56 protein-coding genes and 2 tRNA genes (1 of these 58 cut by a window edge) are annotated in these 55,478 nt (G+C 56.4%); 22 read left to right on the forward strand and 36 right to left on the reverse strand.

Annotation, left to right across the window (positions count from 1 at the left end):
- The 3 genes in view from ACK4FF_RS14095 to ACK4FF_RS14105 are tightly spaced (each overlapping or abutting the next) and all read left to right on the forward strand, a layout consistent with a single transcriptional unit that may run on beyond the window.
- Window positions 1-731: the 3' portion of an ABC transporter permease subunit gene (locus ACK4FF_RS14095; protein ID WP_409710634.1), read on the forward strand. The gene continues 385 nt to the left of window position 1, outside the view; only the last 731 of its 1,116 coding nucleotides appear in the window; the start codon falls outside the window, past its left edge; it ends in the stop codon at window positions 729-731.
- Window positions 728-1,501 (forward strand): ABC transporter ATP-binding protein, encoded by a 774-nt coding sequence (locus ACK4FF_RS14100; RefSeq protein ID WP_409710637.1) that lies wholly within the window; start codon window positions 728-730, stop codon window positions 1,499-1,501. The genes ACK4FF_RS14095 and ACK4FF_RS14100 overlap by 4 nt, the downstream gene beginning before the upstream one ends.
- Window positions 1,494-2,240 (forward strand): ABC transporter ATP-binding protein, encoded by a 747-nt coding sequence (locus tag ACK4FF_RS14105; RefSeq protein ID WP_409710640.1) that lies wholly within the window; start codon window positions 1,494-1,496, stop codon window positions 2,238-2,240. The genes ACK4FF_RS14100 and ACK4FF_RS14105 overlap by 8 nt, the downstream gene beginning before the upstream one ends.
- An 11-nt stretch (window positions 2,241-2,251) precedes the next feature.
- Here the strand turns inward: ACK4FF_RS14105 and ACK4FF_RS14110 are convergent, their stop codons facing one another.
- On the reverse strand, window positions 2,252-3,277 hold the full coding sequence (locus ACK4FF_RS14110) for a CDP-6-deoxy-delta-3,4-glucoseen reductase (protein ID WP_409710643.1): 1,026 nt from the start codon (window positions 3,275-3,277) through the stop codon (window positions 2,252-2,254).
- A 30-nt stretch (window positions 3,278-3,307) separates the two neighbouring features.
- On the opposite strand from ACK4FF_RS14110, the gene ACK4FF_RS14115 reads away from it, so the two are divergent.
- Window positions 3,308-4,228 carry an NAD-dependent epimerase/dehydratase family protein gene (locus ACK4FF_RS14115; RefSeq protein ID WP_409710646.1) on the forward strand — a complete coding sequence of 307 codons (921 nt, stop codon included), beginning with the start codon at window positions 3,308-3,310 and terminating at the stop codon, window positions 4,226-4,228.
- Here the strand turns inward: ACK4FF_RS14115 and ACK4FF_RS14120 are convergent.
- From ACK4FF_RS14120 to ACK4FF_RS14130, 3 genes are read right to left on the reverse strand one after another with little or no spacing between them, the layout of a single operon-like run.
- On the reverse strand, window positions 4,217-4,492 hold the full coding sequence (locus tag ACK4FF_RS14120; protein WP_409710649.1) for a polyhydroxyalkanoic acid system family protein: 276 nt from the start codon (window positions 4,490-4,492) through the stop codon (window positions 4,217-4,219). The genes ACK4FF_RS14115 and ACK4FF_RS14120 overlap by 12 nt on opposite strands.
- A gap of 51 nt (window positions 4,493-4,543) precedes the next feature.
- Window positions 4,544-5,680, reverse strand: a complete 1,137-nt coding sequence (locus tag ACK4FF_RS14125) for a TRAP transporter substrate-binding protein (protein ID WP_409710652.1) — start codon at window positions 5,678-5,680, stop codon at window positions 4,544-4,546.
- Window positions 5,677-6,354, reverse strand: a complete 678-nt coding sequence (locus ACK4FF_RS14130; protein WP_409710655.1) for a lactate utilization protein C — start codon at window positions 6,352-6,354, stop codon at window positions 5,677-5,679. The genes ACK4FF_RS14125 and ACK4FF_RS14130 overlap by 4 nt, the downstream gene beginning before the upstream one ends.
- A gap of 189 nt (window positions 6,355-6,543) precedes the next feature.
- Between ACK4FF_RS14130 and fdxA the strand changes: the two genes are divergently transcribed.
- The 7 genes from fdxA (at window position 6,544) to ACK4FF_RS14165 (ending at window position 11,852) form a co-directional block, all read left to right on the forward strand.
- Window positions 6,544-6,894: a ferredoxin FdxA gene (gene fdxA, locus ACK4FF_RS14135; RefSeq protein WP_409710658.1), complete on the forward strand. Its 351-nt coding sequence runs from the start codon at window positions 6,544-6,546 to the stop codon at window positions 6,892-6,894.
- The gene (locus ACK4FF_RS14140) at window positions 6,891-7,694 is read left to right on the forward strand and encodes a ferredoxin--NADP reductase (RefSeq protein ID WP_409710661.1); all 804 of its coding nucleotides are present in this window, start codon (window positions 6,891-6,893) and stop codon (window positions 7,692-7,694) included. Before fdxA ends, ACK4FF_RS14140 begins: the two co-directional genes overlap by 4 nt.
- A gap of 135 nt (window positions 7,695-7,829) precedes the next feature.
- The gene (locus tag ACK4FF_RS14145; protein WP_409710664.1) at window positions 7,830-9,065 is read left to right on the forward strand and encodes a polyhydroxyalkanoate depolymerase; all 1,236 of its coding nucleotides are present in this window, start codon (window positions 7,830-7,832) and stop codon (window positions 9,063-9,065) included.
- A complete protein-coding gene (locus tag ACK4FF_RS14150) occupies window positions 9,040-9,720 on the forward strand; it encodes an RnfABCDGE type electron transport complex subunit B (RefSeq protein ID WP_409710667.1) in 681 nt (226 codons plus the stop codon). Before ACK4FF_RS14145 ends, ACK4FF_RS14150 begins: the two co-directional genes overlap by 26 nt.
- A complete protein-coding gene (nth, locus tag ACK4FF_RS14155; protein ID WP_409710670.1) occupies window positions 9,717-10,349 on the forward strand; it encodes an endonuclease III in 633 nt (210 codons plus the stop codon). The genes ACK4FF_RS14150 and nth overlap by 4 nt, the downstream gene beginning before the upstream one ends.
- Complete coding sequence (locus ACK4FF_RS14160) at window positions 10,346-11,428, forward strand: hypothetical protein (RefSeq protein WP_409710673.1); 1,083 nt, start codon at window positions 10,346-10,348, stop codon at window positions 11,426-11,428. Before nth ends, ACK4FF_RS14160 begins: the two co-directional genes overlap by 4 nt.
- Entirely contained in the window at window positions 11,421-11,852 is a 432-nt protein-coding gene (locus ACK4FF_RS14165) for a DUF1841 family protein (protein ID WP_409710676.1), read from the forward strand. Before ACK4FF_RS14160 ends, ACK4FF_RS14165 begins: the two co-directional genes overlap by 8 nt.
- Window positions 11,853-11,922: 70 nt before the next feature.
- Here ACK4FF_RS14165 and ACK4FF_RS14170 read toward each other — a convergent pair whose 3' ends face one another.
- Both ACK4FF_RS14170 and ACK4FF_RS14175 read right to left on the reverse strand, forming a co-directional pair.
- Window positions 11,923-12,255, reverse strand: coding sequence for a c-type cytochrome (locus ACK4FF_RS14170; RefSeq protein WP_409710679.1), 333 nt, complete (start codon window positions 12,253-12,255; stop codon window positions 11,923-11,925).
- A 15-nt stretch (window positions 12,256-12,270) separates the two neighbouring features.
- On the reverse strand, window positions 12,271-12,621 hold the full coding sequence (locus ACK4FF_RS14175; protein ID WP_409710682.1) for a c-type cytochrome: 351 nt from the start codon (window positions 12,619-12,621) through the stop codon (window positions 12,271-12,273).
- A 217-nt stretch (window positions 12,622-12,838) separates the two neighbouring features.
- Here ACK4FF_RS14175 and ACK4FF_RS14180 point away from each other — a divergent pair, with 217 nt between their 5' ends.
- The 4 genes from ACK4FF_RS14180 (at window position 12,839) to ACK4FF_RS14195 (ending at window position 16,212) form a co-directional block, all read left to right on the forward strand.
- Complete coding sequence (locus ACK4FF_RS14180; protein WP_409710685.1) at window positions 12,839-13,681, forward strand: AAA family ATPase; 843 nt, start codon at window positions 12,839-12,841, stop codon at window positions 13,679-13,681.
- A 10-nt stretch (window positions 13,682-13,691) separates the two neighbouring features.
- Entirely contained in the window at window positions 13,692-14,867 is a 1,176-nt protein-coding gene (locus ACK4FF_RS14185; RefSeq protein WP_409710688.1) for a vWA domain-containing protein, read from the forward strand.
- A 117-nt stretch (window positions 14,868-14,984) separates the two neighbouring features.
- The gene (locus ACK4FF_RS14190) at window positions 14,985-15,605 is read left to right on the forward strand and encodes a glycine zipper 2TM domain-containing protein (RefSeq protein WP_409710691.1); all 621 of its coding nucleotides are present in this window, start codon (window positions 14,985-14,987) and stop codon (window positions 15,603-15,605) included.
- A 124-nt stretch (window positions 15,606-15,729) separates the two neighbouring features.
- Window positions 15,730-16,212, forward strand: a complete 483-nt coding sequence (locus ACK4FF_RS14195; protein ID WP_409710695.1) for a hypothetical protein — start codon at window positions 15,730-15,732, stop codon at window positions 16,210-16,212.
- 22 nt (window positions 16,213-16,234) lie between these two features.
- Here the strand turns inward: ACK4FF_RS14195 and htpG are convergent, their stop codons facing one another.
- Entirely contained in the window at window positions 16,235-18,133 is a 1,899-nt protein-coding gene (gene htpG, locus ACK4FF_RS14200) for a molecular chaperone HtpG (RefSeq protein WP_409710697.1), read from the reverse strand.
- A gap of 233 nt (window positions 18,134-18,366) precedes the next feature.
- On the opposite strand from htpG, the gene ACK4FF_RS14205 reads away from it, so the two are divergent.
- Window positions 18,367-19,485 (forward strand): HD-GYP domain-containing protein, encoded by a 1,119-nt coding sequence (locus tag ACK4FF_RS14205; RefSeq protein ID WP_409710700.1) that lies wholly within the window; start codon window positions 18,367-18,369, stop codon window positions 19,483-19,485.
- Between the two features lie 12 nt (window positions 19,486-19,497).
- Here the strand turns inward: ACK4FF_RS14205 and parC are convergent, their stop codons facing one another.
- From parC to rnr, 3 genes are read right to left on the reverse strand one after another with little or no spacing between them, the layout of a single operon-like run.
- Window positions 19,498-21,822 carry a DNA topoisomerase IV subunit A gene (gene parC / locus ACK4FF_RS14210; RefSeq protein ID WP_409710703.1) on the reverse strand — a complete coding sequence of 775 codons (2,325 nt, stop codon included), beginning with the start codon at window positions 21,820-21,822 and terminating at the stop codon, window positions 19,498-19,500.
- 55 nt (window positions 21,823-21,877) lie between these two features.
- On the reverse strand, window positions 21,878-22,615 hold the full coding sequence (gene rlmB, locus ACK4FF_RS14215) for a 23S rRNA (guanosine(2251)-2'-O)-methyltransferase RlmB (protein ID WP_409710706.1): 738 nt from the start codon (window positions 22,613-22,615) through the stop codon (window positions 21,878-21,880).
- A 21-nt stretch (window positions 22,616-22,636) separates the two neighbouring features.
- Complete coding sequence (gene rnr, locus ACK4FF_RS14220; RefSeq protein WP_409710709.1) at window positions 22,637-25,138, reverse strand: ribonuclease R; 2,502 nt, start codon at window positions 25,136-25,138, stop codon at window positions 22,637-22,639.
- Window positions 25,139-25,181: 43 nt separating this feature from the next.
- On the opposite strand from rnr, the gene ACK4FF_RS14225 reads away from it, so the two are divergent.
- Window positions 25,182-25,268: transfer RNA gene (locus ACK4FF_RS14225), tRNA-Leu, on the forward strand.
- Window positions 25,269-25,402: 134 nt separating this feature from the next.
- Here ACK4FF_RS14225 and ACK4FF_RS14230 read toward each other — a convergent pair.
- The 8 genes from ACK4FF_RS14230 to ACK4FF_RS14265 form a co-directional block, all read right to left on the reverse strand.
- Window positions 25,403-25,885, reverse strand: a complete 483-nt coding sequence (locus ACK4FF_RS14230) for a phosphoribosyltransferase (protein ID WP_409710712.1) — start codon at window positions 25,883-25,885, stop codon at window positions 25,403-25,405.
- Window positions 25,886-26,023: 138 nt separating this feature from the next.
- Complete coding sequence (locus ACK4FF_RS14235; protein ID WP_409710715.1) at window positions 26,024-27,325, reverse strand: adenylosuccinate synthase; 1,302 nt, start codon at window positions 27,323-27,325, stop codon at window positions 26,024-26,026.
- Complete coding sequence (locus tag ACK4FF_RS14240; RefSeq protein WP_409710718.1) at window positions 27,322-28,524, reverse strand: ATP phosphoribosyltransferase regulatory subunit; 1,203 nt, start codon at window positions 28,522-28,524, stop codon at window positions 27,322-27,324. The genes ACK4FF_RS14235 and ACK4FF_RS14240 overlap by 4 nt, the downstream gene beginning before the upstream one ends.
- 149 nt (window positions 28,525-28,673) lie before the next feature.
- Window positions 28,674-29,543 carry a protease modulator HflC gene (gene hflC / locus ACK4FF_RS14245; RefSeq protein WP_409710721.1) on the reverse strand — a complete coding sequence of 290 codons (870 nt, stop codon included), beginning with the start codon at window positions 29,541-29,543 and terminating at the stop codon, window positions 28,674-28,676.
- Between the two features lie 2 nt (window positions 29,544-29,545).
- Window positions 29,546-30,841: an FtsH protease activity modulator HflK gene (gene hflK / locus ACK4FF_RS14250; protein WP_409710724.1), complete on the reverse strand. Its 1,296-nt coding sequence runs from the start codon at window positions 30,839-30,841 to the stop codon at window positions 29,546-29,548.
- 38 nt (window positions 30,842-30,879) lie between these two features.
- Window positions 30,880-31,998, reverse strand: coding sequence for a GTPase HflX (gene hflX / locus ACK4FF_RS14255; protein WP_409710728.1), 1,119 nt, complete (start codon window positions 31,996-31,998; stop codon window positions 30,880-30,882).
- Between the two features lie 66 nt (window positions 31,999-32,064).
- The gene (gene hfq, locus ACK4FF_RS14260; RefSeq protein ID WP_130556060.1) at window positions 32,065-32,298 is read right to left on the reverse strand and encodes an RNA chaperone Hfq; all 234 of its coding nucleotides are present in this window, start codon (window positions 32,296-32,298) and stop codon (window positions 32,065-32,067) included.
- 207 nt (window positions 32,299-32,505) lie between these two features.
- Window positions 32,506-33,867, reverse strand: coding sequence for a YihY family inner membrane protein (locus ACK4FF_RS14265; protein ID WP_409710731.1), 1,362 nt, complete (start codon window positions 33,865-33,867; stop codon window positions 32,506-32,508).
- Between the two features lie 48 nt (window positions 33,868-33,915).
- On the opposite strand from ACK4FF_RS14265, the gene wrbA reads away from it, so the two are divergent.
- Genes wrbA through ACK4FF_RS14280 form a run of 3 tightly spaced genes read left to right on the forward strand, consistent with a single transcriptional unit; the run spans window position 33,916 to window position 36,328 of the window.
- Window positions 33,916-34,518 carry an NAD(P)H:quinone oxidoreductase gene (gene wrbA / locus ACK4FF_RS14270; RefSeq protein ID WP_409710734.1) on the forward strand — a complete coding sequence of 201 codons (603 nt, stop codon included), beginning with the start codon at window positions 33,916-33,918 and terminating at the stop codon, window positions 34,516-34,518.
- Window positions 34,515-34,898 (forward strand): DUF2069 domain-containing protein, encoded by a 384-nt coding sequence (locus ACK4FF_RS14275; protein WP_409710737.1) that lies wholly within the window; start codon window positions 34,515-34,517, stop codon window positions 34,896-34,898. The genes wrbA and ACK4FF_RS14275 overlap by 4 nt, the downstream gene beginning before the upstream one ends.
- A complete protein-coding gene (locus ACK4FF_RS14280; protein ID WP_409710740.1) occupies window positions 34,895-36,328 on the forward strand; it encodes an FAD-binding oxidoreductase in 1,434 nt (477 codons plus the stop codon). Before ACK4FF_RS14275 ends, ACK4FF_RS14280 begins: the two co-directional genes overlap by 4 nt.
- On the opposite strand, the gene ACK4FF_RS14285 is transcribed toward ACK4FF_RS14280, so the two are convergent.
- From ACK4FF_RS14285 to ACK4FF_RS14345, 13 genes are all read right to left on the reverse strand, one after another.
- Window positions 36,300-36,542, reverse strand: a complete 243-nt coding sequence (locus ACK4FF_RS14285; RefSeq protein WP_409710743.1) for a hypothetical protein — start codon at window positions 36,540-36,542, stop codon at window positions 36,300-36,302. The two genes, ACK4FF_RS14280 and ACK4FF_RS14285, sit on opposite strands and share 29 nt — an antisense overlap.
- Before the next feature lie 143 nt (window positions 36,543-36,685).
- Window positions 36,686-37,687: a tRNA dihydrouridine(20/20a) synthase DusA gene (gene dusA, locus ACK4FF_RS14290; protein ID WP_409710839.1), complete on the reverse strand. Its 1,002-nt coding sequence runs from the start codon at window positions 37,685-37,687 to the stop codon at window positions 36,686-36,688.
- 26 nt (window positions 37,688-37,713) lie between these two features.
- The gene (gene typA, locus ACK4FF_RS14295; protein WP_409710746.1) at window positions 37,714-39,534 is read right to left on the reverse strand and encodes a translational GTPase TypA; all 1,821 of its coding nucleotides are present in this window, start codon (window positions 39,532-39,534) and stop codon (window positions 37,714-37,716) included.
- The gene (gene truB, locus ACK4FF_RS14300) at window positions 39,531-40,520 is read right to left on the reverse strand and encodes a tRNA pseudouridine(55) synthase TruB (RefSeq protein WP_409710841.1); all 990 of its coding nucleotides are present in this window, start codon (window positions 40,518-40,520) and stop codon (window positions 39,531-39,533) included. Before truB ends, typA begins: the two co-directional genes overlap by 4 nt.
- A gap of 39 nt (window positions 40,521-40,559) precedes the next feature.
- Window positions 40,560-40,961, reverse strand: coding sequence for a 30S ribosome-binding factor RbfA (rbfA, locus tag ACK4FF_RS14305; protein WP_409710749.1), 402 nt, complete (start codon window positions 40,959-40,961; stop codon window positions 40,560-40,562).
- A 17-nt stretch (window positions 40,962-40,978) separates the two neighbouring features.
- Window positions 40,979-43,825, reverse strand: coding sequence for a translation initiation factor IF-2 (infB, locus tag ACK4FF_RS14310; protein WP_409710752.1), 2,847 nt, complete (start codon window positions 43,823-43,825; stop codon window positions 40,979-40,981).
- A gap of 55 nt (window positions 43,826-43,880) precedes the next feature.
- Window positions 43,881-45,350 carry a transcription termination factor NusA gene (gene nusA / locus ACK4FF_RS14315; RefSeq protein WP_409710755.1) on the reverse strand — a complete coding sequence of 490 codons (1,470 nt, stop codon included), beginning with the start codon at window positions 45,348-45,350 and terminating at the stop codon, window positions 43,881-43,883.
- 9 nt (window positions 45,351-45,359) lie between these two features.
- On the reverse strand, window positions 45,360-45,863 hold the full coding sequence (rimP, locus tag ACK4FF_RS14320) for a ribosome maturation factor RimP (protein ID WP_409710758.1): 504 nt from the start codon (window positions 45,861-45,863) through the stop codon (window positions 45,360-45,362).
- A gap of 202 nt (window positions 45,864-46,065) precedes the next feature.
- The gene (rluB, locus tag ACK4FF_RS14325) at window positions 46,066-47,436 is read right to left on the reverse strand and encodes a 23S rRNA pseudouridine(2605) synthase RluB (protein ID WP_409710761.1); all 1,371 of its coding nucleotides are present in this window, start codon (window positions 47,434-47,436) and stop codon (window positions 46,066-46,068) included.
- A complete protein-coding gene (scpB, locus tag ACK4FF_RS14330) occupies window positions 47,387-48,010 on the reverse strand; it encodes an SMC-Scp complex subunit ScpB (protein WP_409710764.1) in 624 nt (207 codons plus the stop codon). Before scpB ends, rluB begins: the two co-directional genes overlap by 50 nt.
- A gap of 496 nt (window positions 48,011-48,506) precedes the next feature.
- Complete coding sequence (locus ACK4FF_RS14335) at window positions 48,507-49,193, reverse strand: phosphatase PAP2 family protein (RefSeq protein ID WP_409710767.1); 687 nt, start codon at window positions 49,191-49,193, stop codon at window positions 48,507-48,509.
- A gap of 14 nt (window positions 49,194-49,207) precedes the next feature.
- Window positions 49,208-49,447, reverse strand: coding sequence for a DUF1289 domain-containing protein (locus ACK4FF_RS14340; RefSeq protein ID WP_409710770.1), 240 nt, complete (start codon window positions 49,445-49,447; stop codon window positions 49,208-49,210).
- Window positions 49,444-50,001 (reverse strand): DUF4442 domain-containing protein, encoded by a 558-nt coding sequence (locus ACK4FF_RS14345; RefSeq protein WP_409710773.1) that lies wholly within the window; start codon window positions 49,999-50,001, stop codon window positions 49,444-49,446. The genes ACK4FF_RS14340 and ACK4FF_RS14345 overlap by 4 nt, the downstream gene beginning before the upstream one ends.
- A gap of 94 nt (window positions 50,002-50,095) precedes the next feature.
- On the opposite strand from ACK4FF_RS14345, the gene ACK4FF_RS14350 reads away from it, so the two are divergent.
- A tRNA-Met gene (locus ACK4FF_RS14350) sits at window positions 50,096-50,172 on the forward strand.
- Here ACK4FF_RS14350 and ACK4FF_RS14355 read toward each other — a convergent pair.
- The 5 genes from ACK4FF_RS14355 to ACK4FF_RS14375 form a co-directional block, all read right to left on the reverse strand.
- A complete protein-coding gene (locus ACK4FF_RS14355) occupies window positions 50,129-51,790 on the reverse strand; it encodes a recombinase family protein (protein WP_409710843.1) in 1,662 nt (553 codons plus the stop codon). The two genes, ACK4FF_RS14350 and ACK4FF_RS14355, sit on opposite strands and share 44 nt — an antisense overlap.
- Window positions 51,791-51,809: 19 nt before the next feature.
- Window positions 51,810-51,953 (reverse strand): hypothetical protein, encoded by a 144-nt coding sequence (locus tag ACK4FF_RS14360; protein WP_409710776.1) that lies wholly within the window; start codon window positions 51,951-51,953, stop codon window positions 51,810-51,812.
- Window positions 51,954-52,352: 399 nt separating this feature from the next.
- Complete coding sequence (locus tag ACK4FF_RS14365) at window positions 52,353-53,213, reverse strand: DNA adenine methylase (RefSeq protein WP_409710779.1); 861 nt, start codon at window positions 53,211-53,213, stop codon at window positions 52,353-52,355.
- A 245-nt stretch (window positions 53,214-53,458) separates the two neighbouring features.
- Window positions 53,459-53,725, reverse strand: coding sequence for a hypothetical protein (locus ACK4FF_RS14370; RefSeq protein ID WP_409710782.1), 267 nt, complete (start codon window positions 53,723-53,725; stop codon window positions 53,459-53,461).
- A gap of 264 nt (window positions 53,726-53,989) precedes the next feature.
- Window positions 53,990-54,973 carry a 3'-5' exonuclease gene (locus tag ACK4FF_RS14375; protein ID WP_409710785.1) on the reverse strand — a complete coding sequence of 328 codons (984 nt, stop codon included), beginning with the start codon at window positions 54,971-54,973 and terminating at the stop codon, window positions 53,990-53,992.
- A gap of 130 nt (window positions 54,974-55,103) precedes the next feature.
- Here ACK4FF_RS14375 and ACK4FF_RS14380 point away from each other — a divergent pair, with 130 nt between their 5' ends.
- Window positions 55,104-55,424, forward strand: a complete 321-nt coding sequence (locus tag ACK4FF_RS14380) for a hypothetical protein (RefSeq protein ID WP_409710787.1) — start codon at window positions 55,104-55,106, stop codon at window positions 55,422-55,424.
- Window positions 55,425-55,478 lie beyond the last annotated feature (54 nt).

The following is a 55,478-nucleotide window of genomic DNA, read 5'->3' on the forward strand; positions in this document are numbered from 1 at the left end:
CCCTGAAACTGCGAGGTGATTACCTGGCCATCGTTACATTGGGCTTTGGGGAAATCATCCGGCTGTTCATGAACAATCTGAATGCGCCGGTGAACATCACCAATGGCCCACAGGGCATCAACCTGATTGAGCCTGTCCGCATTGGGGCTGTACGTTTTGAGCGGACCATCGAGCTCTGGGGCATGTCCATTCCTGCACTGCACGCCTATTACTACCTGTTCCTGATACTCACTGTGGTGGTTATTCTCGTGTGCATGCGCCTGCAGCACAGCCGGATTGGCCGCGCTTGGGCCGCCATACGCGACGATGAAATTGCGGCCAAGGCCATGGGGATCAACACCCGAAACCTCAAGCTGCTGGCCTTTGCATTGGGGGCTTCCTTCGGAGGCGTGTCGGGTGCCATGTTTGCAGCCTTCCAGGGGTTCATTAGCCCAGAGTCATTCGGCCTTATGGAGTCCATCATCATTTTGTGCATGGTGGTGCTCGGTGGCATGGGCCACATTCCTGGTGTAATTCTCGGTGCCATCCTGTTGTCTGGTTTTCCGGAGATGCTGCGCCATGTGGTGGCCCCAGTGCAACAGACTTTGTTTGGTGAAGTGCTGGTGGATGCTGAAATTGTCCGTTCGCTGATTTATGGGCTGACCATGGTGCTGGTGATGCTCTACAAACCCCAGGGGCTTTGGCCTGCACAGAAGGGCCAGACCAAACCCGGACAGGAGGGGCGAGCATGAGCACACCACTGTTTCAAGTTCAACGACTGACCAAACGGTTCGGCGGATTAACAGCCGTTGACGAGGTGGGCCTGGTGATTGAGCCCGGGCAGATTTACGGCCTGATCGGCCCGAACGGCGCTGGCAAAACCACTTGCTTCAACCTGATTACCGGGCTGTACACCCCCGATGCAGGTCAGTTCAAATTCATGGGCAACGATTTTTTTCCTTCAAGCCCCAGTGAAGTCGCCAGCCTGGGCATCGCCCGAACTTTCCAGAATATCCGGCTGTTCAGCAGCATGACCGCTTTGGAGAACGTGCTGGCGGGCTGCCACATTCGCAGCAAGGCGGGTGTGCTGGGGGCAGTGCTGCGCACACCGGGCCAACGCCGCGAAGAAGCTGCGCTTCGGGACAAAGCCCTGCAATTGCTGGCCTACGTGGGTATCGACGAATATGCCCACCACCTTGCTGGCGAATTGTCATATGGACACCAACGCCGACTGGAAATTGCACGCGCGCTGGCCATGGAACCAGCCCTGCTGGCACTGGATGAACCTGCGGCCGGGATGAATGCGAGTGAGAAACTTCAGTTGAAATCACTGCTGTTGCGCATTCGTGCTGATGGCAAAACGCTACTTTTGATTGAACATGATGTGAAGCTGGTGATGGGCATTTGTGATGAAGTGACGGTGCTGGATTACGGCAAAGTGATTTCCAAAGGCACACCAGCCCAGGTTCAGAAAGACCCGGCGGTCATTGATGCTTACCTTGGAGGAGCGGCCCATGCCTGAAGCGATTTCATCGGCCGCACCGCTTCTTGAGGTTGAGCAGCTTTGGGTGCGTTACGGCGGTATCAGTGCCGTGAAAGGCATTTCGTTCCAAGTGCGTCAAGGCGAATTGGTGTGTTTGATTGGCTGCAACGGCGCGGGCAAAACCACCTCCCTGAAAGCACTGGCCGGTTTGCTACCGTGTGAGGCCCGGTTGGCCCGCCTGAACGGGTCGATTGACCTGACCGAGCTGGCAGCCCACCAGCGGATTGCACACGGCATGGCACTGGTGCCCGAGGGCCGGGGGGTGTTTGCGCGCCTGACCATTGAAGAAAACCTGGACATGGGCGCTTACTCGCAGAAAGACCGGGCACAGATCGCTTTGGACAAAGAACGGGTCTACGCCACCTTTCCACGCTTGAAAGAACGCCGCCAACAGGCCGCGGGAACCATGAGTGGCGGTGAACAACAAATGCTGGCCATGGGCCGGGCCTTGATGGGGCGCCCGCGGCTGTTGCTGCTGGACGAACCCAGCATGGGCCTGTCACCCATCATGGTCGACAAAATCTTCGAAGTGGTCAAAACCCTGCATGAGGCAGGCACCACCATTTTGCTGGTGGAACAAAACGCCAACATGGCCCTGCAAATCGCGGACCGGGGCTATGTACTCGACTCAGGGGAAATGTTGCTTTCGGGCCCTGCACAAGACTTGATCACCGACCCAAGGGTGCGGGAAGCCTACCTGGGCGACGGCGGGGTGTGAAGGCCGCCGCCTCAGGCAGCCTGGTCTGCTTGTGAGGTGAAGGAGTCCGCAAAAAACTCTTCTTCCGGCAAGGCGCACAGGCGTGTGAAATCACGCTTGGCACTGTCCACCATCACCGGCGCGCCGCAGGCATACACCTGATGCGCTGACAAATCCGGGTAGTCCTGCATCACTGCTTGGTGCACAAAGCCCGTTCGCCCTTCCCATGCGCAAGCGGGGCCTGGCTCGGACAACACCGGTACGAAACGGAAATTGGCGTGTTCATTGGTCCAGCGTTCTGCAAGGTCAGCCATGTACAAATCCTGTTTGGTTCGGGCGCCCCAATACAGCACGAAATCGCGCTGCGACCCTTTGGAAAATGCCTCCTCCACCATCGACTTGATGGGCGCAAACCCTGTTCCGCTGGCCAACAATACTACGGGCTTGTTGCTGTCCTCCCGTAAAAAGAAGGTTCCAAAAGGCCCTTCAAAACGGAGAATTTCGCGCACTTTCATGGCTCCAAACACATGGTCGGTGAACACACCGCCGGGCATGTGGCGAATGTGCAATTCCATACCGGCCTGTTGGTGAGGCGCATTGGCCAGGGAATAACTGCGGCGCGACCCATCACGAAGTATGAATTCAATGTACTGCCCCGCCAAAAACTGCAACACTTCATTGGCAGGCAGTTGCAGCTTCAACACCGCCACATCGGGCGCAGGTTTGTCCAGTTCCTGCAAGCGGCAGGGCATCTTCTTCACAGGAATGTCCCCAAGGCCCGACAGCTCCCGAACCTTCAGGGTCACCGGCCCCTCTGGCACTGCGCAACAGGTCAGCACCTTGCCGCGCACTCGTTCTTCCTCACTCAATGCCCGTGGCTGATAACCCGTCATTTGCACCTGGCCATCAATCAGGTCAGCCTTACACGATCCACATGCACCATCCTTGCAGCCATATGGCAGAATCACATTGGCTGCAAGGGCCGCATCCAGAATGGTGTCCCCGGCTTCACACACAAATTGTTTTTGACTGGGAAGAATTGTTACGCTGTGAGTCATTCAGGAACTGCCTTTCAAAAACGTACGGTCATGGCCAACCCTGTGAATGGCCATCGCCCCCGGCGATTCAAATCGACGCGAATCGTCATTGCTGGTTGTGGTCAAGTGGGCAAGGCCCTGCTTGAACAATTTCCAAACCGGCATTTTATCGCGACTTACCGGCCTGGCCCTGAATCAAGCGCCAAGGCCGACGCTTTGCGGGCGGCAGGAGCGCGGGCTGTCGCTTGTGACCTCAACAATCCAAAGTCTTTGGCCAAACTGGCGCGCGTGGCCCATCGGGTGGTGTGGATGGCCCCGCCCAACTCGGAATCCGCAGCGGACAACAGCCTGAGCAGCTTCGCACTGCATGCCTTATCCAGTGGTGTACGCCAGCAGCCCATTGTCACGTACATTTCCACCACAGGGGTGTACGGCAACGCGCAGGGGGAATGGCTGACTGAACGTGATCCAGTAAACCCTCAATCAGACCGAGCCCGCCGCCGTGTACATGCGGAACGACAGTTGCGGAGCCTGTTGCCGCTGGGTGTGTCAGTCCATTTGCTGCGAGCACCGGGCATCTACAGCGCCCAACGGCTGCCTTTGGAACGCTTACGCTTGGGCACACCTGCCATTCAAACCGAAGATGACTCTTGGTCCAATCACATTCATGAAGTTGATTTGGGCCGACTGGCCGTCTGGGCGAACTTCAAAGGTGGCGCCTTTCAAGTGCTCAACGCCTGTGACGACTCGCCCATGAAGATGGGCGATTATTTTGATTTGGTGGCCGACACACATCAGTTGCCGCGGCCGCCCCGGCTTGCACGTGAAGAGGTGCGCCTCAAGGTCAGCCCCATGATGTGGAGCTTCATGAGCGAGTCCAGAAAAATCAAGTCGATCAATCAACAACGCTTGGGCTTTCGGCTGAAGTACCCCAGCGTTGCCGACTGCCTGAGCAGACTCTCAGCTGAATAACTTGTCTAGGTTCTTGTCGATTTCACCCTGGATTTTCGACTTGAACGCCTTGAGCATGAAGCCCAAGGAAATGTCCAGGGTCAAATCTTTGTCGGTGACATCCAGCGAACCCTTCACACCAGAGCGTGAGAAGCTCAGGGTGTTTCCACGCCACTGGCTTTCCAGTTGAAACTCTTTTTCCAGTTTCTGGATCAATTCCTGGGCCAGCTTTTTGGCGTCGTCCAGAGACAGACTGTGGGTGCGGTGGGCGTGAATATCAGACATGGAACACTCTTTACGGTGGTTGTTGTGCGCCTATGGTAACGCAGGCTGCGCTCAGGCGGAACCAAACCAGAAATCATAGGCCAGTTTGGACGATGGCGTCACATCGTTGTCGAAACCCACCACGCGCCGGGCGAAGAGCATTTGAGAATCGATGATGCGTTTGAAGATGCGGCTGTTGCCCGATTCACGCTCAATGATTTTCTTCCAGGCGTTCAACTGAGCCTTCAAAATTTCATCCGGCGTAAAGTAGTAACGCACCCCCTGCTTTCGGCGCATCTCTTCATAATCGGTGGAGAAGCGGTCTGCTGCTTTCCAGCTCAAATCCGAAGACGAGGCCTGCAGGGCATAGCGAATGATTGAGCGTAGAGGAAACGACAACCCGTCAAAGCGGCTTTTGTTGAAAATGACTTCAAACACTTCGCAACTTTGGTGAAAACTTCGAATCATGCAGACTGACCGGGTGGACGGAAAACCCAAAGCACGGTCAGAACTTGGGTTATTGAACTCAGCCGCGTCGATCAACCCTTTGTCCAGCCACGGCACAATATCGGCCGGCTGCAAGGCAGTGGTGTCCATGCCCAATTCGCGGAACACCTCGGCGGCCAAGCCCACAGCCCGGAAACGAACTTTCTCAAGGTCTTTAAGTCCGTTCACTCGGCCTTTGAACCAACCGAATGGCTGCGCAGTCAATGGGCCGTACAGGAAGCCTTGCAGGTTCAGCCCCATTTCCTTCTGAACCAGCTCGTCGTAAAGCTGCTGGCCGCCGCCGTATTGGTACCAGGCCAGTACTTGATTGGAGTCCATCCCAAAACTTGGTCCGCTGCCGAACAAGGAGAAAGCCGGGTGCCGGTCGTGCCAATAGGTGGGCACACCATGACCACCATCGAGCAAGCCTTTGTGAACTGCATTCTGAATACCGAAGGTTTTAACGATGCTGTTGGCGGGGTACACATCGATGCGCAATTCTCCGCCCGACATGTCATTGACCTTCTTGGCGAAGTCCTGCGCAAACTCGTTGAAAATGTCCTTGGTGGGCCAGGAACTCTGAAACTTGAACACCTGCGGGCGCACCGCACGAACCAAAGCGGGCGATTGCGCTTGAACCGATGGCCCAGCCAATGCCGCGGCCCCTGCAGCCAATGCGGTACCAACGAACTGGCGTCGGTTTTTCTGATCGCCCGATTTCATAGCCCCTCAATCACGATGAGGTGAACCCGAAACGGACCGTGCGCGCCCAGCACAATCGTTTGCTCAATGTCCGCAGTGCGCGAAGGGCCAGAAACACAATTCAAGGCCCTGGGCATTTCAACCCCTTCTCGTCGCATACGCGCAAACACATCCTCCAAAGTTTGCTCCACTTGAGAAGCCTTCACCAAGGCCACATGGTTCTGAGGCAACAGATGGGCGCTGGTGGGCGTTTCGGACGAGCTGCACAACACCAGTGTGCCTGTCTCAGCCACCGCATACGCAGTGCTGGTGATCGACGTCAAATCAGTGTCCAAAGGCTTGCCGAACCGGACCGACAAACCAGTGCCGGCCCAGTCCAAGGCTTTCAGCTCAGGCCACACTGCAATGCCAGCGCCGGCAAGGCCGTGGGATTGAATCCATGCCTGACAGGCCGCAAGGGCTTGCGCTTCAGAGGAGACTCGGTCCAAGGTGCACAGCATGTCCAGGGAACGCTGACAAAACTGATCCAGCACCTGATCAGTTCGAGGTGGCCTGGGGCCCCCTACCCTGGCCGACACCCATTGCCTGGCTTTGGCAAGTTCCAAAGGCTTGTCCGCAGGCTTGCGGCCTTGCATGGTGCGAATCCGGTTCAGGATTTCCTGCCGGGCTGTTTGGGAATTGAAGTCGTCGCTCATCGCGCGGAATGTCTCATTCATCATTTCAAGCGATTATAGGCAAACAAGGCCACGCTGAATGCCTAGGGCTTGCCCCCATGCGTACTCAGCCTTTGCATGGCTTTGAGCATGGCAACTGAAGGCCCACTCTGCACGTATACCCCGCAGATGCAGTACAATACGCGGTCAACTTTTTACCGTAACGCAGCCATGACCCACGTCGTCACCGAGTCCTGTATCAAGTGCAAATACACCGATTGCGTGGATGTTTGCCCAGTTGATTGCTTTCACGAAGGCCCCAATTTTCTGGTGATCGACCCGGACGAGTGTATCGATTGCGCCGTTTGCATCCCCGAATGCCCGGTCAACGCCATTTATGCCGAAGAAGACGTGCCTGCGGATCAAGTCCAGTTCATCAAAATCAACGTGGACCTGGCCAAAAACTGGCCAACCATCACTCGCATGAAGGCCCATCTGCCTGACGCGGACGACTGGAAAGACGTCAAGGACAAGCTTCAGTATCTGGATCAGTCCAACGGCGGAGCCGCAACAGCTGCATGACCAGCCCGGACAAAGCCAGTCAGGAAACCATCACCGGTGTCCGCGTCTGGGTTCCGGGCAAGTTGTTCTCGTTCACCTGCACTCGCCCCACGGGCTTTCGGTTCACCGCCGGTCAGTTTGCCCGCCTGGGCGTCAACAACACGCTGGTTATTGCAGGCGAACCAGACGTCATCTGGCGGGCTTACTCCATGGTGTCTGGGCCCTACGATGAACACCTCGAATTTTTCTCCATCGTGGTGCCTGACGGGGCCTTCACCAGCCACCTGTCCAGACTGAAGGTTGGTGACCCGATTTGGGTGGACAAAACCAACTTTGGTTTTCTGACCACCGCCCGTTTTGAATCGGGCAAACACCTTTGGCTACTGGGGTCGGGCACCGGGTTGGCACCATTCCTGTCCATCCTGCTGGACCCAGACACCTGGAACAAATTCGAAACCATCGTGCTTGTGCACAGCGCCCGTACGGTCGAGGAACTGGTGTATCAGGACCAAATTCAACAGTTCACCGGGCATCCATTGATGTCCGAGCTGGTGCCCAACCTTGCCGAGCGCTTCCGCTATATCCCGGTGGTGACTCGGGAAAAAGCCCCAAATTGCCTCAATGAACGAATCACCACCCTGCTGGCCAACGGTGAATTGAGCGAAGTCACTGGCTTGACGTTGGACAAAGCGGACAGCCGCTTCATGATCTGCGGCAACCCGGAAATGGTCACCGACTTGCGCAACACCCTGAAAATAATGGGATTTTCACCAGCCCGCCGAAACACTCCTGGCGAAGTGGCGGTCGAGAACTACTGGTAATCAGAGCCGAGGCTGTTCATTCAGCCAGTGAACTTGTTGCAACGCAACATATTTTCCACCATAATCGCAAGCCTGATGTCAGAAAGACGGTTCACATTGCCGTCACACGTCCACGCCGAGTCCACCGGAGGCTTCATGCTGTATCAACTACACGAATTCCAACGCGCCTTGCTCAACCCCATGACCATCTGGGCCGAAGCGGGCGCAAAAATGTACAGCAACCCGTTCAGCCCACTGGCGCACACACCGTTTTCCCGCCGAATCTCCGCGGGTTTTGAGTTGATGTACCGCTTGGGCAAGGACTACGAAAAGCCGGAATTCGGTATCAAAACCGTGAAATGCGGCAATCGGGAGGTGTCGATTGCTCAGGAAATTGTGGTCACCAAACCATTCTGCAAACTGATCCACTTCCGCAAAATGATTCCTAGCGAGGCCAAGCCCCTGGCCCCGCAACCCAAGATTCTGGTTGTGGCCCCTTTGTCGGGCCACCACGCCACACTGTTGCGCGACACGGTACGCACCCTGCTTCAAGACCATGACGTGTACATCACCGACTGGGTGGATGCGCGCATGGTTCCGCTGTCTGAAGGTGCTTTTCACCTCGATGACTACGTGCATTACTGCATCGAATTCATCCAGTTGCTTGGCCCGGATGTGCACCTGATTTCAGTGTGCCAGCCCACCGTGCCAGTGATGGCAGCAGTGTCGCTGATGGCCAGCAACAACGACCCCAAGCAAGCCCGAACCATGACCATGATGGGCGGCCCCATCGACACCCGCCAAAGCCCAACCTCGGTCAATGACCTGGCCACGCAAAAGCCCTATTCATGGTTTGAGAACAACGTGATTTACGCGGTGCCTCACACCTACCCCGGTTACCTGCGTAAGGTGTACCCCGGCTTTCTGCAACACCTGGGGTTTGTCAGCATGAACCCTGACCGCCATGTGCAAAGCCATTACGACTTTTACATGCACCTGGTTGAAGGCGACGGCGAAAGCGCGGAAAGCCACCGCCAGTTTTACGACGAATACAACGCCGTGCTGGACATGCCCGCCGAATATTACCTGGACACCATCCGCACCGTGTTCCAAGACCACCTGCTGCCCAAGGGCGAATGGAAGGTGCGCGACCAACTGGTCAAGCCCTCTGATGTCAAAACGGTGGCCCTGTTCACCATCGAGGGCGAACTGGATGACATTTCCGGCCCCGGCCAAACCAAAGCAGCCCATGGCCTGTGCACCAGCATTCCCAAGGCCAAGAAGCAGCACTTTGAGGCACCGGAATGCGGGCATTATGGTATCTTCAGCGGTCGCCGTTGGCGCGAGATGATTTACCCCAAGATCCGTGAGTTCATCAGCAACAATTCCTGAAAATCCCATCGACACCCTCAGCCGCACACTGGATGACTGCCTGCCTCAAACCCAGTGCACCCAGTGTGGCTACGAGGGCTGCTTGCCCTATGCAAAGGCCATGGCCCAAGGCCAGGCGGACCTGAACCGCTGCCCCCCCGGGGGCGATGCGACGATTGCAAAGCTTTCGGCTGTTTTGGGTTTGCCCGTCAAACCCGTGGACCCCAGTTGTGGCGCCACCATTGAGCGCCACATCGCCTCAATTAACCCTGAGCATTGCATCGGCTGCACGCTGTGCATCAAGGCCTGCCCGGTTGATGCAATCATCGGCAGCAACAAGCACCGTCATGCCGTCATTGCTTCGCTGTGCACTGGCTGCGAATTGTGCATCCCGCCCTGCCCTGTGGACTGCATCGACATGGTGTTCATACCCCAGCACAGCGAATGGACGACTGAACAGGCCTTTGAGGCCCGCGAGCGCATGCATGGCAGGAACAAGCGCCTTGTTCGTCAAAAACAGGAACAAGACGAGTTTCTCGAGGGCAAGGCCATCCGCAAACTGGATTCCATCGCCCACGATGGCAGCGACCCCGAAGCCGACAAAAAGCGGGCCATTTTGCAGGCTGTGCTGGCCAAGGCGCGGGCCAAAAGACAATCAGGTGGGCAAGCGTCATGAATCCACAAAAACGCCATGAAATTTTCTCGCGCCTGCAGGCCGCGAACCCCGAGCCGAAAACCGAGCTGGAATACAGCACCCCTTTCGAGCTTCTGGCTGCCGTGCTGCTGAGTGCACAGGCCACCGACAAAGGGGTGAACCTGGCCACCCGCAAGCTGTTTCCGGTGGCCAACACCCCCCAAGCCATTGCGGCTTTAGGGGTTGAAGGCGTGGAGCACTACATCAAGACGATTGGCCTGTTCAGGTCCAAGGCCAAGCATCTGGTTGAAACCGCCATCATTCTGCGCGACCAATACAACAGCGAAGTTCCTGCGGACCGCGAAGCACTGGAACAATTGCCCGGTGTTGGCCGAAAAACAGCCAATGTGGTGTTGAACACAGCTTTTGGCCAGCCCACCATGGCCGTGGATACGCATATTTTCAGGGTGTCCAACCGAACCGGGATCGCCCCGGGCAAGACCGTGCTTGAAGTGGAAAAAAAACTGCTCAAACACGTGCCCAAGGAATTCATGCTCAATGCGCACCACTGGTTAATCCTTCATGGCCGCTATGTGTGCAAGGCCCGCAGCCCGGATTGTGCCCACTGTAGTATTGTGGATCTTTGTGATTTCAAACCCAAAAACCTATGACTTTCGCAGTCAGTGTCAGCGCCGTTGAACTGGCCAACGTGGACTCCGCGCTCACGGTGGTGGAACAGGCCATCGAACAGGCCGGGTTGCGCCGCCACTCCGACCTGGTCAGCCGAGTCTGGGTGTTCTGCACCCCCCATTTTGCGTCATGCATGGACAGCCTGGCTCACCAGGTTGCCGTGAAAACCCGTTGCATGAATGTCTGGGGAGGGTGTGTCAGCGGGCTACTCAGCGATCAAGGTATTCTGGCCCACCAACCCGCCTTGCTGGTGGCCATTTTTGGCGCGGAGTTTGAACCCACGGACGACAGCCCAGCCCGGCTTGCGCTAAGTCTGGCTGAAAACGAACAAAGCTGGCCCTACACCTGGGACGCCATCCAACGTGAATCGGCGTCGGCGCAACACGCCAATGTGGGCTTGGGATTGTTGTCGTACGGGGCCAACTACGCCACCATGCCGCGCGTTGAACATGCTCGGCCGCAGGCAGACCTGCCCGTCAATCATGAATTGGCTTGCCAACGGCTGCTGACCCTGAATTCAGAAGGACTGGAGTTTTTGGGCGATGCACAAAGGGTGAATGAGTGCAACGGCCTGTTCCTCATTCAGGCAGGCAACAAACCTGCGGCTGCCGCCCTGAACTGCCCTGACCAACAAACCAAGCCGGTGGGTTTGCGCCTGCAAGTCATCCATGAACAAGGGGAAAGCTGGATTCCCGTGATGGAGCTGCATGCCGATGGCACACTGGGTTTGGCTGCGCCAGTGATGAAAGGCCAACTGGTGCGCCTGGCACGTCGCAGCGATGACGGGGCCACGCAGGACATGCAGGCTTTGGCCACCCAGCTTGAACAGCACTTTGGCGACAAACCACCAAGCCTGGGCATCATCGTGGCGGGCTTTGAGCGGTCATCGCTGTGCCACGATGATCAGCAAGACATTCAGTCGATCATGGCCCTGTACCCGAATACGCAGTGGATCGGACTGTTTGGGCAGGCCTCCGGCGTATTCAGCGCCAAGCACTGGATAGCACCACCCAGAAACAACCGCCTCTGCATTTCCCTATTTGACGCACCCCATGTTTAACCCGACCCGAGACCAAGCCCGGCTGTTCTTTCTGAACACCTGGAAAAAATACCACCAAGAGCAACCGCTCAGCGAGGCAGAAAGCCTGGCGTTGCAGTGGATGACCCGGCACCCTGAATACTTCCCCACCTTTGATGCGGAACTGGAAGAAGTGCTCGCCCGCGATTACTCGGTTGAAACCGGGGAGGGCAACCCGTTTCTGCACCTGTCCATGCACCTGGCGGTGGCTGAACAGGTAAGCATTGATCAACCACCGGGAATTCGCAGCTCATTTTCCAAGCTGTGCGAAAGGTTGGGCGATGAACACCAGGCCGCCCATCAGGTCTTTGAATGCCTGGCCGAACAAATCTATCAGCAACAACGCAACGGCGTGCCCTTCAGCAGCGAACGGTACATCAACTGCATTCTGGACCACTGCATGTAAGCAGGTTCGACCCAACAAAAAGCCACCTTGAAGGTGGCTTTTTGTTGGGCAATGCTGAACCAGCGGACGATCAGCGCTTCAAGTACAAATCACCCTTCATGGATGCAAAGTACGCCGACAGGTTCTGAATGTCAGCCTTGCTCAGGCCGGCAGCCATACCCGCCATGATGGCGTTGCTGCGTGCACCGCTTTGATAGTCACGCAGAACATGCGCCAGGTAGTCCTTGTGCTGGCCAGCCAGCTTGGGGTACGACGCGTCCACAGGTTTGTTCCAGTCACCATTGGTGGCGTGGCAAGCTGCACATTGGGCTTCGGCTTTGGCCTTGCCTGCAGCAATGTCGGCGGCCTGTGCGGAGAAAGTGGCTGCAAAAAGGCCTGCAGCCAGGGCGAGAGTCTTGATCATGCTCACATCCTTGAATTATTTGGCTTGGGCGTAGTAAGCAGCTAGGTCGGCGATGTCCTGATCGGACAATTGCTCAGCAATACCGCGCATGGTGGGGTGCTTGCGCTCCCCTTTTTTGTACGCCTGCAAGGCCGCTTCAATGTATTTGGCGTTCTGGCCACCGATATACGGCACGGTGTACACAGTCGGGAAACTGGCTTTGTAGCCGGGAATGCCATGGCAACCAATGCACATGGAATTCTTGGACAGGGCCGCTTTGGCATCGCCTTCCGCAGCCTGCACCCCACCTGACACCAGCGCGGCACCAGCCAGGCCTGAGGCCAAGGCCACGCGCAGGGCAGAACGAATCAAACCGTGTCGCTTCATCACTCTCTCTCTATCAGACTTGTTGTTGTAGATGACCCTCGTGTTTGAACTGCCAGCCGGGGTCAATATCCGTTCAATTGTACTTTTGATCAAGGGCATCGTCCAACTGTCAAGGTGCAAACACCCACTTTCGATGAAATATTCCACGACCAACTGTTCTAAGTTCACCACAAACCCACGTACACTGGCGGACAACGAATTACAGGGAATTGCAATCATGCGTTTTGAAGGTAGTCAATCTTACGTCGCCACCGATGACCTCAAACTGGCTGTAAACGCCGCCATCACGCTGCAACGGCCGCTGCTCATCAAAGGCGAACCCGGTACGGGTAAAACCCTGCTGGCTGAAGAAGTGGCCGCAGCCTTGGGCCTGGACCTGCTGCAGTGGCACATCAAGTCCACCACCAAAGCCCAGCAAGGCTTGTATGAATATGACGCGGTCAGCCGCCTGCGGGACTCCCAATTGGGGGACGAACGGGTCAAGGACATTCGCAACTACATTGTGAAGGGTGTGCTGTGGCAAGCGTTTGATGCCGACAAGCCTGTGGTTCTGTTGATCGATGAAATTGACAAAGCCGACATTGAATTCCCCAACGACTTGTTGCGTGAATTGGACCGCATGGAGTTTTACTGCTACGAGACCCGTGAAATGGTCCGTGCCAAGCACCGCCCCATCGTGATCATCACCTCCAACAATGAAAAAGAGTTGCCCGATGCATTCCTGCGCCGCTGCTTCTTCCATTACATCCAGTTCCCCGACAAAGCCACCATGCAGTCCATTGTGGACGTTCACTTCAAGAACCTGAAAAAGGAACTGCTGGACGCGGCCATGAACAGCTTTTTTGGCATCCGTGCCCTGCCCGGCTTGAAAAAGAAGCCCACCACCTCGGAATTGATTGACTGGTTGCGCCTGCTGCTGGCCGAAGACATTCCCGCTGAAGCCCTGCAAGCCAAAGATGGCAAAGACGCCATTCCACCCTTGCATGGTGCTTTGCTGAAAAACGAGCAGGACATCGAATTGTTCGAACGCCTGGTGTTCATGGCCAAACAGGGCCGTTGAGGGCGCCGCCGTGCTGCTGGATTTTTTCTTTCAGTTGAAAGAGGCCAAGATTCCCGTGAGCGTGCGGGAGTACCTGAGCCTGCTCGAAGGCATGAAGGCTCAATTCATGAGCCCCAGCCTGGACAATTTCTATCATTTGTCCCGGCTGACGCTGGTGAAAGATGAGCGTTACTTCGACCGTTTTGACCAAGTCTTTGGAAACTATTTCAAAGGCCTGGAAAAAAACATGGACCTGTTTGCGCAGTTGCCCAAGGATTGGCTTGAAAAACGCTTCGATCGCGAGTTCACCGCCGAAGAAAAGGCAGCCATTGAAGCCATGGGCGGGCTGGACAAGCTCATGGAACGTCTGAAGGAGCTGCTTCAGGAACAAAAGGAGCGCCACGAAGGCGGCAGCAAATGGATAGGCTCGGGGGGCACCTCGCCCTTTGGCAACAATGGCTACAACCCCGAAGGCGTGAGGATTGGGCAAGAACAAAGCCGCAACCGAAAGGCGGTGAAGGTTTGGGATCAACGGCTGTATCAGGACTACGACGATCAGCTTGAAATCGGCACCCGAAACATCAAAGTGGCCCTGCGCCGGCTCCGCCGGTTTGCCCGTGAGGGTGCTGAGGATGAGCTGGACCTGGACAACACGATCGAGTCCACCGCCCGGAATGCTGGCTGGCTTGACCTGAAAATGCGCCCGGAGCGGCACAACTCCGTCAAAGTGTTGATGCTGATGGATGTTGGTGGGTCGATGGACGACCACATTCGCCGCACCGAGGAGCTGTTTTCAGCCGCCCGAAGCGAGTTCAAGCACCTTGAGTTTTACTACTTTCACAACTGCGTGTACGACTTCCTCTGGAAGAAAAACCACCGCCGGCACAGCGAGCGCACCAAAACCTGGGACATTCTGCGCACCTACAACAGCGACTACAGGCTGATTTTTGTGGGTGACGCCACCATGAGCCCGTACGAAATTTTGCAGCCTGGCGGCTCGGTGGAATACAACAACAAGGAAGCGGGGGCAGTTTGGCTGCGCCGTTTTCTGGACCGCTTTCCACGCGCTGCCTGGCTGAACCCGGAACCGGAAGGCTTGTGGCAATACAGGCACAGCATTGAAATCATTCAAAACATTCTTGAAAACAAGATGTATCCTTTGACGGTGAAGGGGCTGGAACAGGCCATGCGATACCTCAGCAAGTAGTCTGTTGTACCTGTGGGCCACTGAGTAGTATTCTTTTTATCTGTAGTCATCCTGTAAACCGGAGTGCGTGATGGTGCGTTGATGACCTCACGAATCCTGACAATCTAGGAGAAATTGATGGAAACGCAACGCACCCACCCTCTGATCATTACTGCCGCAGTTGCGATTATTCTCACCTGCGCGGTCGGCTTGGCCTCTATGACAGGCCTATGGCCGTCCAGCAAGGCCGACAGTGACGTGCCGGAAGCCGCGTTGACTGAACAGTCCCAAGGGGACACAGCCAACAAGGGCGACAGCTCGCCCAGCAAACCCGCGCACCACAACAAGTCGGCCAGCAAACCAGCTACCCTGGCTTCTGCCAGCCCGAACAAACAGGTTGAGCCCCCAGTGGCCGCCAAAGCCGCCACTTGCCAAAACTGTGGCCGTGTGTCCGACGTTCGCCCCATCCGCATTCAGGGTGAAGGCTCCGGGCTGGGCGCTGTAGCCGGCGGTGTAGCCGGTGCCGTGTTGGGTAAACAGTTGGGTAACGGAGGTGGCCAAAAAGCCATGACAGTGGCTGGCGCCATTGGCGGTGCCATGCTGGGCAACAAGATCGAGAAAGACCAACGAAGTGCCACTGTGTACGACGTTGAGGTGACCTTCGAAGACGGCACTTCCGGCACTTACCGCCAGAACAGCAACAGCTGGCAGATTGGTGACCGTGTGAAAGTGGTCAACGGCCAGTTGACTGCCGACTAAAGCAAGTTCCCCTGTGCCCCAGAAGCCACCCCATGGGGTGGCTTTTTACATTCAGGGCCGACATTGGGGAACCAGCCAAGGGTCAGACATTACTTAAGGAACGAACCTGAATCGGAGACCTGCCATGAGCGCTAGACTCGACCAGATCGGCCTGATCAAAATGTGGGCTGCCTGGGTCAACCATCGAAAAAACCCCTACATCAACAACGAAGGCCGCCGTGTGGCCAAGCCTGCCAGCGAGGAAGCTGTCACTGTGATGTCCAAACTGCCCAATGCCTGGGTGGAATGCAGAATGTCTCAGAATGACCTGCTCGAGATGACCTGCGTGCATCGAATTCTCACGCTGGATGAAGACACGGAGTCCGAAGGCTTTGAAGAAGAAATTGAACAGTTCAACTCACTGATGGACTCAGTTCGCATTCCAGCCATGCTGTGGTTTGACGGTGAAACCCAGGCCTTGCAACTGCGCTGGCAAGATTGCGTGATGCCCAACGCCAGCTTCCTGATTATCGAACAGGTGTTTGATCAATCCCTGACCATCGCCAACGCAGTGCACACGCGTTTTGCGCGTTTTCACGCCATGGCTTCAGGTTGGGCAGTGCACTGAGGGCACCGCCCAAAATACCTCGTCAGCCTTTGCTGCCCAGTAGCAACTCGTTCATTCTGCGCACAAAGCTGGCGGGGTCTTCCAGAGTGCCACCTTCAGCCAAAATGGCTTGGTCCAGCAGCAGTTGTGCCCAAGCATCAAACTGGGTTTGCTCTACCTTCAAACGCTGTACAAAGGGGTGGGTCGGGTTCAACTCCAAAATGGGTTTTGAATCGGGTGCTTGCTGACCAGCCTGGCGCAACATGCGCTTCAAGTGCTCACTCATCCCGGTTTCATCAGCCACCACGCAGGCTGGGCTATCGGTCAAACGAAGGGTCACCCGCGCTTCCTTAATGCGGTCGGCCAACAGGGTTTGAATCCGGCCCAATACGTCCTTGTATTCCTCATCCACGCGGGCCTTGGTTTCCTTGTCCTGCTCGTCTTCCAGTTGGCCCAGGTCCAAGCCACCTTTGGCGCAGCTTTGCAGCTCCTTGCCATCGAACTCATTCAGGTAGGACAACATCCATTCGTCCACCCGGTCAGTCAACAGCAACACCTCCACCCCTTTCTTGCGGAACACTTCAAGGTGCGGGCTGTGGCGTGCCGCTGTGTACGAATCGGCAGTGACGTAATAAATTTTGCTCTGCCCGTCTTTCATGCGGGCAACATAGTCTGCCAATGACACGGATTGCTCAGCCGAGTCCGCATGGGTTGAGGCAAATCGAAGCAGCTTGGCAATCCGCTCTTTGTTGCTGGGGTCATCACCCAAGCCTTCTTTGAGCACCTGTCCAAACTCATTCCAGAAGCTGGCGTATTTCTCTGGCTGATTGGCCGCAAGGTCTTCCAGCAAGCCCAGCACCTTTTTGACCGACCCGTCCCGAATCGCTCGCACGTCGCGGCTTTCCTGCAGAATCTCCCGCGACACGTTCAATGGCAAATCCGCCGAGTCGATCACCCCCTTCACAAAACGCAAATAGGGGGGCAGCAATTGCTCTGCGTCGTCCATGATGAACACGCGCTTCACATACAGCTTGATGCCTTTTTGCTGGTTGCGGTCCCACAAATCAAACGGGGCTTTGGCAGGCACGTACAACAGTGAGGTGTACTCCGAGCGGCCCCCTTCAACGCGGTTGTGTGTGTAAGCCAGGGGGTCGGCGTAATCGAAGCTGATGGTTTTGTAGAATTCGTTGTACTGCTCTGGGGTGATGTCCGACTTGGCGCGGGCCCACAGCGCATTGGCCTTGTTCACCGCCTCCCAATCCGAACCCGCTTTCATCTGGCCGGCTTCCTCGTCCCATTCTTCTTTGATCATCTGAATGGGCAGGCTGATGTGGTCGGAATAGCGGGTCAAGATACTGCGCAATTTCCAGCTAGACAGCAACTCGTCTTCATCGGCCTTCAGGTGGAGAATGATTTGTGTGCCCCGGCTTTCCTTCTCAATGCCTTCAACACTGAATTCGCCATCGCCTTTGGATTCCCATTCAATGGCCTCGTTGGCGGGCAAGCCGGCCTTGCGCGAGCGCACGGTCACCTTGTCGGCCACGATGAACGCCGAATAAAAGCCCACACCGAATTGCCCGATCAGGGCCGCGTCTTTTTGCTGGTCGCCACTGAGCTTGCTGAAAAACTCTTTGGTGCCCGATTTGGCTATCGTACCGAGGTGGTCAATCGCATCCTGACGGCTCAAGCCAATGCCGTTGTCCTCGATCGTGATGGTGCGCGCTTCCTTGTCGAACGAGACTCGGATTTTCAGTTCAGGGTCTTCCGCCAGCAATGCAGCGTTGTTGATGGACTCGAATCGCAGTTTGTCGCACGCATCGGACGCGTTGGAGACCAACTCGCGCAGGAAAATTTCTTTGTTGGAGTACAGCGAGTGAATCATCAGATTCAACAGTTGCTTGACTTCGGTCTGAAAACCCAAGGTTTCCTTCATCGATCCCATGTGTGGCTCCCTCAAAAGTGTTTGTGACGAATTGTTGGGCAATTGGGGGCAATCCTTTGAATTTCAAGCCCCGGGTGAACAAGGGACGGAACGGGGTAGCTCCACCCGGCTGAATTAGCGCGTCACTGCGATTGTGCACGGCAGCACCAAACGTCAAAGTGGTCAAGCGTACACAGCTCACGAGACCGTCACCCCCCCCTCCACGCCGTGAATACTGCACCACGGAGACACCCATGCGCATGCAACGACTACGCGAGAGTCACCTGCACCTTGAACGGCCTCTGCCGTGGAATGTGTATGACGAAGACGGCAAGCTGCTGCTGTGCAAGGGGTATGTCATTTCCAATCGCGGCCAGCTTGAAAGCCTGCTGGAACGCGGCATGTTTGTGGACAGCGAGGCGCTCAAAGCCACCAACCCGCCCGAGTGCAACACCCACCTGAATCCCTTTGAACTCTGGCATGCCATGGAAATGCACCTCACGGTTTGCCTGGCCCGCCCGAATCGTGACGGCCAGTTCGAGACCGATGTGCGCAACGTGTCTCGGGAAGTGGTGCATTTGGTGGACTTAAGCCCCGACTTCGCATTGGCCACCTTGATCTGGATGGACCAGCGCAAATACCCGGTTGTGCACAGCCTGCATTGCGCCATTCTTGTCCACCTGGTGGGCCGCCGCATGGGTTGGCCCCAAGAAACCATGGAAAGCTTGAGGTGCGCCGCACTGACCATGAATATTGCACTGCTGGGCCTGCAACTGGTGCTGTGCAATCAGTCCGCGCCGTTAAGCCCTGCGCAACGCCAAACCATTGATGGCCACCCAGCCAAAAGCCGAGCCATGCTGGAGGAATTGGGCATCAAGGACCCCCTGTGGCTGGACATTGTGTTGGATCACCATGAGTACCTGGACGGCAAAGGTTATCCCAACAAAATTCAGACCCCAAGGCCTGAAGCCCTGCTGCTGCGAACAACGGACATCTTCGCAGCCAAGGTCAGTGCCCGGGCCTACCGTCGCCCGATGACCGCGCATCAAGCGGCCAAATCCCTGTTTCTGGATGAAGGGAAGGACCCGCGCAACCCCTTCCCGCAGGCCCTGATCAAGGAGGTGGGCATTTACCCGCCAGGCTGCTATGTGAAACTGGCCAACGGGGAAACTGCGCTGGTGGTGAAACGGGGCACTCAGGCCGCGTCGCCTTTGGTGCTGAGTATTGTGAACCCGATCGGCATTCCTCTGGTTCAACCCATTGCCCGCGACACATCCACACCCGGCTTTGAAATTCAAACCGCCCTGCCCCGAGACAACGTGATTGTTCAGCTCAGGCCCGAGGCGGTGTGGAAAACCACGGCCCGAGCCTGAGCCAAAGCCGCGTCAAACCACCTGTTTGATCAGATTGACGGGTTTGAGCTTGATGTCAAGCTCGCGACCCTTGCGGCCCCGTTTGCCCAAACGTTCAGCCAATTCAGCGGGTTTGATCACTTCCTCTTTCTCTTTTCCGCCCCGGCCAAGCCCTTGAACCACGAGCGCCTGAGCTGGCCCAAACGCCACGCAGGCGATCAACTCATCACCCTCTTCCAAAGGCAACAACTGGACGCCTCGCCCACCGCCGGCCAGTGTCTTGACCTCATCCAGCGTAAACACGTGGAAACGCCCCGCCTTGGACATCACAGCAACTCGATCATCCGTGGGCGCAAGCATCACAGGCTTGAGCAAGTGCTCGCCCTCATTGATCGACACAAACTGCTTACCTGCTTTCAAGCGGCTGTCCAAATTGGAGGCTTGGCACACAAAACCATAGCCGCCCGACCCAGCCAACAACAGCGGCGTGCCTGATGGTACAGCCAAAGCATGGGCCAATGTGCCGCCGCCCAACTCAACCACGCTTGGCGCGGGTAAACCATCGCCACGCCCGCCCGGCCACGTGCTCACAGGCACCGTGAACACCTTGCCACGGGCAGCACCGGCGCCAAACAGGTAGGTGTTGTCGGTGGTTTTGCATTCAAAGGCACCGTACAGCCCATCGCCCACTTTGAAAGTGAACTGCCCTTGGTCATGGCCATGCCCTTGGCGGTTACGAATCCAATACTTTTGAGACACGATTACCGTGGTGGGCTCCTCGGGAATCCTGACTTCCACCGACGCCTTTTCAGCCTCTTCCAGCAAGGTTCGGCGGGCATCGCCGTAGGTGTCAGCATCCTTCCTGATTTCAGCCACAATCCGGCTGTCGAGTTTGCCTGGGTCGGCCAGCAAGCCTTCCAGGTCAGCCTTTTCCTCGGCCAGTTTAGCCAGCTCTTGCTCGATCCGGATTTTCTCCAGGCGCGCCAACTGCCTCAACCGGATCTCAAGAATATCCTCTGCCTGGCGTTCGCTCAGCTTGAACTTCTGCATCAAGGCGGGCTTGGGTTCATCGCTTTCGCGAATCACCTTGATCACCTCATCGATGTTCAACCAGGCAATCAAACGGCCTTCCAGCACGTGCATTCGGTCATTGACCTGCGCAAGGCGATGTTGACTGCGACGGGTCACACACACTTGCCGGAAAGCAATCCAGTCCAGCAACATGGCCAGCAGGCCACGCTGGCCAGGCCGTCCACTGTTGTCAATGCTGACGAGGTTAATCGACACATTGGTTTCCAGGCTGGTGTGGCTCAGCAGCAGGTTCGCAAACTCATCCACCGAGACATTGCGGCTTTTCGGTTCAAAAACCAGGCGAACCGCATGCTGTTTGCCCGATTCATCCCGCACTGCATCCAACACCCCCAACACCTGCGCTTTCAGGTTCTGTTGGTCCGTGGTCAGGCTTTTCTTGCCAGTCTTCACCTTGGGGTTGGTCAACTCTTCAATCTCTTCCAGCACCTTGGCAGCACTGGTGTTGGGTGGCAACTCATTGACCACCAACTGCCACTGGCCACGCGCCAGCTCTTCCACCGCCCAGCGGGCCCTGACCTTGATGGAACCGCGGCCACCCTCGTAGATGTCACGCAACACCGATGCGCCGGAAATGATTTGGGCGCCACCCGGAAAATCGGGCGCAGGCATCAGGCCAAGAATGGTGTCCAGCCCTGCATTCGGGTGTTTGATCAGGTGAATGGTGGCCGCAGCCACTTCACGCAGATTGTGCGGGGGAATGTCTGTGGCCATGCCCACAGCAATGCCCTGTGCACCGTTGAGCAGCACAAAGGGCAAACGGGCTGGCAGCAGCTTGGGTTCGGTCATGCTGCCATCGTAGTTGGCCACGAAATCAACCGTGCCCATGTCCACTTCATCGAGCAACAGGCGGGAGATGGGCGTCAATCGGGCTTCGGTGTAACGCATGGCCGCAGCGCCATCACCATCGCGGCTGCCGAAGTTGCCCTGCCCGTCAATCAGGGGGTAACGCAGGGTGAAATCCTGCGCCATGCGCACCAGCGCTTCGTAAGCAGCCTGGTCACCATGTGGATGGTATTTACCCAGTACATCGCCCACCACACGGGCCGACTTCACAGGCTTGGACGTGGGCCCCAAGCCCATTTCATTCATGGCAAACAGGATGCGCCGCTGCACTGGCTTCTGACCATCGGCACATTCGGGCAGAGCCCGCCCCTTGACCACAGACACGGCGTAATCGAGATACGCCCGTTCCGCGTACAGACCCAAGGTAATTGCATCCGGGTCATCACCGTTGGGTGGCGTCGGATCCAGAGTGAGTTGTTCCATTGTTCAGTTCGAGGGGTTAGGAGTTGTCAACGGAAAAAGCAGAGATGGGGTGCAGTCACGCACGGGCAAACTGGCGCTGCCTGAGGGTTTCAAACAGACACACCGAACTAGCCACAGACACATTCAGGCTTTCCACCGTGCCCACCATCGGAATTTGAACCAATTCATCGCACCGTTCGCGGGTCAGGCGTCTTAAGCCCTCGCCCTCGGCCCCCATCACCCAGGCAATCGGCCCTTTGAGGTCGACGTCGTACAAGGTGCGTTCGGTTTCACCCGCGGTGCCAATACACCACACACCCGCGTCTTGAATCTCTTGAAGGGTACGCGCCAGGTTGGTCACGGTAATGACAGGCATGGTTTCAGCCGCGCCACTGGCCACTTTGGCCACCACAGGCGTTACACCTACGCTTTTGTCCTTGGGCAACACCACCGCATGTACACCCGCTGCATCGGCGCTGCGCAAGCAAGCCCCAAGGTTATGCGGGTCGGTGATGCCGTCAAGCACCAGCAACAGGGTGTTTTTCCCGTGGGTTGTGATGATTTCAAACAGATCATCCGACTTGGCCACGGTCTTGGCAAAGGCCACTACGCCTTGGTGCTGGCGATGACCGGCGGCTTTTTCCAGCCGGTCCGCATCCACCGCGCTGCATTTCAGGCCAGCGGCCTGCACCTTGTCGATGAATTGCTGCATGCGCTTGTCGCGTCGGCTGGAATCCACCAACACCTCTTCGACGCTGGACGGGGCCGACTTGACCCGCGCCAGCACGGCATGAAAACCATACAGAATTGCCACAGATATTCCTTTGGGTGCGTCTTATTTTTTTCGACCAGAGCGCATTTTAGACGCTGCAGCAGGCTTTGCACGGGCAACACGCTTGGCCTTCTGTATTTCATCGCGACGCTGCTTTTCAGCGGCACTTTTGGTGCGGCTTTCATTGGCGGCCTGCTTTTTGTTGCCTCCACGGGTACGCCCAGCACCGCCACGTTCGGCGGGGGGCAACACGGGTGCCGTCAATCCAGCCGCGGTCACATCCTGCGCCAAGGCTTCCGGGTTGCTGCGGCGGCCACCTTTGCCGGGCCGTCCATGGGCCTTGGGGGCACTGTCGCGCACAAACTGCTCAAACTTCATGCCCTGAACCAGCCTGAATTCAATGCGGCGGGCGTCCAAGTCCACCCGCGAAATCTGCACATGAATGGCGTCAGTCAAACGGTATCGAATACCGCTGCGCTCACCGCGCAGCTCGTGCAGCCCATCGTTGTACTGGAAGTACTCGCTGCCCAACTCGCTCACGTGCACCAAGCCTTCAACAAACAAGGAGTCCAGCGTCACGAATAATCCAAAGGATGTCACACCAGTGACATGGCCTTGGAATGTATCGCCCACCTTCTCCTTCATGAAGAAGCACTTGAGCCAGCTCATCACATCGCGCGATGCTTCATCAGCACGTCGTTCAGTGGATGAGAACCACATCCCTGCTTGATCCCATCGGGCGATTTCCTCGCTTTTGTCGATCTTGCGTTTGGGGTTGAAGTCCTCGAACTCTCGCTCATCCAGCGGCATCGGCACATAGCGCTTGCTGGCCAACAAAGCCTTGATGGCCCGGTGAACCATCAAGTCCGGGTAACGTCGGATGGGCGAAGTGAAGTGCGCATACGCCGGGTACGCCAAGCCAAAGTGGCCGCTGTTGTGCGGGGTGTAAATGGCCTGCTGCATGGAGCGCAGAATCATGCTTTGCAGCAGCTCCTGATCGGGCCTGCCCGCCACCTTTTTCATCAGCTCTGCATAGTCCTTGCTGCTGGGGTCTTCACCGCCTTCCAAGGTCAAACCCACGGTTTTCAGGAACGCCCGCAGGTTTTGCAGTTTCTCAACCGTCGGCCCTTCATGCACCCTGAACAAGGCCGGGTGCTTGCTGCGCTCCAGGAAATCAGCCGCGCACACGTTGGCGGCCAGCATACATTCCTCAATCAAGCGGTGGGCATCGTTGCGGCGCTTGGGCACAATGCGCTCAATCTTGCTGTCCGGCCCCAGCAACACCTGGGTTTCCACGGTTTCGATTTCCATGGCTCCGCGCTTCTGCCGCGCCTCAAACAGCACCTTGTACAGGGCATACAGATTGTCCAAGTCGCCCAGCGTACCGCCCATGGCCTTGGCGCCCATGCTCTGGGGGTCGGTCAATGCATCCCACACCTGCGTGTAGGTCAGACGGGCCGCCGAGTGGATCACCGCGTTATAGAACTGGTAACCCTTCAACGCGCCTTTGGGGCCGATCACCATGTCGCACACCAACACCAAGCGGTCAACATGGGGGTTGAGCGAACACAGGCCGTTGGACAGCTTCTCGGGAAGCATGGGAATCACGCGCCGGGGAAAATACACCGACGTGCCACGCTTGGTGGCTTCTTGATCAATCGGTGTACCGGGCTCCACATAGTGGCTTACATCGGCAATGGCCACCAGCAAACGCCATGACCCCTTGGCACCGGCAGCAGGCGTGCAATACACCGCGTCGTCGAAGTCACGGGCATCTTCGCCATCAATGGTGACAAAGGGCACATCACGAAGATCAACACGGCCTTTGAGGTCTTTGTACTCCACCTCGGCAGGCAGGCTTTCTGCCTGGTTCATGGTCAGGTGGTCGAATTCATAAGGGACATCGAACTTGCGAACCGCAATCTCGATCTCCATCCCCGGGTCATCCATTTCCCCAAGCACCTCAACCACCCGGCCTATGGGCTGAGTGTGGCGGCTGGGCTGTTCGACAATTTCCACCGTGACCACTTGGCCCGACGTCGCCTGGCCCACATCCTTGGGGCTGACCAGAATGTCGTGCTTGATGCGCTGATCCTCGGGGATGACCAGCAAAATTCCCCGCTCTGACACCAAACGGCCAACGAGGCGGTTTGTTCGTCGCTCGGTCACCTCAACAATGGTGCCCTCGGGCTTGCCACGGTGGTCTGTGCCGATGATGCGCACCAACACCCGGTCACCGTGCAGCACCTTCTGCATTTCACGCGGACTGAGGAAAATATCCGGCCCACGGTCGTCACGGTTCAAAAAACCGAAGCCATCGCGGTGGCCAAGCACCTTGCCCGCGACAAAATCCAGTTTGGTGGACAGCAACAAAAGCCCCTTTCGGTTGGGCATGAGTTGGCCGTCACGCTCCATGGCACTCAAACGACGCTCGATGATAGGTATCTGATCTTCCGAGAGTTTTAGGTGTTCAAACACCTGCTCACGGGTCAAAGGAGACTGACTTTGGCGAAGAACAGCGAGGATGTCTTCACGACTGGGAATTTTTATTTCTGGTTTATACATTGACAAAAGTTTTTTTTTCATTAAAATGCCGACTTCACCTGTTGCCCAGGTGGCGGAATTGGTAGACGCGCTAGGTTCAGGTCCTAGTGGTGGCAACACTGTGGAGGTTCGAGTCCTCTCCTGGGCACCAACGCTGAAGGTTATCTTCAAGCACTGCGTTGGTTAAATAATCCCCTGTTTTGGTCGTCATGTGTTGAGCTCCCTGCTCAATGTGTGCACTTTCGTGCATTGGTGCTTCGGTCTTGTGACATTCACGCACCTGGGTCATGAAAAATCGCGCATTTCGAACGGCTGAACAATCCATTCATCCCGCTGCATTCTGACGGCGGCATAGTCTGGTTCAAATACTGCGTTTGGCTTCACCCAGATCACCGCTGTTTTCAATTCGTCGATGTCCGTCGACGCATTCTGCAAGTGGGCCACCAAGGCACGCATGGTTGCACCCGAATCCAGCAAATCGTCCGCCAACAACACACGCCCTTGAACAGGCTCAACGGAAGCCACTGACGCGGAAATTTTCAAGGACCCTTGCTCGGTACCGGCCCCATCACCACCGTCTTGATATGACTGCGCTGCAACCACAGCCATGGGGCGCTTTAAAACACGCGACAGGCCGTCGGCAAGCATCAACCCACCCCGGGATACCCCCATGATGAAATCGGGCCTCCATGGCCCTTCAAGCACGCGTGCGATGACCTGATCAATCAGACCATGGTAATCAGCATAGGACACATGAAGCTTGTTCATCCACCCCTCGTCGGGATTGGGACAACCGGCAAACGCCGGACCTGCAACCTGATGGCTTCAGACAGGAATTTGGCTTGGGCAAAGACAGGTTGCTCACAGGTGCATTCAGCCAGACAGGCCCAATGCACCTGTTCGACATTAAACCTTAAAGGGATGGCGCAGGACAATGGTTTCGTCGCGGTCAGGGCCTGTGGAAATCATGTCCACGGGCACACCACACACTTCCTGCATACGGGCCAGGTAGGCTTTGGCTTCATCGGGCAAGCCTTCGTAGGTTTTTACACCAAAGGTGGTACCACTCCAGCCCTTGAAGGTTTCGAAAATGGGCGTACAGCCCTCAACTTTGTCGCTGCCAAAAGGCAGGATGTCAGTCTCTGTACCATCGGCCAGTCGATAACCCACGCCCAGTTTGATCTCGCTCAGGCCATCCAACACGTCCAGCTTGGTAATACACAGGCCACTGACGCCGTTGAGCTGGATCGTGCGGCGCAACGCGGCGGCATCAAACCAGCCACAGCGACGGGGACGGCCCGTCACAGAGCCAAACTCATTGCCCTTCTTGGCCAAGTGCATGCCCGTGTCGCAAAACAGCTCGGTCGGGAATGGGCCAGAACCCACGCGCGTCGCATAGGCCTTGGTGATACCCAGGACATACTGCAGACGCTGAGGGCCAACCCCCGCACCGGGTGACGCGGCACCAGCGATGCAGTTGGAGCTGGTCACAAAGGGGAACGTACCGTGGTCAATGTCCAGCAGCGCGCCTTGCGCACCCTCGAACAGCAGGTTTTTGCCTTCGTCATTGGCCTTTTGCAACAGGCTGGGCACATCAGCAACCATGTTGCGAATTCGGGGGGCCAACGCCATGGCCTTGTCAAACACCGCCTGCGCACTCACTGGTTCGGCACCCAGGTACTGGGTCAACACGAAGTTGTGATAATCCAGCACTTCCTCAAGCTTGGCGCGGAATTTCTCAGGGTTGAACAGGTCTTGAACACGCAGGGCGCGGCGCGCCACTTTGTCTTCATAGGCGGGGCCAATGCCTCGGCCAGTGGTGCCGATTTTGCTCTCGCCCCGTTTGGCTTCGCGGGCTTTGTCCAAGGCCACATGATGGTCCAGAATCAAAGGGCAGGCCTCGCTGATTTTCAAGCGGCTTTCCACCGCAATGCCACCGGCCTGCAGCTCGTCAATTTCAGACAACAACGCCTCAGGCGACAGCACCACACCGTTGCCAATGAAGACTTGAACATCCGGGCGCAGAATACCGGAAGGAATCAGACGCAGAATGGTTTTCTTGCCGCCAATCACCAGCGTGTGGCCGGCATTGTGTCCACCTTGGAAGCGCACCACGCCTTGAGCGTGGTCAGTCATCCAATCGACCACCTTGCCCTTACCCTCGTCGCCCCACTGGGTTCCGATCACCACCACATTGCGAAAACTCATTGCTTGATCTCCTGACTTGCACCCATCGGTGCGACTGTCCAAGTGTTGCCGACCAGCACCAACTGCCGATCACATACAAATTCTTCTTCCTCATGGGCGGTGTTGGGCAAGGACTGCACCACCACTTCACCCTGACTGCGCAATTGGCGAATGGCTGCAATCAGTGCCGGGTCATACACCCAAGGCGCACGTATAGCCGGCTTGGCCTGCACACGGGCGCGCTGCAAGCCCACCAATTCGCGCAGGTCCACAGAAAAGCCTGTTGCCGCACGGGCGCGCCCATACACGGCACCCACGTCGTCGTAACGGCCGCCCCTCAACACAGCATTGGGGCATCCATCCACATAAGCTGAAAACAGCAGTCCACTGTGGTAGTCGAAATTCGCGAGGTCGGCCAGGTCCACCTGCACAGCAGGCAAGGCTGGCGCCGTGTCGGCCAAACGTTCAACGAGGGTCTGCAACTCATCCAGAATTCGCGTTACCGGGCCAGTGACTGGCAATACCTGACGGGCGCGGGCCAACGTACATGCGGAGCCGCCGATGCCGCCGTACAGCGAAGCCAATGCCACCACGGGCTTGCGCACCTGCTCGGGCAAAGCAGCCGCCATGGCTTGAAGAGCCGCTGTGTCCTTGTGGCCCAACAGGCTGTGAATGGCGCGGACCTGTTCGCTGCGCAACCCTGCCCCATCCACCACCGCATCCAACAAACCAGCGTGGGACAAGGCCAGGCGGAACCCAGTCAAGCCAGACAGGCTCAGGGTATCCAGCGCCAAATTCAGGATTTCCAAATCGGCTTCCATGCCACCACACCCATACAGCTCCGCGCCGCACTGCAACGGCTCGCGGGTGGTGTGCAGGCCCAGGGCCTGGGTGTGCAACACCGGGCCGCAGTAACACAGGCGGGTTGCACCGCTGCGGTTCAAAATGTGAGCATCAATGCGGGCCACTTGGGGTGTGGTGTCGGCACGCAGGCCCAACATGCGGCCGCTGGCCTGGTCCAGCAACTTGAAGGTACGAAGGTCCAGCGAATCATCCGCCTTGGCCAACAAGGAGGTGGTGTACTCCAGCATGGGGGGCATGACCAACTCGTAGCCATACACACGAAAACGGTCCAGCAGAACCCTTCGCAATTCTTCGATGCGGCGCGCCTCGGAGGGCAGCACATCAGCAACAGACTCAGGCAAAAGCCAAGCAGACATGACAAATTCCAGTGTTTGAGCTCAAGACAGGCGAGAGCCAAAAACGGCAAAAAGGGCCGAAGCCGCCCAAAAGGCGGTCAGCCCCACAAAACAGATTTGGCCTTCAGTGAGCAGGACAGGCCCGGCAGGCCTGCCCTTCACGGGGTTCTTCAGTTGCCTTGACGCTGCATGAACTTGAAGAAATCGGACTTGGGGTCCACAACCATCACGTCCTGTTTTGAAGCCAGGGTTTTCTTGTAGGCTTCAAGACTGCGGTAGAAGGAGAAGAACTCCGGATTGCGGCCAAAAGACGCATTATAAATGGAAGCGGCCTTCGCATCACCCTCCCCCTTGATTGTTTGCGCTTCCTTGTACGCTTGGGCAAGGATTACTTCGCGCTGCTTGTCCGCATCAGCCCTGATTTGCTCGGCCTCTGCGGCACCCGTAGCACGCAGATCATTGGCCACCCGTTTGCGCTCGGCTTCCATGCGGCGGAACACGGACTCACTGACTTCAGGCAGCAAATCCACGCGCTTCAAGCGCACATCCACAATCTGAACCCCAATTTCGGCCGCTTCGTCCTTCACCTTCTCCACCACGGAGGTCATCACAGCCGTGCGTTGGGCTGAAATCATCTGTGGCACCGTGCGTTTGGTGATTTCCTCGTTCAAGGCCGACTTGACGACTTGGCTCATGCGGCTGGCCGCCAGCCGGGAATCCCCGTTCAATCGCACAAAATACAGCCGGGGGTCGACGATACGCCACTTGATGTACGAATCGACCAAGAGGTTCTTCTTTTCAGAGGTGATGAAACGCTCTGCCTCTGGGGTATCCAGGGTTTGAAGACGCTTGTCGAAAAACGCCACATTTTGCAAGGGCGCGGGCAATTTGAAATACAAACCAGGCTCGGTGCGCACTTGGTCAACCTGCCCCAGTGCAAACACAATTGCGAACTGGCGCTGGTCCACCACATACAGGCAGGTGTTGGCAAAGAACAGCCCCACCAAGGCCGCAGCGATGACTACAAACATTCTGGGCATGATTAACGAGCTCCTCGATCACGGTTACGCAATGCATCGCGCAGGCCATCGACATCGGCGGCCGCCTTGGCAGAAGCCTCTGCCGAAGTTTCACCGCGGTTTACGGGTGCAGACGCGGCAGCACTGGAAGCAGCCCCAGCCGCAGGTGCACTTTTTTCAATCAACTTGTCCAAAGGCAAGTACAGCAACTGGCTGTTGCTTTTGCTGTCCACCATCACCTTGGTCACGCTGGAGTAAACTTCCTGCATGGCGTCGATGTACATCCGGTCGCGCATCACTTTGGGGGCCTTGTCGTACTCGGTCAAAATGGCTCTGAACCGGGCGGCATCACCCTCGGATTGGGCCACCACGCGCTCCCGATAACCCTGGGCCTCTTCCAGCAGGCGCGCTGCATTACCACGGGCGCGGGGAATGACATCGTTGGCATAGGCCTGACCATCGTTTTTCAGACGCTCACGGTCCTGACCAGCCTTGACCGCATCGTCAAACGAGGCTTGAACCTGCTCGGGAGGCTGCACATTCTGAACTGTGACGCTGGACACCAAAATGCCGGTGTTGTAGCGGTCCAGAATCTGCTGAATCAACTCTTGAGAGCCCAAAGCCACCTGCTCACGGCCTTCATACAGCACAAAGTCCATTTTGTTGCCGCCCACGACTTCCCGAATGGCGGTTTCAGCAGCCATCCGCACCGTGTCATCAGGGTCGGCGGTGTTAAAGAGATAGGCACCCGGGTCTTTCAGGCGGTACTGCACTGCAAACTGGATGTCGATGATGTTTTCATCTTCGGTCAACATCAAGGATTCACGCAGCACCTTGGTCTTCACATCATTTCGGTAACCCACTTCAATGATGCGCACTTGCGAACTGTTGATCACTTCATGCGACTGGATGGGATATGGCATGCGCCAGCGGAAGCCAGGCGGCTCGGTGTGGCTGTATTTGCCAAACTGAAGCACAACACCTTCCCGGCCTTCCTGAACAATGTGAAAGCCGCTGGCCAGCCACACCAGCAAACCCGCCAACACACCAAAAGCCAAGCCACGGCCCGGTGAAGGCATATTGGCAGGGCCACCGCCCAATGGGCCTTTGGGGCCACCGGGGCCGCCGCCCTTCTTGCCGAAGAGTCGATTCAGGCGGTTGTTGAAATCACGCCAGAGTTCGTCCAAATCAGGTGGACCATCATTGGGCCGCTGTGGGCCTGGTCGCCTGTTGTCCTGGCCATTCGGGCCGGGCTGCTGGCCGTTGGATTGATTACCGCCCTGGGAGTTTCTACCCCAATCCGGATCATTCATGGACATGCTGTTTCCTGCTGCGTTGAATTGTCGATTGATCTCTTTCACCAGGCCGATAAATCCTCGTCCTGCCCTGGATCGCGTGTTGGAGCATAAAACTGCCCCGCCAGTTCCCCCAGGCATGCACGAAGTTCAGCCAACCCCAAACCAAAGCGGGCGCTGACGGCAACCGACAAAAGTCTACCATCCTCGCCCCTTTCCACCTCAGGTGGCCTTTCGCAGGTATCGATTTTGTTCCAGACCAACACCTGTGGCACCTCTTGGGCACCGATTTCAGCCAGCACCTTGTTGACTTCCTCAATCTGGGTGTGACGCGTGGGGGAACCTGCATCCACCACATGCAATAGCACATCGGCCTGAACCGCCGACTCCAGGGTAGCCTTGAACGCCTCAACCAGCGAATGCGACAAGTCGCGAATGAACCCCACCGTGTCGGACAGCGCCATATCCCGCCTCGGGCCCAAGTAGACCCGGCGGGTGGTTGTGTCCAGCGTGGCGAACAGTTGATCGGCCGCGTAGGCCTTGTCGTTGGTGATGGCGTTGAACAGGGTGCTTTTCCCGGCGTTGGTGTATCCAACAATGGCCACAGTGAATTGGCCTCGCCTCTCGCGCTGGCGGCGCTGGGTTTGCCGTTGCTTCTGTAGTTTGTCCAGGCGTGCCCGCAGTTGCTTGACTTTCACACCGATCAGCCGCCGGTCAGTTTCAAGCTGGGTTTCGCCCGGCCCCCGCATACCGATACCACCTTGCTGGCCGGTCAAGTCTGCGCGGCTTCGCACCAGCCGGCTGGCCATGTACTGAAGCTGCGCCAGCTCGACCTGCAACTTGCCCTCGAAGCTTTGGGCCCGAATGGCAAAAATGTCCAGAATCAGCGCAGTTCTATCCAGCACACGCACTTGCAACGCGTTTTCGAGGTTGCGTTGCTGAGCAGGACTGAGGCTGTGATTGAAGATCACCAATTCGGCTTCTTCGGCCTCGCAATAAGCACGAATCTCTTCGGCCTTGCCCGACCCGATGTACAGAGCCGCGTCAGGCGAGCGCCGCCGAGAAGCAAAACAGGCGACCACCTGCGCCCCGGCCGACTTGGCCAACAGCGCAAGTTCGTCCAGACTTTCCCGGAATTCATGCTGACCAAGGTCGAGACCCACCAGCACGCTTCGGGTCATCGGACCCCCGTGGGTGGGTTCATTCGTCGTCCATCCGCACTGCGATGGAGAAAAAATGGGCTCAAGTTACTCTTTCACCTCAGGGGTGAACGTCACAGCGCGTCCAGGAACCACGGTAGAAATGGCGTGCTTGTACACCATCTGGGTCACCGTGTTGCGCAGAAGAACCACATATTGATCGAAGGACTCGATTTGCCCCTGAAGCTTGATGCCGTTGACCAAATAAATGGACACTGGCACGTGCTCTTTGCGAAGGAGGTTCAAAAACGGGTCTTGTAAAAGTTGCCCTTTGTTACTCATAACAGCTCCAGACTGCTTGTTTGTGATTATTGGATGTCAGAGCTTTTGGCTCGTCTTACGTAGTGTACCCAAAGCTTGGTGAGGTGCCAAACCCCAAAGCCCGAATTAGAGCCATTCACCCCGGTTTTGGGGGGCTGTTCGGGAAACTCCCCGGGTTCAGGGCCATTTCTCCTCGAATTCACGGGGTTTGGAGCCCGTATTGAGTACTCACTCGGGTGATGCCTGAGTCAAAACACCTTGGGGTGAAGGCACATCAATCCAGTCTGACAGCCTGGGTTGTTCCAGAAATTCGTCCTGAAAGCGGGCCATTTTCTGGGCCACATGTGGCAAACGCTCGGCCCAATCATCCACCAGGGAGGACTCAAACCACAGGGCCTGTGCAACCACCGAAGCACTGACCCGTTCCGGCGCACAGATGATTGCGTAACGGTCACTGCCTTTTCCGCCCCCTAGCAGCCCCACCACGCCCACATCCATCAAAGCGGCGAGAATGTGATCCAACTGGTCCGGGGGTACTTTGGTGAACACGCGTAACTCTTCCATGGTCATACCGGGCAGCGCCTTGCGGCGTGACTTTTCCAGTTCAGCCAACACACTGAGGCCCTGGAACCAACGCTGGCCAGGCCTGCTGTCCAAGTCCCAACAACCCGTGCGGGCCACGGGCAATGCAGCAGCCGTGCTTGCACCCAGTAGCACCACAATCCATGACACGTAAATCCACAGCAGGAAAATCGGGAATGCGGCCAAGGCGCCGTACACTGCGGTGTAACTCGGAAAATGGGTGATGTAAGCGGCAAAAGCCCTTTTACTGACCTCAAACAGCACGGCGGCCACCACCCCACCGGCCAAGGCGTCCTTCCAATGCACAGCGCGGTTAGGAACAATGCGGTATATAAAGGCAAACGCGAACACGGTGATGGCCCATGACACCAAAGACAGCACGGGAATAACGCCCCCCTGAGATGAGTCGAAACCCTTGAGGTTTTGACTGATCACTGCAGTCGACAAGCTCAGGCTCAGGCCCAACAACACTGGCGAAAAACTGATGACCGCCCAATACAGAACCACCTTGTTGGCGAGGCTGCGGGGGCGGCTCACGTTCCAGATCTGATTGAATACCCGGTCGACGGTGAACATGGTGGTCAGCGAAGTCACCACCAGCACCACGGTGCCAATTGCCGTCAAGCCTTTGGCTTTGGCAGAAAACTGATTGACATAGGTGTTGATCGTCGCCGATATGTTTTCGGGGAAAAAGCTGTCGAACATGTAGGACTGCAGCGAGGACTGCATGCGGTCAAACATGGGAAAGGCAGTGAACACCGCCAAGGCCACGGTAATCAGGGGCACCAGGGACAATACTGTTGTAAAGGTAAGGCTGGCGGCCACCTGGGGCAGGTTTTGTTCCCGCAAGCGGCGCATCACCAACATCGCAAAGGCCAGCCACCAGCGCGGGTCCGTGGGCTTCAATTCAGCAGCGCGGGCTTTCAAGGCCAAACGAGTCACCCCCATCCACCGGCTAGGGGACGCTGAATTTGCGGGCTCGGGCTTTGCAGGCTTCGTGGTGGACATGGGCTTTTGTACAATGGCACATCAATGACGTGATGATACGCTGCAAACATGATTGAAATTCTGGTGTTGTATTACAGCCGACATGGCGCCACCGAAGCCTTGGCCCGTGAAATCGCCCACGGGGTGGACTCTGTGGCTGGTGCACAGGCCCGCCTGCGCACGGTTCCAGCCGTGTCTACCACCTGTGAAAGCACAGAACCGGATATTCCGCAGCAAGGCCCACCCTACGCCGATCTGCAAGACCTTCAAGACTGTGATGGCTTGGCCGTAGGCAGCCCAACCCGTTTCGGCAACATGGCTGCCGCCATGAAGTATTTCATCGACGGCACTGCAGGCGCCTGGATGTCTGGCACGCTGATCAACAAGCCATTTTGTGTATTCACCGCTTCATCCAGTTTGCACGGCGGCCAGGAAAGCACTTTGATTTCGATGGCTCTGCCCTTCATGCACCACGGCATGGTGTGGATGGGCATCCCCTACTCGGAACAGGCGCTGAGCCACACCCGCTCCGGTGGCACGCCGTATGGCCCCACACGTTGGACTGGCCCCCAAGGACAGGAACCTGTCAGCGAGGACGAACGGGCCTTGGCCCGTGCCCAAGGCATCCGGTTGGCCAAGGCAGCCATCGCACTGAAGGCCATGCGCCCATGATCGCCACCACCATTGAAGAACAACGCAAACGCTATCGCCTGCTGGCAGTGGGTAGCCTGATCGCTCTCATTGCCCTGTGTGTGGTGTGGGAACTGTTTGCTGCACCGATTCGGCCGGGCGGCTCTTGGTTGGTGCTCAAGGTTTTGCCGCTACTCCTTGTTGTACCGGGTGTACTGAAGGGGCGGGTTCGGACCTACCAGGCGGTGTCGTTGCTGGTGTGGATCTATTTTGCCGAGGGCGTTACTCGGCTTACGTCTGACCCTGGGGCAGCGTCCCGTTGGATGGCTGGGCTTGAGACCGCCCTCACCCTCGGCTTGTTCACTGCGGTCAGCCTGTATGCACGCACCTACAAACGCCCCAAGGTGAAGGAGCCAGCATGAGCACCAAATTTGTGGATGCCTTGTTGGCAACCTTGCCGGGCACCGTGGTGAGCACCGATGCAGGCTTGATCAACCGGGCCTGCATGGATTGGCGCAAGCGTTATCAAAGCACGGCATTGGCTGTTGTCAGCCCAACTTCGGTGGAACAAGTCAGAACTTTGGTCCGCTTGTGTAAAGCCCATGATGTGGCCATCACTACCCAGGGCGGCAACACCGGCTTGGTGGGCGGTAGCGTACCCATGGCCGCCAGTGGCGAGAAGACACGGCCAGAGGTTGTCTTGAGAACCAGCCGACTGCGTGAAGTACTGAGTCTGGATGAAAGTAACCTGAGCCTGACCGCCAGCGCCGGATACACCCTGAGCGAAGTTCAGGAATACGCTGCGGCCCAGGGCTACCTGTTTCCTTTGAGCCTGGCCTCTGAAGGCAGTTGCACCTTGGGCGGCAACCTCGCCAGCAATGCGGGTGGCGTGGCGGTGCTGCGCTACGGCAATGCACGGGAACTGTGCCTGGGCGTGGAGTATGTGAATGCAGAGGGCGAACTGTGTGGCGACCTTCGCGGACTGCGAAAGAACAACACTGGCTATGACCTTAGACACCTGTTGATTGGATCAGAAGGCACCTTGGGCGTAATCACCACAGCCTGCATGAAAGTGTTCCCCGCGCCGCGCAGCAAGGTAGTGGCGTGGCTGAATGTGAGAGACATCAACAGTGCGGTGGACTGCCTTAACGGCCTTCAACAGCGCCTTTTGCATGCCTTGAGCAGCTATGAGTGGATGAATGCTGAGGCGATCGACTTGGTTCAGGCCCAGTTTTCATTGAAAGCGCCGCAGGGGCCGTCAGGCTGTGACCACGTGCTTGCGGAGTTCACCTCTGCCGCCCCTCAGGCCACGTTGGATGCCGAGGTTCAAGAGGCCTTGGAAGCACTGACTGAACAAGTGAACGGACTTTATAACGTGACCCTTGCGCGCAATCAGCGAGAACAAGGCCAACTGTGGGCCCTGCGTGAAAACATTTCTGAAGCCCAGGCGAAAACCGGCTTGAATGTCAAACACGATGTGGCCTGCGCTGTGTCGCGTTTGCCCGACTTCCATGGCAGGGCTTTGGCGGCCATTGCAGAAGCGGGCATTGAGGTTCGTCCTGTTCTATTTGGTCACCTGGGCGACGGTAACCTGCATTTCAACCTGTCAGCCCCAGCCGGCGCAGACCCGGCCAGTTTTCTGGCAAGCCACCAAAGCCACCTGAACGACTTGGTTCACGGTGCGATTGTGGCTTGTGGTGGAACGGTGTCTGCGGAACACGGCATAGGCCAACTCAAAGCCGAGCTGTTGCGAGAAATCACACCCGGCGCCAATTACCAAGCCATGCTGGCCATCAAGGCGGCCCTTGATCCGGCTGGTTTATTCAATCCGGGTAAGCTGCTTGTTCGGTAATGTTGTTGGCCTGTTGGGCCCGATGCCTGATCTCGCACAGCTCAAGGAGCTCATGTAAAGTCAACGGACCTTTTCGGCTCTGCGTCTCGGCAAAGTTCAAGCGGGCCGACAGGTCCGGCCGTCCGTTGGATTCTGGAATTGCCCCGGGAATGACGTCATTGTGGCCTTTGACAAGTTTGCCGTCGGTACCGAGATCAGAGACGTGGTTCATCAAGTGAGAACTACTCCGTGAGGGCGGCGTTTGACCATCCCATTCCAAACAATGTTCGAATATTGCACAGCCAGGTTTGATTTCAGACGTCATGGTGTTCGTGAAGTAAAAGCAGGAGCCTTAAGTCACCACACCCAAACAGAAGTTCAATCTCTCTCGATTGACAAGGGAATTGCCATCACCTTGGTCAAGGCCTCTTCGACAACATCCCAACCCCCGTCTTTGAGGCGGGTGGCGTCGGACAACACTTGCCTGTACAAGCGCCCACCCGGCTGGGCATGGAACAAACCTAACCAAGACTTGGTCAGGTTGCGCAGGCTTTCGCCCTTGGCCAATTCCGCATGCACGTAACTGCGCATGGCAGCCACCACTTGGTGTCGGTTGAAATCCGCTGACTGCACATGGGCGTCATCAGGCAACTGGCCCAAAGGCCACGCAGCGCGCTGTGCTATCAGCCCGTCAAAAGCAGCCAGCAACCACGGGTTGGTGTAGGCCTCGCGCCCGATCATGCAACCGTCAGCCCATTGCAAATGGGTTTCAATGTCCTCCAGCGTTTGAATACCGCCATTGAGGATGATTTGAAGGTGGGGAAACAAGGCCTTGAGTTCCTGAACCACGTGGTACCGCAAGGGCGGAATTTCGCGGTTTTCCTTGGGGGAAAGGCCCTTCAGAACGGCGTTGCGGGCATGGACAATGAAAGTTTGGCAGCCAGCTTCGCTGACAGCCCCGACAAAGTCGTGCAACTGCTGGGTGCTTTCGATGTAATCAAGGCCAATGCGATGTTTGACTGTCACCTCCAGGGTGCAAGCGTCTCGCATCGCCTTCACACAATCGGCCACCAATGCAGGTTCAGCCATAAGGCAAGCACCAAACGAGCCCTTCTGAACCCGTTCACTGGGGCAGCCGCAATTCAGGTTTAACTCGTCGTAGCCCGCCTGTTCAACCCATTTGGCGCATTGGGCCAAATCAGCGGTGTCGCTGCCGCCGATCTGGAAGGCGACGGGGTGCTCTTCCTCACTGTAGGCGAGAAAGCGAGCCCGATCACCATGGATTAAAGCGCCTGTGGTGATCATTTCCGTGTACACCCAGGTGTACCGGCTGACCGACCGGTGGAACCGCCTGCAGTGGCGGTCCGTCCAGTCGATCATGGGTGCAACGGACAGCAGCCTGGGCTTCACGCGGCCTCGCGGCTGGCCTTTTTACGCTCGTGTTCTTTCAGGTAACGCTTGCGGATACGGATGTTCTTGGGGGTGATTTCCACCAGTTCATCGTCCGCAATGAATTCCACGGCGTATTCCAGATTCAGCGCGATTGGGGGCACCAGCCGGACTGCTTCGTCCGTGCCGGAGGCACGCACGTTGGTCAGTTGTTTGCCCTTGATGGGGTTGACCACCAGGTCATTGTCACGGCTGTGAATGCCGATGACCATGCCTTCGTACAGCGCTTCACCAGGGCTGACAAACATGCGACCACGGTCCTGAAGTTTCCACAGGGCGTAGGCCACTGCATCGCCGTCGTCTTGGGAAATCAGCACACCGTTGTGACGCTCGGCCACGCCGCCTTCACGCACAGGGCCGTACTGGTCAAACACGTGGCTGATCAAGCCAGTGCCGCGGGTCATGGTCATGAACTCGCCCTGGAAACCGATCAAACCACGGGCTGGAATCTTGTATTCCAGACGCACACGGCCTTTGCCGTCCGGTTGCATGTCCACCAGGTCGCCTTTGCGGCGGCCGAGTTCTTCCATCACGGAACCCTGGTGGCTGTCTTCCACATCCACAGTCAGGTTTTCGTAGGGCTCACATTTCACGCCGTCGATGTCCTTGTAAACCACGCGGGGGCGTGACACAGCCAGCTCGTAACCTTCCCGGCGCATGTTCTCCAACAGAATGGTCAGGTGCAGTTCGCCCCGGCCAGACACTTCAAACACGGTGTCATCGTCGGTCTGCTTCACGCGCAAGGCCACGTTGGACTTCAATTCGCGTTCCAGACGATCGCGCAATTGGCGGCTGGTCACGAACTTGCCTTCACGGCCTGCCAGTGGTGAGGTGTTGACCATGAAGTTCATGGTCAAGGTGGGCTCATCCACGCTGAGTACGGGCAGCGGGTCCAAGGCATCCGGGGCGCAGATGGTGGTGCCAATGCCAATCTCTTCAATACCGTTGATCAGACAGATGTCGCCTGCTTCGGCCTGGTCAACCAGCACACGTTCCAGACCACGGAATTTCAACACTTGGTTGATCTTGCCGGTGAACGGCACACCATCGGGGCCATTGGCACACAGCACTTGCTGACCAGCACGCACGGTACCGCGCTTGATACGGCCCACACCAATTTTGCCCACGTAGCTGTTGTAGTCCAACGAGGTAATCTGGAACTGCAGCGGGCCTTCGGCGTCATCGTCACGCACTGGCACGTATTTCAGAATAGCTTCGAACAAGGGGCGCATGTCGCCTTCGCGCACGTCGGCGGTTTCACCCGCAAAGCCATTCAGGCCTGATGCGTAAATGATGGGGAAATCCAGTTGCTCTTCGTTGGCACCGAGTTTGTCGAACAAGTCAAAAGTCTGGTCGATCACCCAGTCGGCACGGGCACCGGGGCGGTCAATCTTGTTGACCACCACGATGGGCTTGAGGCCCAGCGCCAGGGCCTTGCGTGTCACAAAACGGGTCTGAGGCATTGGGCCTTCGACGGCATCCACCAGCAGCAACACCGAATCAACCATCGACAGCACTCGTTCCACTTCGCCACCAAAGTCGGCGTGTCCGGGGGTGTCCACGATGTTGATGTGCGTGCCTTCGTATTCCACCGCGCAGTTTTTGGCCAGGATCGTGATGCCACGTTCCTTTTCAATGTCGTTGCTGTCCATCACGCGTTCCTCGAGTTTTTCGTTCTCGCGGAAGGTGCCGGACTGGCGAAGCAGTTGGTCAACCAGCGTGGTTTTGCCATGGTCCACGTGGGCGATGATGGCGATGTTGCGTAAAGCGCGGCTCATAGTATTCCCTGAATCAATCGTTCCGGCCGAAGCAGACCGCCTCGACCATCAGTTTCCAAATTTCCCGTACCCATGAACACGCTTGGCGCTTGCCCATCGGACCCGTTCATCTCTCCCGCCCCGGTTTGTTGACTTGCATAAACCCGGACACGCCCGCTTCTCATGGCGGACATATTCATCACTTCACCGACCGGCACACGCTGGCCATGTGAAAACCGTTTGGCCAGCGCAGCGTCCAAATGGAGCGCTGGCAGACTGGACAAGAGCGCATCCACTGGGCTGAGCAGCGCGTCCAGCGCGTCAAAATCGCCTTCATTGCTCTTCAACTGCCCCACCGTATACGCCTGGGCCACGGACAATGCGCCAATCCCAGTGCGCCTCAAACCAGTCAGGTACGCGGAAGTACCCAGTCGGCCCGCAAAATCTTCAGCCAAGGTTCGCACGTAAGTGCCCTTGCTGCAGGTCACACTCAGCACCACTTCGTGGTGACCGTCAGTGTTCGTTAATTCCGTGACATCCATGCGATGAATGTGAATGGAACGCGCCTTGCGCTCAACTTCCACACCTTGCCGGGCGTATTCGTACAGAGGTTTTCCATCTTTCTTCAATGCGGAAAACATGGGCGGGACTTGTTCTTGCTCACCCAGCATGCCCTGGGCAACACCTTGTAACTGCGCCAAGGTAAGCTGCGAGGCCTGACCAAACGGCACTGCCGTCAAGACCCCTTCAGCATCCCCGGTTGTGCTTGAGAAACCCAGACGCAAACGCGCCTCGTAAGTTTTGTCGGCATCAATCAAGTCAGCAGCAAACTTGGTGGCCTCACCAAACATCAGAGGCAACAAGCCGCTGGCCAGAGGATCCAAGGTACCCGTGTGACCGGTTTTCTCGGCGCGGTACAGGCGCTTGATGTGCTGCAAGGCCTGGTTGGACGATTCGCCCAAACCCTTGTCCAGCAACAACACGCCGGACACTGGCCGGCGGGGCACACGCTGATTGACCACACTCACACTCCAGGGGTGGGGGAATCAATCCCCGTCGCCATCTCCGCCAGCGCCAGCCGCATCGGCATGGCCGCCACCCTGAAGGGCTCGATCAATCAACAGTGACATTTCAGCGCCACGCTCCACCGACACATCGTGCTTGAACCGCAAGGTGGGCACTGTGTGTATGTGCATTTTCTTGAAAATCAGGTTCCGAAGGTACCCAGCCGCCTCGTTCAGGGCTTTCTCGCTGTCCTCGGCACTGCCGGTCAACACCGAGAAGTAAACCGTGGCGTAGGCGTAATCCGGGGTCAGGTCCACATCGGTCAGCGTCACAAAGCCGAGGCGAGGATCCCGCAATTCTCTGGGAATCAACTCGGCCAAGTCTTTTTGAATCTGCTCGGCAACGCGGACTCCGCGCGCCGGGGCTTTTCGTTTGTGACGCATGCTGTTTCGGTCCGCCTTTACAGTGTACGAGCCACTTCTTTGACTTCAAAGGCTTCGAGGATGTCCCCTACCTTGATGTCATCGTAGTTGTTCAGTTGTAGACCGCACTCGAAGCCTTGACGAACCTCTTTTGCATCATCCTTGAAACGTTTGAGGGAGGCCAATTGACCGGTCCACACGACAACGTTGTCGCGCAACAGGCGAACACCTGCAGACCTGCGAACGACGCCGTCCAATACCATACAGCCGGCAACCGAGCCCACTTTGGAGATTTTGTAAACCTCACGGATCTCGATGTTGCCGATGATTTCCTCTTTCTTGTCTGGCGTCAGCATGCCGGTCATGGCTGCTTTCACTTCGTCTACCGCGTCATAAATGATGTTGTAGTAGCGAATGTCCACGCCATTGTTCTCAGCCGTTTTACGGGCGCCTTGGTCGGCACGGGTGTTAAACCCGATGATGACAGCCTTGGAGGCCACGGCCAGGTTAACGTCAGATTCACTGATGCCACCCACTGCAGCGTGAACAATCTGCACCTTCACTTCGTCAGTGGAGAGTTTCAACAAGGCGTGAGCCAAAGCTTCCTGTGAACCCTGCACGTCGGCCTTCAACACCACAGCCAGGGTTTTCACCTCGCCTTCGGTCATCTGGTCGAACATGTTTTCCAGCTTGGCGGCTTGTTGCTTGGCCAGTTTCACGTCGCGGAACTTGCCTTGGCGGAACAATGCGATTTCACGGGCTTTGCGCTCATCGGGCAGTACCATGACTTCTTCACCCGCAGCGGGCACGTCGCTCAAGCCCTGAATTTCAACGGGGATGGACGGGCCAGCTTTGTCGATAGAACGACCGGTTTCGTCCATCATGGCGCGAACGCGGCCATACACGGAGCCAGCCAACACCACATCGCCCTTTTTGAGCGTGCCGGACTGAACCAGCATGGTGGCCACAGGGCCACGGCCTTTGTCCAGGCGGCTTTCCACCACCAAGCCTTTGGCAGGGGCATCCACCGCAGCGGTCAATTCAAGCACTTCAGCTTGCAGCAGCACGTTTTCAAGGAGGTCATCAATGCCCTGCCCGGTTTTGGCAGACACGGCAATCATGGGCGAGTCACCGCCGTACTCTTCGGACACCACCTCGTGCGTAATCAGTTCCTGCTTGAGGCGTTCCGGGTTCGCGTCGGGTTTGTCGATTTTGTTCATGGCCACGACCAAGGGCACACCCGCCGCTTTGGCATGGTGAATCGCTTCAATGGTCTGCGGCATCACGCCGTCATCGGCGGCCACCACGAGAATGACGATGTCGGTCGCCTTGGCACCGCGAGCACGCATGGCGGTGAACGCCTCGTGACCTGGGGTGTCCAGGAAGGTGATCATGCCGCGCTCGGTTTCCACATGGTAGGCACCGATGTGCTGGGTAATGCCGCCTGCTTCGCCAGACGCCACTTTGGTGCGGCGAATGTAGTCCAGCAGGGATGTTTTACCGTGGTCAACGTGGCCCATGACGGTGACCACTGGCGCGCGAGGCAACAAATCGGCCTCGGCGTGCTCTGCGCCCACTTCGTCAATAAGGGCTTCAGGGTCGTCCAGCTTGGCGGCAATGGCTTTGTGTCCGAGCTCTTCGGTCACGATCATCGCAGTGTCTTGGTCCAGCACCTGGTTGATGGTCACCATCTGGCCCATCTTCATCAGGCACTTGATCACCTCGGCGGCTTTCAAGCTCATTTTGTGAGCCAGTTCAGCCACGGTGATGGTTTCAGGCACGTGCACTTCGCGCACCACGGGTTCTGTGGGCTGGTTGAAGTTGCTTTGTTCCTGCTGGTGACGGTTGGCTTTGCCTTTGGGGCCCTTCCAGGCGGCAGAACCGGTACGGCTCAAGCCGGTGGTGTCGCCACGGGTTTTCAGTCCACCAGGGCGGCGCTTGCTTTGGTCTTCTTTGACGGCACCACGAGGACCTTTGCGATCACGGTCATCATCGGCACCGGCCACGGAGGCCAGCTTTTCTACTTTCTTGACAACAGGCTTGGGCGCTTCAACGGGTGCAGCCTCTTCTGGTGCTTTCAACACACGGGCTGGGCGCTGCATCATGCGGTTGATGGCGGCCACTTCGGCCTCTGCAGCTCGGCGGGCTTTCTCTTGCGCCTCGCTGGCTTTGGCGGCGTCCTCAGCAGCCTTTTTGGCGCGCTGCTCAGCAGCCAGTGCCTGCGCGGCACGCTCTTCGCTGGCTTTCAATTCTTCGGCTTTGGCCGCTTTGGCGGATTCGTCAGCGGCGGCAACCTGCTCGGCTTCTTCCCGCTTGGACGCTTCAATGTCCCGCTGGGCTTTTTCAGCCGCTTCGTGGGCCAAGCGCTCTTCTTCAGCGCGCTGACGCGCTTCTTCCTGCAACTTCAGTTCACGCTCGCGCTCTTGCTCAAGCTTGGCCTGCTTTTCCTTCAGTTCAGCTTCTTGCCGCGCCAGCAACTCGGCATTGCGCATGGCCTCGGCTTCACGACGGGCCATTTCGGCGGGGTCGATGGGCGTTGTTGGGGCTGCTGCCGCAGACTCCTGAGTTTCAGACAAGCCGCCGCCCGCTTCGTCGCGTTGAACAAACACGCGCTTTTTGCGAACTTCCACCTGCACCGTGCGTGCCCGACCGCCAGGCCCAGCTTGCTTGATCTCGCTGGTCTGCTTGCGCGTGATGGTGATTTTCTTCTGACCGGCCGAACCATGGGCCTTACGCAGGCTTTCCAGCAACTGCGACTTGTCAGATTCGGTCACCTCATCGGAGGCCGACGATTTGTTCACACCTGCAGACTTCAACTGGTCCAGCAGCACATCGGCTGGCATCTTCAATTCGGCTGCAAACTGTGCAACGGTGGTACTGGTCATCTACTCGTTTCCTTCAAAATCCCTGGGCTTGGCTCACTGTCTGACTGCATTACCCTCAGTCAAACCAGTGGGCCCGAGCCTTCATGATGATCTCGCGTGCTCGCTCATCGGACACACCAGTCATTTCTGTCAATTCATCCACGGCCAGTTCGGCCAGGCTGTCGCGGTCGGCAATGCCGTTCTCGCCCAACTTGGCCACCAGGTCAGCATCCATGCCTTCCAGTGACATCAAATCGGTGGCGCCTTCCACCATTTCTTCACGGGCAATGGCTTCGGTCAACAAGGCATTGCGAGCGCGTGTACGCAGCTCTTCAACGGTTTCTTCGTCGAAAGCTTCGATGTCCAGCATTTCTGCCAGCGGAACGTAAGCCACTTCTTCCAGGCCGGTGAAACCTTCCTCGATAAGGATGTTGGCCACGTCTTCATCCACATCCAGCTTGCTGGTGAACAGATCGCGCAGCTTGCCCACTTCTTCTTCAGTGCGCTTGGCGGACTCTTCGGGCGTCATGATGTTGATCTGCCAGCCGGTCAATTCCGAGGCCAAGCGAACGTTTTGGCCACTTCGGCCGATGGCTTGCGCCAATTCGCCCTCATCCACCACCACTTCCATGGTGTGCTGGTCTTCGTCAACAACGATGGACTGTACGGTGGCTGGCGACAAGGCACCAATCACAAACTGGGCTGGGTCATCAGACCACAACACAATGTCCACACGCTCACCGCCCAACTCCTGCGTAACGGCCTGAACACGGGAACCACGCACACCCACGCAGGTGCCGATTGGGTCGATGCGGCGGTCGTGGGCCAGCACGGCGATTTTGGCGCGCATGCCAGGGTCGCGAGCCGCGCCTTTGATTTCCAGGTTGCCCTGTTCAATTTCAGGCACTTCCATGGCAAACAGGGCCTTGATGAATTCAGGCGTGGTGCGGGACAAAATGACTTGCTGGCCACGGGCATTGCGGTCTACTTTCCACAGGAAGGCACGCACACGGTCACCGGGACGCAGGCTTTCGCGGGGAATCATTTGGTCGCGGGGCAAACGGGCTTCAATACGGCCACTTTCAACGATGGCGTCGCCACGCTCCATGCGCTTGACCTGACCAATCACGATGTTGTCACCACGGTTCAGGAAGTCGGTCAGGATCTGTTCACGCTCGGCATCACGCACGCGTTGCAGAATCACCTGCTTGGCCGCTTGGGCGCCAATGCGGCCAAACTCGATGGGCTCAAGCTCTTCTTCAATGAAGTCACCGAGGTTCAAATCGGGGTTTTGCGCTTGGGCACGGTCCAGCACAACCTGGTAGGCAGGGTCGTAGAAGTCTTCTTCGGAGACCACTTCCCAGCGGCGGAAAGACTCATAGTCGCCCGAATTGCGGTCAATGGACACGCGAACGTCCACTTCCTCGTCAAAACGCTTTTTGGTTGCAGAGGCCAGCGCCAATTCGAGCGCACCGAAAACAATGTCTTTGTCCACATTCTTTTCACGCGCCAGGGCATCCACCAACAGCAGCAACTCACGGCTCATTACAGGCTCCTAAAACTTGAGATGGGGTACCAGCCTGGCCCCCGCCAAATCGGCAAATTCAAAATCCAGCACATAGGGAACCGCTTTCTTGCCTTCTGGGGTGACCAAAATGGCATAGGGCGTTTTTTCCCCTTTTTGAAGCAACCCTTTGAACTGCTTCTGGTTTTCAATGGCGCGCTTGAACTTCAACGCCACCTCTTCGCCCAGGAAACGCTCGAAATCGCGAACCCGACGAAGCACTCGATCAACACCTGGCGATGAAATTTCCAAACGCTCATAGTTGACGTTTTCAACCATGAACAAGTGGCTGAGCTGATGGCTGACCCGCTCGCAATCTTCCACGGTAATGCCCGCAGCGGAATCGATCATGATGCGCAACAAACCGTTGCCCTCACGTTCAATGTCCGCAATTTCAAGCCCCATGGACACAATCACGGCATCAGCCTGCGGGACCCATGATTCGGACCACACTCCAGACCAACTGCTGCCCACAAATTCTTCGGGATTAACCACCACTCTCGCCTTATCTAGCCGGCCAAAAGGCCAACACACAAACCGCAACGCCAAAAAAAAATGGGCTGAAAAGCCCACTTCGATTGAGACACCCGTTGTTCAGCCGGGGCTCAGGCAGGCGCGTACTATAAAGCAAAGCGCCTTATTTTTCAAGTGCTTTTTTACCACCACCTAGGCCTGAACCAGCCACCCCTCGGGTGAGTTAGGGGCGACGACGGCGGCGGGCATTGCCTTGATTCTGGGGCGCTGTGGCCTGAGGCAGAGTCATGCGGGGCTGACCCGAGGCGGAACGACCGCCACCGGTGTTTCCAGCCGGCCGAGCACGCCGTTGCCCTTGGCCCTGCCCCTGGCCAGCCGCGCCCGAGCGCTGACCAGAACGCCCTTGGGAAGCCGTGGACGAGCTCAGCATATTGGAGGCGGTTCTAGAGGCTGCCGCGTCGGCACCGGACACGGTCAGGTAACTTTGCGTGGCTGTGAGGGCCAAACCGGGGTCGATGATCGGCTGCTGGCTGCGGCGCTTGCTGTTTTTGCCGGCTTTGGACTTGGCATCGCGGCGCAACGCACCCTGACGGGCTTCTTCGTCCACTCGCACACCCAGCGATTGAACGTAGGACATTGCTTCCAGCGCTTCCATTTCCATCCATTTGCCACGCTTGAGCGTCGAGGGCATGAGGATGTCGCCAAAACGAGTACGAATCAGTCGACTGACGGTGAGTTTGCAGGCCTCAAACATGCGGCGAACTTCGCGGTTGCGCCCTTCTTTCAGGCCCACCTTGTACCAGCGGTTGGCGCCTTCGCCACCTGCCGGGTCGACGTAAAGGAATTTGGCCGGGCCGTCCTCCAACTGCACGCCATCGAGCAATTGTTTGCGTTGCTCGTCAGTCAATTCACCCAAGGTGCGCACTGCATACTCGCGTTGCACTTCGTAGCGGGGATGCATCAGCCGATTGGCCAACTCGCCGGAATTCGTGAACAACAACAAGCCTTCGGTGTTGAAGTCCAAGCGACCGACCGCCAACCATTTGCCATTGGAAATTTTGGGCAAACGCTGGAACACGGTGGGGCGGCCTTGTGGGTCGTCCATGGAGACAATTTCACCGGTGGGCTTGTGATAAATCAGCACCCGGGGAGGCTTGGCCTTGTTTTTACGTTGAACAATGCGCCCGTTAACACGAACCATGTCGGTGGGCAGCACACGTTGCCCGAGGTGAGCCGGTTCGCCATTGACAGACACCCGGCCTGCCATGATCAGCTCTTCCATTTCGCGGCGTGAACCCATGCCCGACTCGGCCAGCACCTTGTGCAGCTTGGGGGCCAGTTCGGGGTCGAGCCTAACGTTCAGTTTGCTGCGGCCTTTGCCACCGGATTTGTCAGCCCCAGGCTGCAAGCCCTGAACTTGGGCAAGCACATCGCCCCATTCGGGCTCAGCCTCGCTGGTCACGCCAAGGTCGCCGCCATCCAGGGTGGGTTGGTAATCGCCGCCCAACTCCACGGTGTCGACCTGAGGCGCAGGCGCCTTGGGCTCACGCGGTTTGCGTCGGGGGGGTCTTTTCGTTGTCGTTGTCAATGTCATGTGGGGTGTCATCCGCTTCAAACGGGATCACTTTCTGAAGTTCGTCGGCCAATTGCTGGTCTTTTTCGCTGTCCAGCGGTGGCAGGTCGCTCAGGCTAGTCAAATTCAAGTCCGAGAGAAACTGCTGGGTGGTGCCCCACAAGGCGGGGCGACCCGGTGCATCCCGATGGCCGATGGCTTCAATCCAGCCGCGATCCTCGAGTGCTTTCATGACCTGGGATGACACAGTCACCCCACGTATGGATTCAATGTCCCCGCGCGTCACCGGCTGCTTGTAAGCAATGATGGCCAGGGTTTCCAGAGTGGCCCTGGAATACTTCGGGGGCTTTTCCGGGTTCATCAGTTCGAGATAGCGCTTGACGTCTTCACGAGTCTGGAAACGCCATCCGGTCTGTAACTGCACCAATTCAAGCCCGCGCAACGTCCAGTCCCGACGCAGGTCCTCCAGCAGCGCTGTAACCACGGCTGGATCGAAAGCATCGTCGAACAGGCGACACAACTCTTTCACGGACACAGGTTCCAGTGAGCACAGCAAAGCCGCTTCTAATATGATTTTTGCGCGCTGGGGTTCCATCCAGGCGAACTCTCTAACAGTTGAATAGTTTCAGGAAAAACTGGCCGGGTCTGCTTGGGTTTTGTCGAAATCCGCCGAAAGTGTAGGTGACACTTGGGGGATGAGCGCGTGGGCTTGGGCGACGCACCGGGCCATTGATCGGATGGCGCATTTAACCATGTTCATGCCCTGTCTGCAACTTGTTGGACCGATTTTGTCCCGGGCAGTCAAAAAAATGGCGTGCCCGAAGGCACGCCTAGTCTGACAAAAGTCCTGAAGGACTGGAGACAATTCCATTATTGCGGTGAAGCTGGCCCACAAACATCCCCCCAATGAACGAGCACTTATCCACACAAAGCGGGGAAAACTGCACCCTGCCGCGGTGGATAACCAAAAAAGAGGACTGATTCTTCGATGATTTTGATACTTTGATTAAAAACTGGGCAGAACACTCTAATCCCACCCATACAGGGTAAACATCCCTTCATCAACTTACTGACAAGCAGGTCGCCCAGCACTAGTCGGTAGGTAACTTCCCGAAATGCAAACCAGCCCAAACCGCCACTAAGGTTACCCCCCAACACACCCAGGCGGTCGCCAACACATGACTGAGAAAATGAGCCCCCTTAGCGACCTGAACGCCGCCAGCCAAGAGTGCGCCAACAAGCAGCAAACCCACTAGCCAAGGCCTAAGACGGACAACCCATGGCAGCGTGCTGTACAGCAGCACGATCCACATGAACGCGGTCGACGCATGCCCACTGGGAAAGCAACGCCCGGGATTTGACGCGGTTGTTAATGGGAGCGGGTCGAACAACCGGAAGTATGGGGCGGCACTACCGAACTCGGTAAGGTCCCAAGGGCAACTGTGATTGGACTTGGCTTTGATGATGGACACCACCAAGGCCGACAATACCGCGACACCGACCAGGAAAACGTTGCCCTGCCAGCGGCGGGTTTGGGGTGGCTGCAAGAAAGGTTGCACCAGAAGCACCAAGACCAGTAGACCGGCAACCCATCGCAAACCGTCGTGAAACAACAGATCGAGCAGACGAATGGAGCGTGCCGGGAAGGTATGCGCAGCGCTGTCGTAGAACTGGCCAGCAAGCTGAAGGTCAAGATTGGTGTATCGATTCAAAACGACAATCAAGCCGCCCAAGCCTAGCCAAGCCAACCAATGCACCCGAGGTGGGCGCGCAAGCATCAGTGGCCCCATGCTCAGTCCCGTTTTTTGGGGGCTTCCCACCGATAACCCACCCCAGCGGCGCGAATTCGGTCCCAACAAGCCTGTTTTTCGGCGTCCGATTTAAACAGCCAACCGTCCACTTCATCGAGAGTGCGGCCGCAACCCATGCAGATGTTGTCTCCCAAATTGGTTGAACAAAAACCGATGCACGGTGTGTCGGCCTCGGGCCACTCAGGAAGGTGTGCGTACTCAGGGTTTTTGGAGGAACTCATGCGACGACCTCTTGCGCGGACGGGTTGGCCACGGTGGCGGGCCGAAACTCGGGTTTCAAACGGACGTACAGCACTTTGGACACCTCGGCCACCACGCTGCCATCGTCGTGGCAAATTTGGGCATTGAAGGTGTAGAGAACCTTATTACCGCTTGCAGCCTGAGCCGCGATGTTCTGAATGTCTTCTTCACCCACCTTGAAACGGGCCGACACCCGGCCCTTGCCCGGCGCCACAAAACGGATGGAAGCTGCCTGGTCCCACACCAGGTAGCGCGAGCCCAACCGCTGCATGAGCATGATCATGAAAAAAGGATCGGCCATGGAGTAAAGCGAACCACCAAATTGTGTCCCTACAAAATTGCGGTTGCGACGCGTCAGCGGCATTTCAACAAAGACCTCGGAGTAATCCGAAGCAATTTGCCGCACCTTCACGCCAGCGCCACGAAATGGGGAATAGAGGTTAAAGACCTGCTTGAGCACTGCAGGCTTGAGTAACAACTGCTTGAGGGTTTTCTGAATCACTGTATTGACTGCGGGTTTATTGAACAATTTCAAGAGAATAACGCAGTGCGCCAATAAAAAGCGGCCAACTTGGGCATGTGCACTTGCACAAACCAAAAAAACGCGCTATAGTTTCGTTCTTACCAGACGCGGGGTGGAGCAGTCTGGCAGCTCGTCGGGCTCATAACCCGAAGGTCGTAGGTTCAAATCCTGCCCCCGCAACCACATTTATCTCCCTGCTGTTACTGAATTCAGGCAACAGCAGGGCAGAATCAAAGAAATTTCCCACGCAAGTGTTTGATTTAAGGCCAATTTTTCCTTCTGGCAACCTAAATACGTTGATACCGCCATCAAACAGCTTATCCAGAGCCTTCCTGGCCAACGGCGTATTTCTGTGGAGCACGCTACAGAAGGACGATGTCAGTGTCGGCAATAGCGCCACCGCCTTGTCAACGGCCCGCTGAAGCTCCTGCTCCGGCGATATGCTTGGTTGGCGTTGCTGGATTTCCAACTGCAAAGCCTCCTTTTGCTCTCTCAATCTCTGCATTTCCTCAACAAACTCTTCGGCCGGACACCCTTTCTTGATTGAGCTGATGATGTTGTCAATTTCTTTCTGAACAACCGCAAGCCGTTCAGCAGGAGACTTAGCGACGGACTTGGTATTCAGACGATGATTAGCCAGAGCTTTGAAACGCTCCAAAATTGCCGATTCCAACCGAGCTGGTGACGCAGCCTTCGACACAGCGTTTAGAACAAATCCTTCGACAACATGCTTCTTGATGAGCACTGCGTTTTTGCAAGTGTCTGGACCAGATTCCTTTCTGGTCGCGCATCCATAACTCTTCCCGTTGACCAATACAAAATTCCCGCCGCAATCCTGACAGCGCAGCAATCCAGACAGCAAATGCTTTGAACCAGCACCGGTTCGTGCTTTTGGTCCCACCTCTGCCATCTTTTTCTTGGAACGGTCTGATATTTGGCGCTGTCGTGCCTTGACTTTGTCCCATAAATCCTGGGGCACAATCCTCAACTCAGGCATGACCACCTCTGACCATTCACTCGCTGGATTTCGACGAGAGACCCGCTTTCCAGTGTCTGGGTTGGTCTTGTAGGAAAGCCGATTCCAAATGACACGGCCGTCATACAAAGGGTTGTTGAGGATTCCAGAAAGGTCATTAGGGTCACCATGGATGGCGCTTCTCTTCCAGAGTTTTCCGGTTGGGGATGGAATTCCCTCCTCGTTCAAAACCTGTGCAATTTTGAGTGGCGACTCTCCATCTGCGAAAAGCTGGAAGATACGCTGCACAACCAAGGCCTCCTCCTCGTTGATCACGCGTTGTACCCCTCCCGTTACTGATTTTACATGGTCATATCCATAGGACTTACCGCCAGCAACATTACCGCGACTGACAGCCCCTTCCTGACCCCGTCGAGTGTGCATGCGCAAATTGTCGAGATACAATTCGTTCAAGATACCCTTGAAAGCGGAATGAATTTTGTGGCTATGCTCGCGGGTGTCGATGCCCTCAGACACGGCAACCAACCCGATTCCCAGGAATTCAAGGCTTCTGAGAAAAAGTCCTTGGTCCGTGGAGTTTCTGGACAAACGGCTGAGGTCATCCACGAGAATGAGCTCAGGCTTTTCTTTCTTTACAGCATCCACCATCGCCGAGAACCCTACTCTGATGAGCGTTTTCCCACTGGTCTCCGAGTCTGCAAACACCCTGGCTATTTCAAACCCATGGGTCAGCGCATAGGTACGACATTTGGTTTCCTGGTCTTCATTCGATGTTTTGTTTTGCTTGTCGGAACTGTATCGTGTGTAAATGAAAGCTGTTTTCATCGGGTGGTCCTTGTTCGCTTCAATCAATCGGGTTTAAATGGTCTGCCTCAAGCGCACTCGGGGCAGAATCAAACACCGCAGTAGCCAATTCTCTGGCGCATATTTCAATCAGCAATTCAATGACCGCTTGCGGAAGTTGAGCGGTCTCAATGGGGTCTTGCATCACTTATCTCTGTTCACACGGAGACTCGTTTAGCAAAGTGGTTTAAACAGATAAGCCCAGCTATGAATAAATCCGAAAAAATACGGAATAATTCAATATATTCAGCCACTTGAGATTAAACAAAATATCATTCTCAGGCAAAACCGCATCAAATTGAATGAATGGCAAGCGCCAAAAAACAACTGATGAGCTGTTTGCTTTGCAGACCTCGCTAAAGACAAGCAGTACGCGGTCACTTTTGGTGACCTTGGTACGCAACGCTCATTTATTCTTCCGATAGACACCCTGATGGGCCTGGGTAACCAGGACATGGCGGCGTAACCCCCAAAACAAAGCCCCGGGAAATTGATCCCGGGGCTTTTTTGCTTTCTGGTGTCACGAATTAATCAAGACCCGTGGCTAGGTCGGTCTAAACAGGGCTAACAGCTCCTTGGCTTTTCCGCGAGTCTTGGCCTTAGCCGACACTGAACGGCCCACCTCAACTTCGGTCAATTCTGCTCCGGCCTCCGCATACATGGCACGGGTTAGCGCCGTGTTGTGATTTGAGATGATGGCGGTTGCGCCCCTAGCAGCAGCCAACCTCGCGGCATTGGCAACACGTGCCTGGTCCCCCAGACTAAAACCACCTGCCTTGTACCCCGTAAAACAGGGAGAGTCCACTTTCGCATCGACATAGGGTGGGTCCAGGTACAACACATCGCCGGGGCCAGCCATCTGAGAGACGACTTCAAAGTCTGCGCTATGCAGCTGCGCATTTTGCAATCTTTCGGACATTTGAAGAAAGGCATCTTCCGGGATTCCCGGTAGTGACTCGGGCTTCCCGAACCCTACGTTGACGAATCCCCTCTTGTTGGTTCGATACAGACCATTGAATCCAAACTTATTGATATAGAAAAACTGCGCTGCGTGGGCAAAATCACCTTCCAAGTCCTCCAGAGTGGGGAGATGAACTAGCCCGAGATTAAATTTTTGACGAATTCCAAGATACGCCGAATCATTGCGATTTCCCTCGCAAAAAAGCGCCCTGACCTGCTCAAGTAACAACTCAGGTGAGTCCTTCACACACCTGTAAAAGTTGATGAGCGCCAGATTGGCATCATTAAGAATGAGCTCCTGGTGCTGCATGTTCATGAATACGGAACCTCCCCCCACGAAGGGTTCTATCAGCCTGTTCCCCGAAGGGATCAACTGGTTCAAGGAAGTCATCATTCGGGTTTTTCCGCCAACCCATTTCAAAGGCGTTTTGTTTTTTGAGTTCATGCTGCGTGTAGGCAGCACGTTTAAACAAACCGAAAAATCTCAAAAAATATTTGTTAACAATAGTTAAATAATATAAAAGGCTTTATAGGCGCGGCTTTCCGGCCAACATCGTTTGAAAATTTTCCTTTCAATCGACTGGTCAGCCAACTGCGTAGTATCAATACACGGCCCCCACATGCAAAAAAAGCCCCGGGACGTGAGTCCCGAGGCCTTGACGCTCTGTAGCCATTACGGCCAAGAACTAATCATATGTTGCGATATTCCTCCCAATACCGTTTGATTGCCCAAAGAATCTCGTAATCCATCGACAAACGGTCAACCGCCTCATTAAGAGTGTCGTAATGCCCCGGCAGCAGGTCTAATCTGGATTGGGCCAAGGCTGCAGCGCACTGCTGACCGGTGGATGGACCATTACTGGGGTGCTTCAAGAACAAATACCAAAATCGATTCTCGAAATCTCTTTTACTCATGCCAAAAATCTCGGCTTGCAGTGCAGTCTTGTATGTACTCATTTTTTACTCCATGGTAAGGGTTGGAGTTTGTATAGGCTGGGTATTTAAACAAAATTGTTCCCGGACAAAAAATTTTTGAGTTGGTAGAAAACTGTTCAAAATTGACGCTGATGTAGTTCTGTAACCTTGCGACCTAGGGGGATTTGATTACTTCCGCAAATTTGCGGAATTACAAAATTACAAAGTTACAAAACAGCGGTAGCTTGCCTGGGAATGGTGAAGAAGGCTCCCGCGTCCACCGATCAACGCCGGTGGACGTAGGCGTCACAACTGAAAAAGGCAGGACTGCCCGAGAGGCTTTATGACTGGGTTACTTGAAAATCGGCTAACTGCCTCGCGCACAAAGCATTGTGCGCGCCAGGAGTCACCCTGATAAACCTGCTTTTCCAGCCATTCCAACAGTTCCGCTAACTCCAACTGGCTTGGAACCTCACGGAACCAGGCTTTGCGGTCGGGAGCCCATTTGAAGCGCTTTGACTTGAGCAGTTCCCTGGATTCGTACGGCGCACCGCATGCAAATACGATGAAATCGTCTTGAGTTGCTGTATCGTGAAGAATTTCCATGGGCCACTTTCCACTCACCTCGAGTTTTTCCACCAAACAACTAGCCAAGGCATGACAGTCAGTCTCCGCTCGGTGGGCTTCATAAAAGAAACCGCGCCGCATGGCGATGAACTCGAGCATGCCAGAACCGTAGCCCTCCTCTTTCCAAGGAATTTGGGCCAGGGAACATGCAAACGGCAGATTCTTAAAGAACGGAAATCGCTTTTCAAGAAAGGGCCTATCAAACTTGGCGTTGTGCGCCACGATGACATGCGCACCGTCACAAAGCTCCAACAGGCGAGCCTCGTCGAAGGTCTGCCCCCGTACATCCTCATCAAAGATTCCGTGTACCACACTGACCTCTTTTGGAATGGGGTACCTGGGGTCCTCCAGCATACTCACCGAGCCCAAAAACTTGGTGAACACACCCTCTCTTAAGTCGTATGCCAATGCGATGGCTCCGACCTCGATTGCATCCGCCTCGTCAACATTCAATCCAGTGGTCTCGGTGTCAATAAATACAGCCTTGTATTCGCCGGGCTCACGGTTTGACCTCATGAAAAGCCTCTGAACGTAAGCGTCCACACTTTCATCCGCAATCAAATCTTGAATCGGTCGAAGCTTTCTCAACACTTTGAACTCGCCGCTGCGCTCAATGACACGGGCGTCAAACTCAAGCCTGCTTTCTCTACTTCCTAGATACATATTGATGTCCTACAAAGATTTGCCGGCATCGGTTGATGTCGACAGCTTGTATAGACAACCGAAATTGAGGGGTCCGAATTTTTGAATATGCAGTTGCTATACATCAGGCATTTGTAAAAGGAGGACACCCATGAACAACAAAAGTAGAACAGCCGGAATCGTTTTAACTCCGGAACAGGAATCAGTCATTCTGGAGCTGGCAAACAAAGCTGGCTTTGTGGTGAGCCAGGACAAGAACATTGGGAAATACCAATTACGGATTGGTCGCCAGGTGTTTGTGATCCGCAGCGATGCGGTTCACAAACGACTTCTGGCGGAGCTTGTGGAATTGACCAGTTGCCGGATTGCATATTCGTCCAAGGTCTCATACGTGGACACCTTGAAGGGACTGACATTGCCAGTACTGAAGCGCGCAGTCGCTCAAGGGCTACAGGAACGCTACGGGGAATAGCCCCCCTTGTTGTCCTGGTTCTATACAAGGTTCCAGGACAACAACCCCTCGTGG

The sequence above is a fragment of the Limnobacter sp. genome, from assembly GCF_046297615.1.
Classification (GTDB): domain Bacteria; phylum Pseudomonadota; class Gammaproteobacteria; order Burkholderiales; family Burkholderiaceae_B; genus Limnobacter.

What these genes read in the sequence shown, in the direction of transcription:
- ACK4FF_RS14275 (WP_409710737.1), top strand. Translation starts at nt 34,515, where the DNA reads ATGATCGCCACCACCATTGAAGAACAACGCAAACGCTATCGCCTGCTG.
- ACK4FF_RS14180 (WP_409710685.1), top strand. Translation starts at nt 12,839, where the DNA reads ATGCGTTTTGAAGGTAGTCAATCTTACGTCGCCACCGATGACCTCAAA.
- ACK4FF_RS14100 (WP_409710637.1), top strand. Translation starts at nt 728, where the DNA reads ATGAGCACACCACTGTTTCAAGTTCAACGACTGACCAAACGGTTCGGC.
- infB (WP_409710752.1), bottom strand. Translation starts at nt 43,825, where the DNA reads ATGACCAGTACCACCGTTGCACAGTTTGCAGCCGAATTGAAGATGCCA.
- wrbA (WP_409710734.1), top strand. Translation starts at nt 33,916, where the DNA reads ATGATTGAAATTCTGGTGTTGTATTACAGCCGACATGGCGCCACCGAA.
- ACK4FF_RS14190 (WP_409710691.1), top strand. Translation starts at nt 14,985, where the DNA reads ATGGAAACGCAACGCACCCACCCTCTGATCATTACTGCCGCAGTTGCG.
- ACK4FF_RS14170 (WP_409710679.1), bottom strand. Translation starts at nt 12,255, where the DNA reads ATGATCAAGACTCTCGCCCTGGCTGCAGGCCTTTTTGCAGCCACTTTC.
- hflK (WP_409710724.1), bottom strand. Translation starts at nt 30,841, where the DNA reads ATGTCCATGAATGATCCGGATTGGGGTAGAAACTCCCAGGGCGGTAAT.
- ACK4FF_RS14140 (WP_409710661.1), top strand. Translation starts at nt 6,891, where the DNA reads ATGACCAGCCCGGACAAAGCCAGTCAGGAAACCATCACCGGTGTCCGC.
- parC (WP_409710703.1), bottom strand. Translation starts at nt 21,822, where the DNA reads ATGGAACAACTCACTCTGGATCCGACGCCACCCAACGGTGATGACCCG.
- hfq (WP_130556060.1), bottom strand. Translation starts at nt 32,298, where the DNA reads ATGAGTAACAAAGGGCAACTTTTACAAGACCCGTTTTTGAACCTCCTT.
- fdxA (WP_409710658.1), top strand. Translation starts at nt 6,544, where the DNA reads ATGACCCACGTCGTCACCGAGTCCTGTATCAAGTGCAAATACACCGAT.
- ACK4FF_RS14340 (WP_409710770.1), bottom strand. Translation starts at nt 49,447, where the DNA reads ATGAGTTCCTCCAAAAACCCTGAGTACGCACACCTTCCTGAGTGGCCC.
- ACK4FF_RS14145 (WP_409710664.1), top strand. Translation starts at nt 7,830, where the DNA reads ATGCTGTATCAACTACACGAATTCCAACGCGCCTTGCTCAACCCCATG.
- ACK4FF_RS14335 (WP_409710767.1), bottom strand. Translation starts at nt 49,193, where the DNA reads ATGCTTGCGCGCCCACCTCGGGTGCATTGGTTGGCTTGGCTAGGCTTG.
- ACK4FF_RS14235 (WP_409710715.1), bottom strand. Translation starts at nt 27,325, where the DNA reads ATGAGTTTTCGCAATGTGGTGGTGATCGGAACCCAGTGGGGCGACGAG.
- ACK4FF_RS14240 (WP_409710718.1), bottom strand. Translation starts at nt 28,524, where the DNA reads ATGTCTGCTTGGCTTTTGCCTGAGTCTGTTGCTGATGTGCTGCCCTCC.
- hflC (WP_409710721.1), bottom strand. Translation starts at nt 29,543, where the DNA reads ATGCCCAGAATGTTTGTAGTCATCGCTGCGGCCTTGGTGGGGCTGTTC.
- ACK4FF_RS14115 (WP_409710646.1), top strand. Translation starts at nt 3,308, where the DNA reads ATGGCCAACCCTGTGAATGGCCATCGCCCCCGGCGATTCAAATCGACG.
- ACK4FF_RS14365 (WP_409710779.1), bottom strand. Translation starts at nt 53,213, where the DNA reads ATGAACTCAAAAAACAAAACGCCTTTGAAATGGGTTGGCGGAAAAACC.
- ACK4FF_RS14355 (WP_409710843.1), bottom strand. Translation starts at nt 51,790, where the DNA reads ATGAAAACAGCTTTCATTTACACACGATACAGTTCCGACAAGCAAAAC.
- ACK4FF_RS14105 (WP_409710640.1), top strand. Translation starts at nt 1,494, where the DNA reads ATGCCTGAAGCGATTTCATCGGCCGCACCGCTTCTTGAGGTTGAGCAG.
- scpB (WP_409710764.1), bottom strand. Translation starts at nt 48,010, where the DNA reads ATGGAACCCCAGCGCGCAAAAATCATATTAGAAGCGGCTTTGCTGTGC.
- rbfA (WP_409710749.1), bottom strand. Translation starts at nt 40,961, where the DNA reads ATGCGTCACAAACGAAAAGCCCCGGCGCGCGGAGTCCGCGTTGCCGAG.
- ACK4FF_RS14360 (WP_409710776.1), bottom strand. Translation starts at nt 51,953, where the DNA reads ATGCAAGACCCCATTGAGACCGCTCAACTTCCGCAAGCGGTCATTGAA.
- typA (WP_409710746.1), bottom strand. Translation starts at nt 39,534, where the DNA reads ATGAGCCGCGCTTTACGCAACATCGCCATCATCGCCCACGTGGACCAT.
- ACK4FF_RS14175 (WP_409710682.1), bottom strand. Translation starts at nt 12,621, where the DNA reads ATGAAGCGACACGGTTTGATTCGTTCTGCCCTGCGCGTGGCCTTGGCC.
- ACK4FF_RS14380 (WP_409710787.1), top strand. Translation starts at nt 55,104, where the DNA reads ATGAACAACAAAAGTAGAACAGCCGGAATCGTTTTAACTCCGGAACAG.
- ACK4FF_RS14110 (WP_409710643.1), bottom strand. Translation starts at nt 3,277, where the DNA reads ATGACTCACAGCGTAACAATTCTTCCCAGTCAAAAACAATTTGTGTGT.
- ACK4FF_RS14265 (WP_409710731.1), bottom strand. Translation starts at nt 33,867, where the DNA reads ATGTCCACCACGAAGCCTGCAAAGCCCGAGCCCGCAAATTCAGCGTCC.
- ACK4FF_RS14280 (WP_409710740.1), top strand. Translation starts at nt 34,895, where the DNA reads ATGAGCACCAAATTTGTGGATGCCTTGTTGGCAACCTTGCCGGGCACC.
- ACK4FF_RS14230 (WP_409710712.1), bottom strand. Translation starts at nt 25,885, where the DNA reads ATGAACAAGCTTCATGTGTCCTATGCTGATTACCATGGTCTGATTGAT.
- ACK4FF_RS14130 (WP_409710655.1), bottom strand. Translation starts at nt 6,354, where the DNA reads ATGAGCGACGACTTCAATTCCCAAACAGCCCGGCAGGAAATCCTGAAC.
- ACK4FF_RS14370 (WP_409710782.1), bottom strand. Translation starts at nt 53,725, where the DNA reads ATGAGTACATACAAGACTGCACTGCAAGCCGAGATTTTTGGCATGAGT.
- dusA (WP_409710839.1), bottom strand. Translation starts at nt 37,687, where the DNA reads ATGATCGACTGGACGGACCGCCACTGCAGGCGGTTCCACCGGTCGGTC.
- ACK4FF_RS14125 (WP_409710652.1), bottom strand. Translation starts at nt 5,680, where the DNA reads ATGAAATCGGGCGATCAGAAAAACCGACGCCAGTTCGTTGGTACCGCA.
- nusA (WP_409710755.1), bottom strand. Translation starts at nt 45,350, where the DNA reads ATGAGCCGTGAGTTGCTGCTGTTGGTGGATGCCCTGGCGCGTGAAAAG.
- rnr (WP_409710709.1), bottom strand. Translation starts at nt 25,138, where the DNA reads ATGTATAAACCAGAAATAAAAATTCCCAGTCGTGAAGACATCCTCGCT.
- ACK4FF_RS14205 (WP_409710700.1), top strand. Translation starts at nt 18,367, where the DNA reads ATGCGCATGCAACGACTACGCGAGAGTCACCTGCACCTTGAACGGCCT.
- htpG (WP_409710697.1), bottom strand. Translation starts at nt 18,133, where the DNA reads ATGGGATCGATGAAGGAAACCTTGGGTTTTCAGACCGAAGTCAAGCAA.
- rluB (WP_409710761.1), bottom strand. Translation starts at nt 47,436, where the DNA reads ATGACATTGACAACGACAACGAAAAGACCCCCCCGACGCAAACCGCGT.
- ACK4FF_RS14195 (WP_409710695.1), top strand. Translation starts at nt 15,730, where the DNA reads ATGAGCGCTAGACTCGACCAGATCGGCCTGATCAAAATGTGGGCTGCC.
- ACK4FF_RS14375 (WP_409710785.1), bottom strand. Translation starts at nt 54,973, where the DNA reads ATGTATCTAGGAAGTAGAGAAAGCAGGCTTGAGTTTGACGCCCGTGTC.
- ACK4FF_RS14165 (WP_409710676.1), top strand. Translation starts at nt 11,421, where the DNA reads ATGTTTAACCCGACCCGAGACCAAGCCCGGCTGTTCTTTCTGAACACC.
- ACK4FF_RS14160 (WP_409710673.1), top strand. Translation starts at nt 10,346, where the DNA reads ATGACTTTCGCAGTCAGTGTCAGCGCCGTTGAACTGGCCAACGTGGAC.
- ACK4FF_RS14120 (WP_409710649.1), bottom strand. Translation starts at nt 4,492, where the DNA reads ATGTCTGATATTCACGCCCACCGCACCCACAGTCTGTCTCTGGACGAC.
- nth (WP_409710670.1), top strand. Translation starts at nt 9,717, where the DNA reads ATGAATCCACAAAAACGCCATGAAATTTTCTCGCGCCTGCAGGCCGCG.
- hflX (WP_409710728.1), bottom strand. Translation starts at nt 31,998, where the DNA reads ATGACCCGAAGCGTGCTGGTGGGTCTCGACCTTGGTCAGCATGAATTC.